Here is a 43,576-nt window from a genome sequence, read left to right on the forward strand (position 1 = left end):
GAAACCGAACGACAATGGTAATCTATCTCCCAATAGATCCCCACAGTCGTGCGTTTTCGCTATGAGCGCTCTGGCGCGCGTCATTTGTGATCAGAATGGTACTGACCGTTTCCAGTTCAGCTATGCTGAACTGGATAACCTGAGCGCCCTCACGCTGCCGCATGGCGGCACCTTAAGCTGGCTCTACTACGGCTCTGGTCATTTGAGTGCGATCCGGCATGAACAGACACTCCTCAGTGAATTTGAGCGCGACAGGCTGCATCGTGAAACCTTTCGCACGCAGGGCAAACTGTTCCAGCTGCGCGATTATGATCCGCTGGGGCGCTGTACCCGCCAGTATAGCCTGCCGCTGAAACAGGCCGATGCCGAGCCCCTGCCCTATCTCAGAGAGGTCAATCCGTGGCGGGCCTGGGTCTACGGCCCGCAGGACGAATTGCTGATGATGGAAGATCATTACCGGGGCATGGTTGACTATCTTTATGACTTTGAAAGTCGCCTGAAAAAAGTGATGCATCAGGTCAGCGATTATGATGATATGTTGGGGTATGTCCGGGCGGATAACTTTCTGTAGCATCAGCAGTTGATATTGGAACGGGAGGCGGAAGAACAGGGGATCCCTAAAGCGGTGACGCTGCAGGGCGCCCGCCTGAGCTACTGGCGGAAATGGCGCTATGAGCATGACCCGCACGNNAATATTACCCGCCGGGAGTGTCGGTGGTACGAAACCCAGGATTACCNCTATGATGGCGACAACCTCCTGATGGTGGCGAAAATNGNCAACACAACGGCACGTTATCACTATGATGCCTTTGGGAGGGGTATCCGCAAAGGGGTGAAGATCGGGATGATGGNCTGGCGCGTTATGAACAACNNGATTTNNTCNGGCNTGGCATGGGCCTGTTGCAGGAGCGTGATGGGAAAAGCGGCGAAACGCAGACCTACTGCTGTGAATCCCATGACAGCTACACCCCGCTGGCCAGCATCGTCACGAGGGGAGCCAGGCACAATGACTTTTGGTACCACACCGATATCAACGGTGTCCCGCTGGAAGTCACGGTCGAGGACGGGAAAATTTCGTGGGCGGGAAAATATCGCATTTTTGGTGAACTGGATGGTCCGCCGCTGGCTTACTTCACCGATCCGGCCCGGTCATCAACAAGCTGTGATTTCAGGCAAAACCTGCGCTATGCGGGCCAAAATTTTGACAACGAGACCGGGCTGCATTTTAATACATTCAGGTATTATGCCCCGGAAATGGCCGCTAGCCGCCTGAGCCCATTGGCTTGGCAGGTGGATTAAACCTCTATCAGTACGCACCAAACCCCCTGACATGGATCGACCCATTAGGTTGGGCGGGCAATCCTAAAACGGCAACGCATATCACCTATCAGGGCATTGATGCCGAAACCGGCAAACCGTATGTGGGCTATGCCAGTAAGCAGGGACAACAGGCAGCCCAAGAGGTATTGAAATATCGATATGGTAATGATTTTGGTCGCTTTGGTGATACACCTCCAGATGTTTTATATGATGGTTACGGGCAGTCAGGCAAAGATACTGCACGCGGACTAGAACAGAGGCGTTTTGAACAGCTGGATGGGCTGGAAGGTACTGCCAATAAGCAGAATCCAGTTGGTCAGAAGAATGCTCGACGAAAAGAGTACCTGAAAGCAGCAGATAATCATTTAAATAAAACATCTAAATACAACGGCAAAGGAGGCAGCCGTTGCTGACGGCTTGTGTTGACTAAATGGTGAAACGAATTGTCTGGAAGTCGGGTGATTTGATTAACATTAAGTTGCGGGATAACCTGTATACCATAGGGCAAATGCTAACCAGTCCGGCAATGCGATTTTACAATACCCATAACATGGATGGCATATGGAGAAATGTTGATTTAAATGATACTACTCCTTTATTTTGTGTGTTTGTTGGTAATACCATTAATAAGTATCTGGTACAAGGAAAAATAAAGGATAAGTCCGTTATCCCAAGTAATGAGCCTTATGAACCATATTGGATAAAGCCTTATAGTTCTATGGATGTAGGGAGTTATCTTGGAAAAAAAGGCGACTTTTTATTTATGGGCGGAAAATTAATTGATCTTGGTCCAGATGGTAATATAAGTGTTACCCAAGCCCCTATTCTTAAAGAAGATCTTTCGTTACCAGAAGATCGGGAACTCATTGAAAAATGCGAGCTGACCAATATGTGGGGACCTGAATCGCTAAGAGAACGTCTGTGCCGCTATTTTGATACCGGAATTAACCGTGATGACCTGAAATTCGAGGTGTTTCCGGGACTGTGGGATGACAGGGAGCAATTAAGGCCCTTAACCAGTCGTTTACCAGTACCGCTACGATAATATAAAAGCCGGAAGATCTCCGCGATCTTCCGGCTTGATTGATGATCTATCGGGGTGAATACCCACGGTAAGCCAGCGCCGACTAGAGCTTATCAATGGCATCCTTAATCTGCCAGGCTTCTTCTTCATTCACCACACAGGCGTGTATTTCCGTTCAGTTCAGGCGCTTGACCCGTTGCGCCAATGCTTCAGCGTGGGTCAACGGAAGTAACAAAAACATGAGATTATATTAAAACATTTAGCAGAGTTAACCGCATAGCACAAAAATAACAATAGCGTTTAGCTGGATTAAAAAAATAGACTTTTATTTTAATACCATTAGTATACCTATTATCCCCTTTAGTTTTAAACCTAAAAATCAAATAAAGGAAAAAGGAAAAAGGAAAAACGATAAAATCCGAGTATTAATTTAATGAAAATGGGAAAATTTAAATACAAGGTAGGAAACGGAAAAACTATTAGATTTACAAAAATATCTCAATGAAAACCATTCATTAAATGAATTTTTAATTAAAAAATAATAAAACTATCGGAATAAAAATCATTTTACTCGATATCACCATTTTAAAAGGGTTTATTTTATCTTTTTACCTGCATTTCCCTTTAACGGCCTATTCACATCCATATTTAATTCATTTATCGGCAATGCTATCCTCTGGTTATTTTTACCTAACCTCCCATAACCATTTAAAAGCACAAAAACAGAGATATTAAAGCTTTTATATAAAAGACGGATTTAACTATAAGTGCAGTTTTTTAAAAAGACGTTAATCAAATTTAATCGAAATCCATTAACCATTAACATAAAATTGAAAAGGAATCAGCGAAAAAAATAATGTTATCTGAAAAAACATAAATGGGTATCTTTATACTGTCAAGCTATTTACTGGTTGATTTATGAAGATAAAAGAAAGGAGGGTAACTTATGAAAACTGTTCAAAATTGCCAATAAAACAGCGTTAACAAAGATAAAAAGCAAGTATAATTAACGTTGATTAAACGTGAAACACAATATGCCATGATGATTAAACTTAATATAAAATAGGTGTTGAGAGTAGTAAAAACAACGATTAAAACCTTATTATACCAATTAAAATTAGAGGTTAAAAAATGGCTTTTAATAACAATTTAAAAGCTGCTCATCATAAAAATATTAGTGAAAAAGGATGAATGATAATATAGAATAGGTTAATCAGATAATATATTTGAAAATTAACTGATTTAAATAATGTTTTCAATCAGTGAATAAACTTTTTCATAAACCAATTAAACCAATTAAACCATCAATCATGAAAAATCGGAATAACAAATGTTCACTTATTACTGTCAGACTAGTATTTTTCCCGAAAGCCTTCGGCGATTTTTTCCAGCTCGTTCATTAAATGGATATCCCTGTCCGTTTCAGCTACATCATTGGGCTTGTTGTGATCCCAGTGTTTGATAATCGCGATTAACAGATAGGTGTTGGTGTCGAAAAAACCAAGGCAATAAACCAAAACATAACCACTGGTTCGTTTAAATTGCACCAGTTTGAGTGGAAATCCTTTGTCTTTGAAATGCAGGTGCTGCAATTCAAGGTAAGATCGATTATGCGTAAACCGGTAGGGAACGTCTCGACCAAAGGTAACGGGTAAGCCTTTTCCCTCTTTATAGGCCCGAAAGTCATCAACCAGCGCCTTGGTTTTCTGTTCGCCTAAAGCCTCTTTCAAAACACGGTGTGTGAATATTCTTATCACCGCAGAGTTTCCTTTTAATTACTTAGTGACTTTTCCGTTATTTTCTTTATTTCATTTTCACTAAGGTGAAAATGATCTGCTGGAGATGAAGGGCGCTGTTCATCACCAGCAGATCACTAAAGATTGGTCGTGTCTTTTCTTCGGAGAGATAGGTCTATATCTTACGACCATTCTTCGTCGTCCCCGGCCATCCCCTCTTTGATTTTTGCAGCCATCTTAGTGGCTATTTTATTCATATTTAGCCCTTCTCCGGTGAAATTGGCTGGGATGCTTTTCAACTCCGTATTTCCCCGTTGTGCATATTCACAAAATGCGCTCATCTCCTCAAAAAGTGCAGTAGGAACGGCGTAAAACTGGATCTGATTGTTAGATGAAACAGCAATAGCATCCCCCTGGGCTTCTGCTAGTGCTGCACTGGGATTGGATTTAAACTTACTGATAGCTGTTGTGTAGCCACACATGACTTTCTGCAACATGGTAAACCTCCGTTCAGAAAAATTATAAAATATACTAAATATAGGGCTAAATATAGCTCTATATTTAATCTGAAACCAGTATCTTGTAGACCGTTTATCGGCCTATCTTTAGCTGTTTGGCAATCTTTGAGGTTTCCATAGACAAAGAGTTTCAAGAAACCGACTTTAATAATGTTTTCAACCGGGGAATAAACTTTTTCATAAACCGATTAAATCATTAAAAATAGGGGTAACAAAATCCGCAAGCAAATGATTTAAATGAATATTAACCAGGTTATTTGCGACATTATTATGTTGCATTTATTATGCAAAACCAACACCTTCAATACGCGGGTTTAAATTTTTTTACATTGATTTAATCATTCCAATAACGTTGTTTTTCTACGGTTTTATTTAAACGTTTAAATGCCCGTTTAACCTTTCTGGCTGATTAATCTGCCAGACTTTTACCATCGTTGATGCAATAAAGTATTATTAAAGCATTAGAGAAAACTAATCAGCCGATAACACACTATCTAAAGTTTCCGATGACGCGAAATTTTAAATGGGTGGGTCAGCAGCCTGAGTTCCCTCAAAAAGAGGGAACTATCAGTTGGGAAATCAGAACTTCTGGGAGATACTGAATTTAATGTTACGCCCAACCCCGGAAACAGATTCACTGAGATATGGGGAATAATCATGATTAAACAGGTTATTTACTGTTACACGGGCTTCAAGACCTTGCTGGAAATCAGGTTGCCAACTGGTGAATAAACCGTGCAGAACGTAACCTTGGCTTTTGGGTATTGACCAGAGTACCGCCATTGGGTCTCCATCTTTAGGCGATCTGTCTTGCTTACGGACAAAATCGCCGGTCCAGCCCATTGCCATCTGCCATTGAGGGATTTTTACGCCTAACATGGCGCGGGCAGAGGTGGGGGGAATTTCCGCAATCCAGGTTTTATTACCCCAAGGATCGCGTGGTGAAGCATCTCTCTGACCACGGATAGTTGAGTAAGAAAGTTTTCCAAACAGGTAATCGCTGTCGTAGAAAGTCTCGATTTCCAGCCCCTGAATGGTGTATCCCGGTAAATTACGGTAGTTGGATAAAGGCTTTCCGCAATCCGGTGATTTACACACGACTCCACGACGGACAAATATTTCATCCTTGCCTCTGTTACGGAATAAAGTCGTACGGATTTGCAAACTATCTTGGTCTGCCAGCAGGTTATTGAAATTCAGAATCGCACCGAAGCGTAAACCCGTCACTCTTTCTACATCTAAATTACGGCTGGTGGCCGTGACACTCGCTTGTGCATATTGCATTTCATACTGTTCATCCACGAGTGGCGCACGCCATGTCCGGCTGACATCCGAAAATAGTGACAGGTTTTGCGTTGCTTTCCACATGATACCGAAATGAGGAGACCAACCGGTATAGGTGACGCTGCTGTAATCATGGCCTACATTTGGTGAGCTATCATTGTAGATTGCAGCGATATTTGGCTTGCCGGTATTGGTGATATGGTCATAGCGAATACCGGGTGTCACAGTAAGGTTGCCGATAATCATTTCATCCTGCAAATAGAAACTACGCGTTTTTTGCTCTCCTGAGGGCATATAGGTCGGCTGAAAATAGCCATAATTATAGTCAGGTCTTTTGTCCTTGCTTTTATCATGTATAAGGGTATTACGTTGATTTTTATGCCAACGAGCTCCAATGAGTAATGTGTGTTCTATTGGCCCGGTTATAAAAGCACTTTTATTATTTAAATCTGCTAAGTTATCCACATAGTCGATCCAGCTTTCATTTCCCAATGAACCAAGAAAACCGCTGTGGGCTTTTTCAGAGCGTTTATCATGCTGTTCTGTTTTCGAATAGGCATAGGTTGCTGTCAGGTTAAGTAATGGATTGTCTTCCGGTGCGATATTCCACTTGGCGGTGTAGTTTTGATCCGTTTGATCACGATAAACCAACTTACGGCGCCAGGCTTCATTCCAACCATATTTTTCAACGTCGGATTCTGACGGAACGACTATTTCATCGCGTTTTGCTGCCCATGGCTGCCAACCAGCAGAATCAGAACGCATAGCAGAAAGTGTCAATGTGTGAGTATCATTCAGGTAAAAATTAGTTTTCAGTAAATAGGATGCCTGATCACTTTTAGAGAAAGCAAAACGAGTGCCATCTGGCCGCTTAATGTTGCCGCCATCCCGTTTACTCATATATAACAAGCCGTCAGCAAAGCCTTCTTTTGTCCGGCCATAGATTGCGCTGCTATAAATATTTTGCCGGTCATTGGTGTGATAGCTGTATTTCAGTAACCCACCAAAATCTTCTCCTGGCTGTAATAGATCATTTGCATCTTTAGTGATAATTTTAACTGTTCCGCCAAATCCGCCATTACCATCAAGCAGGTTATGCGGGCCTTTGTCGATATCTATCTGTTTGATTAATTCCGGCTCAATAAAGATAGATCCCTGGAAATATTTTTCAAAGCCTTTTGGTGCATCATCCAGTGTGATTTTTATGTCTTCTGTATCACCCATTCCCCAGATGTTCAGGGTTTGACCTCCTGGGCGGGGCGAGCCTGACATAGAAACGCCAGGGAGTTGATTGAGTAACTCGGCGATATTGTCTGCCTGGGTACGCTCAATATCCGATTTTCTTAATACAGAACTTCCAGCGTTGACGCTATTGTTTAATTCTCCAATAACGGAAAGCGTGGGAAATGCAATCACTTTCTCTGGCTTTTCTAATTTCTCTGCTGCTTTTTGTGTTTTATTCTCCTGTGCTGCCAGATAACCGGGCAGGCCGGTACTAAGAACAATCATGCCTGATAAAGCGTAACAAACAGTGCGATTAATTTGCTGTGTTGTTACTGGTACGGATGCTTTTTGTTGTTTCCCGTGATTTTTCATTGCCATAACTACCTTTGGAATGTAATTAAATAAAAGAACCTGCTTAAACAGGTCACTTGACGAAGGGAATCGGACAGAAAAAAGTTAATAACGGGATTAACTTTTTTTTCTGATTGATCTTAATAATGAATAACTGTATGTTTATACAGCTTATGATGATTGGTCAAAGCAAAATGCGAAAGATTATTCATGTGGATCAGGAATATATCCATCCATTACTGGATAAACCGGATTTACTCCAATTGGCTCAGAAAACATGGGTATCCCGACGGGAAGGGCGCGGAGTTCGTTTAGTGGGCCTGCATGTGACTTTGCTGGACCCACAAATGGATCGGCAACTTTTGCTTGAATGGTAATTTCCCCTGCGACTACATCGGAGCAGGGGAGATTTGATTAAGACTTTTCAGGAATAGCTTTCAAGACTGCGGTCAGTAGTTGCCAATATTGCCCAACACTTTTGATGTGAACCTGTTCGTCAGGGGAGTGAGCACCCGTGATAGTTGGCCCGATAGAGACCATATCCATATCAGGATAAGGTTTCTTAAACAGGCCACATTCCAACCCTGCGTGAATCACCATAATATTGGGTGTTTTATCGAACAGCTGTTGATAAGTTTCACGTACCAGGTGCATAACCGGAGAATTTGCATCCGGCTGCCAGCCTGGATAATCGCCTTTAGCGGAAATTTCAGCGCTTGACAGTTTTGCCAGGGAAGCGAGCATACCTATAATATAGGATTTGCCGCTGTCGATAAGCGAACGGATCAGACAAATAATATTGACTTTATCCTGTTCCATCGCCACAACGCCCACGTTGAGAGAAGTTTCTACTACGCCTTTGATGATGTCACTCATACGGATAACACCGTTGGGTGTACTGTTCAGCAATGAGATAAAACGGTTCTGGCAATCATCCGTCAGTGCTTGAAGATCGGTTTCAACCTCTTCCAACAATACAGTCAGATTTTTCTCGACCATGTCATATTCATTTTTCAAGATCCCCAGGTATTTATCTTTCAGTTGAGTCAGCTGCGCTGTTTTATCGGTGGGGACGGCAACAATAACATGACCTTCACGTGGAATGGCATTACGCAGCGTACCGCCCTGGAATTCAAGCAGTTTTAGCGCCAGTTCCTCAGTATGGGCAGCCAGGAATCGTGCCAGTAATTTGTTGGCATTACCCAGCCCTAAATGAATATCACAACCTGAATGCCCGCCTTTCAGACCTTTGATGGTGAGTTTTAGTGTTTTGTAGTGAGACGGAACCGCTTCACGGGTAAGTGCTAATGTTGTGGTGAAATCGATACCTCCGGCACAACCCATGTAGATTTCGCCTTCTTCTTCTGAATCGGTATTGATTAAAATATCAGCTTGCAGCCAGCCCGGTTGCAGGCCAAAAGCACCATCCATTCCGGTTTCTTCCGTCATGGTCAGTAAAACTTCCAGAGGGCCATGTTTTACATTGTCATCAGCCAGCACCGCCAATGCTGATGCCAGGCCAATACCATTATCTGCACCCAATGTTGTACCCTGTGTAGTAACCCATTCACCATCGATATAAGGGCGGATAGGATCTTTTGTGAAGTCATGTTCTGTATCGTTGTTTTTCTGTGGCACCATATCAAGGTGAGCTTGCAGCACAACCGCTTTACGATTTTCCAGCCCTTTACTGGCTGGCTTTCTGAGCAGAATATTGCCAACTTGATCGCGTTCAACGTGCAAGCCTTTTTCCTGCGCCCATTGAACAATGTGGGTCGCCAGCGCTTCTTCATGATAAGAAGGGTGAGGAATAGAGCAGATTTTAGCAAAGATGTCCCACAGAGGCTGAGGGGATAATTGTGATAGTTCTGACACGACGAATCTCCTGTGACTGCATCTCAATAAGATGGAAATACTACTCTCTACCAGAGACATAGGTTTTATTATTACAAGCGATTAACACTTTGATGCTATTGAGTTCAGAATACCACTTTCTTTTGGTAAGGATAATGTGATTCATCGATTCCCTGTTTCCGCTGGTTTTTGCTGACCTAAATCAATATAATCTCGCGCAACTTTTTCTGTGAAAACTCTTTTCTGAAATATTCTTAAGTTGCCGGGATCCATTCTTATGAGCGAAAAATATGTCGTAACCTGGGATATGTTGCAAATACATGCCCGTAAATTGGCGCAACGTTTACTCCCTGTCGAACAGTGGAAAGGCATTATTGCTGTCAGTCGGGGTGGTCTTGTCCCTGGCGCTCTCCTGGCGCGTGAATTGGGTATCCGTCATGTAGATACTGTCTGTATTTCCAGCTATGACCATAATAATCAACGCGATCTGCAAGTGCTGAAAAAAGCAGAAGGTGATGGTGAAGGTTTCATCGTTGTCGATGATCTGGTTGATACCGGGGGCACCGCTCAGGTTATCCGTGATATGTATCCGAAAGCGCATTTTGTGACTATTTTTGCCAAACCGGCGGGTCGTCCTCTTGTTGATGATTATGTTGTTGATATTCCGCAAGATACTTGGATCGAGCAACCTTGGGATATGAGCGTAGTATTCATTCCGCCAATTTGTGAAAGCAAATAAAATCAGCATTTGTTATGGCAAATCAAAATCTTTCAGAATCACTTTTTAAGCCAAGACAAAAGCATCAGGAAACTTCTACGCTGGTAAAGCACCGCCATCCCCGGCTGATTGTCGGTAATTACAATACGTTGGATGGTAATAGTTATGGGCGCTGGTATCGTATGATTAACCGGCTGATGTGGATTTGGCGGGGAATTGATCCTTTTGAGATAGAAGAAGTCTTGTGCCGGATTGCCATGACAAACGCTCAACGCAGTGATGATAATTTACTGGATACGGTAGTTGGGTACCGTAAAGGTAATTGGATTTTTGAGTGGTCACATCAGGCGATGCTGTGGCAACAGAGAGCGTTACAGACAGAACAGACCGCTGAAGCCGGGAGTTTCTGGTTGAAAGCGGCCAATTTGTATAGCATCGCCGGTTATCCTCATCTCAAAGGTGATGATCTGTCTCAGCAGGCCGTTGTTTTGGCAAATAAAGCCTATGAAAATGCGGCCCGGTGCTCTGACTATCAGTTGAGGAAGATAGAGTTCAAACTGAAAGAGGGCGGTTGTGTAACTGGCTTTCTACATTTGCCTCAACGACCACAAGGACCCTCTCCAACTATTCTGGTGTGTGGTAGCTTAGATAATTTGCAAAGTGATTATTATCAGTTATTCCGTGATTATCTGGCGCCTTTGGGATTTGCCATGCTGACTGTGGATATGCCTTCAGTGGGTTACTGCTCACGTCTGCGATTGACACAGGATACTTGTACTCTTCATCAACAAATAATCCATCAACTGGATGACATCCCTTGGATTGACCATACACGGGTTGGCGTTTTGGGTTTCCGTTTTGGTGCTAATATTGCTGTCCGCCTGGCATATTTGGAATCTAAGCGTATCAAATGTATTGCGACTTTTGGCGCTATTGTCCATGAGTGGCTCAATAGCGCTGAACGCCAGCAAAATGCTCCTGTGATGTATCTGGATATGTTTGCCAGCCGGATGGGTATTTATAACGTGGATGAAAATGCGTTTCGCCTCGAACTTGGTTGTTATTCCCTTAAAAAACAAGGCCTGTTAGGCCGACGTTGTTCCGTTCCTATGCTAGCTGGTTACTGGCAGAATGATATTTTCAGCCCGAAGGAAGAATCAAAGCTGATAGCAATGTCATCAATGGACAGTAAATTATTGACTATTCCGGCAACACCTGTTTACAGCAGCTTCAATAAGGCATTACAGGAAACCAGTCAGTGGTTGAAAAATAAAATGGGTTAGTTGAGATTGAGGGCATAAGTTTATTTTGAACTCACCTTTTTTCAATTTATCGTTATGCCTGTTGGCATAACGCTTCTCTCCTGCTAAAACTGAACGCTGTTTTTTCAAATTAAATATAACGGCAAAAATATGATGAATGGTAGCCAAACATTGGTTGTGAAGCTGGGGACAAGTGTATTGACCGGCGGCTCTCGTCGTCTGAACCGGGCTCATATTGTCGAGCTGGTACGCCAATGTGCTCAACAACATGAAAAAGGCCACCGTATTATTATTGTAACTTCCGGTGCTATTGCGGCTGGCCGGGAACATCTGGGATATCCGGATTTACCTGCAACTATTGCTTCTAAGCAATTGCTGGCGGCAGTAGGTCAAAGCCGGTTGATTCAGCTGTGGGAACAGTTTTTTTCTATTTACGGTATTCATGTTGGTCAAATGTTACTGACCCGTGCGGATTTAGAAGATCGGGAGCGTTTTTTAAATGCCAGAGATACCTTAAATGCCCTGCTTGATAATCGCATTGTTCCGATAATCAATGAGAATGATGCGGTTGCAACCGCAGAAATTAAAGTGGGTGATAATGATAATTTATCTGCACTGGCGGCAATTCTGGGGGGAGCAGATAAACTGTTATTATTGACTGATATTGAAGGGCTATATACCGCTGATCCGCGTAGCAATACGAATGCAGAACTTATTCCGGAAGTTCATGACATCAGCGACGAATTACGTATGGTTGCAGGTGATAGCGTTTCTGGTTTAGGGACGGGGGGAATGGCGACTAAGCTTCAGGCCGCGGGTATTGCAGGCCGGGCCGGTATTGATGTCATTATTGCTGCCGGTAACAAACCTGATGTTATCGCGGATGTTGTTGAAGGTAATTCGGTGGGGACTCGCTTTCATGGGTTGGAAAGCCCGATGGAAAATCGCAAGCGTTGGATTTTTGGTGCCCCTCCTGCCGGTGAAATTATTGTTGATCACGGTGCTGAAACAGCAATCTGTGAAAAAGGCAGCTCTTTGTTGCCGAAAGGGATTAAAAATATTAAAGGTGATTTCTCCCGTGGAGAAGTTATCTGTATTCGTAGCCTGTCTGGTAAGGATTTGGCGCACGGCGTTTGCCGTTATAACAGTGATGCTCTGCGTTTGATTGCAGGCCACCATTCACAGCAGATAAACCAAATTCTCGGTTATGAATATGGCGCTGTTGCAGTTCATCGTGACGACATGATTGTGAGTTAAGGATTCATAATGTTAGAACAAATGGGAAAGGCCGCCAGAGAAGCCTCATGGCAACTGGCACAGCTCAGTACGAAACAGAAAAATCAGGCATTAATCCACATTGCAGATTTGTTGGAGCAGAAAAGTACAATTATTCTCGACGCTAATCAGCTTGATATGGCTCAGGCTCGTGAACAGGGAATGAGTGAAGCGTTGCTGGATCGTCTGTTACTGACACCAGAACGTTTGGCAGCGATAGCTAACGATGTTCGCCAAGTATGCCGTTTAACTGACCCGGTAGGGCAGCTCATTGATGGCGGTCTGCTTGATAATGGTTTGAAGTTAGAACGCCGCCGTGTACCGCTTGGGGTGGTTGGGGTGATTTATGAAGCCCGTCCTAATGTCACTATTGATGTTGCGTCTCTGTGTTTGAAAACAGGTAATGCCGTTATTTTGCGTGGTGGTAAAGAAACTCATAACACCAATCAGGCAACAGTGAAAGTCATTCAGCAGGCACTCGAGCAGAGTGGGTTGCCTGCCGCAGCAGTGCAGGCGATAGATAAACCCGATCGTGAATTGGTTACTCAGCTACTGAAAATGGACCGTTACGTGGATATGCTGATTCCACGCGGTGGCGCTGGGTTGCATAAGCTGTGTCGCGAGCAGTCAACCATTCCGGTTATTACCGGTGGTATCGGTGTCTGCCATACTTTTGTCGATGAAAGTGCTGATTTCGATAAGGCATTGACTATTATCACTAACGCTAAGGTTCAACGCCCAAGTGCTTGTAATGCTTTGGAAACGTTGCTGGTACATCAGAAGATCGCGGCAGATTTTCTGCCTGTACTGAGCCGGAATATGGCAGGGCAAGGTGTTACCCTTCACGCGAGTAAGTCAGCAATGGAATTTTTGCGGGAAGGCCCGGCAAAAGTCGTGGATGTGGCAGAAGCAGATTACAGCGATGAGTGGTTATCTCTGGATATGAATGTGGAAATTGTCAGTGATATTGACCGGGCAATTAGCCATATCCGTACATACGGCACATCCCATTCTGATGCGATTCTGACTCAATCTTTGCATAATGCTGACTATTTTGTTTGTCAGGCAGATTCTGCGGCGGTTTATGTGAATGCCAGCACGCGTTTTACTGATGGTGGACAGTTTGGTTTGGGGGCGGAGGTTGCCGTCAGTACTCAGAAACTGCATTCCCGTGGTCCAATGGGATTAGATGCGCTGACGACGTATAAGTGGGTTGGTTATGGAGATAATTTAATCCGTAAATAATCTGTTTATTGTTACCCCAAAAGTGTGTCTGATTAATTGATATATCGGTAGGATCATGCTTTGGGGTAGCTTTTTCCATATAGATTAACTTTTGATTTTACGTTGATGTAAAGTTCTGGTTACTATAGGTGTTAATATATTTTTAATGATGAAATTTACCAAGGATATCAGGCAATGAACCCAATATTGTTTATTGTAGGTGCGCGTGGGGCAGGAAAAACGACGGTTGGAAAGCGATTAGCCAATGAGTTATCGTATACATTTATTGACACCGATCATCATATCCAACAAATCAGTAATATGACCATTGCAGATATTGTTAACCAGCAAGGGTGGCAACAGTTTCGACAATTGGAAAGTAAGGTTTTACAACAAGTTAGTCAAAGTAACCGGGTTATTTCCACCGGCGGTGGGATTATTCTTTCCGCTGAAAATCGCCAATATATGCGACAAAATGGTACGGTGATTTATCTTCAGGCGTCCGCTGACATCTTGGCTGAACGATTAATGCAGCAGCCGGAAAGTACTCAACGCCCCAGTTTAACTGGAAAATCTATTGTTGAAGAAATGGAAGAAGTCCTTACCGCCAGGGAAAATCTCTATTGTGAGTGTGCAGATCATATTATTAATGCGCAACTTTCACCGGAAAAAATTATAGCTTGTGTGAAAGAAATGATTCTTCCTAGAAGAATATCTTGACGCTATTTTTTTAAAAATAAGAATATTACGATATCGAATGATAAATAGCATCTTCTGTTTATTTTTCAAATGGGTTGAGATACGAATATGTTGTTTAAATTTCTAAAGTTTGTTTTTCGTTTAATGTTCCGTTTGACGATAGAAGGAGATATTAAACAATTTACCCATCCTAAATGCCTTATCACACCTAATCATGTCTCTTTTCTTGATGGTGTTTTGCTAACACTGTTCTTGCCTGTCAAGCCGGTATTTGCTGTTTACTCTAACATTGCAAACCGGGGTTTTATGAAATGGGTAAGGCGCTATGTTGAAATAGTTCCTTTGGATCCCATAAATCCAATGGCCGTCAGGGGACTGCTCAAAGAAATAGAGAAAGGGAGGCCGATAGTTGTCTTCCCTGAAGGACGAATTACTGTTACTGGTTCTTTAATGAAAATCTACGATGGAGCGGCTTTTATTGCCGCTGTATCGGGAGCAATGGTGGTGCCTGTCCGCATTGAGGGGTTGGAGCAAACGATATTTAGCCGATTAAAAGGTATCTTCAAGCTTCATCTTTTTCCGAAGGTGACAATAAAAATCCTGCCTGCCACACAATTACCCATGCCGGATGTACCTAATTCGGAGCAGCGACGCCGTTTGGCGGGAGAACATTTGCATGAAATCATGATGAGTGCACGAATGGCGACTCGCCCGCAAGAAACAATATTTGAATCTTTACTGGTGGCGCAAAAGCGATTTGGCCGCTTTAAGCCCTGTATTGAAGATGCTTCTTTTAAAGAGGACAGTTATAACAGCCTGCTTAAAAAAATACTGGGTATCAGCCGTATTTTGCAGCGCTTGACTTGCCAGGGTGAACGGGTTGGTTTTCTTTTACCAAATACCACTATTGTGGCGGCTATGATATTTGGGGCATCTTTACGAGGAAGAGTACCCGCTCTACTAAACTATACTGTGGACAGTAATGGGCTGAAGAATGCAGTAACCGCCGCCAGTATCAAAACGATTGTGACTTCCCGGCAGTTTCTGAAAAAAGAGCAGTTAACTCATCTATCTGAACAGGTTGTTCAGGTTAACTGGGTTTATCTTGAGGATTTGGAAGGCACAGCGACTTTTCGAGATAAATTATGGGTCTTGTGGCACCTCGTTTTCCCGAAACAAGCGATGGTGGCACAGAAACCAGATGATGATGCTTTAGTGTTATTTACATCCGGTTTAGAAGGTGTACCAAAAGGTGTAGTTCATAGCCACGCTAGTTTGTTAGCAAATGTGGAACAGATAAAAACTATCACTGATTTCAATCCACTTGACCGTTTTATGTCTTCTGTACCACTGTTTCATGCATTTGGACTGACTGTTGGCCTATTTACCCCGTTGTTGACCGGGAGCCGGGTATTCCTTTACCCAAATCCACTGCACTATCGAGTGGTGCCAGAATTGGTATATGAACGTAACTGCACCGTATTATTGGGCACATCCACTTTCCTGGAGGATTATGCCTATTCTGCCCATCCCTATGATTTTGCACGTCTTCGCTGTGTGATGGCGGGTGTTGAAAAGCTCGCTGAGAACACTAAACGTGTTTGGCAAGATAAATTCGGGATCCGCATTCTGGAAGGGTATGGAATGACAGAATGTGCGCCTGTCGTTGCATTTAATGTGCCAATGATGGCTAAAGTCGGTACTGTTGGGCGAGTTTTACCGGCAATGGAATACCGTTTGATTCCCGTAGCAGATATTAAGGAGGGGGGACGTTTACAACTGCGTGGCTTGAATGTTATGAAAGGGTATCTGAGAGTTGAAGAGCCAAATCATTTAGAACGACCATCGGCAGAAGATGAACATGGGAATGTCCAGTTTGGTTGGTACGATACCGGAGATATTGTTTCAATTGATGAACAGGGATTCTGCACTGTTCTCGGTCGGGTGAAACATTTTGCTCAACTGTCAGGCGAAAGCGTGTCACTGAAAATAGCGGAAGCTGAATAGGAATAACTATCGTGAATGTATCTTCTGGTGTTGCTCAGCCGCTATTAACCCGTGGCATGAAAGCAGTATTGGTATCACAATTTTTTTCTGCTTTTGCGGACAATGCTCTGCTGTTTGCGATTCTGGCACAGTTGAAAGCCCAGTTTTATCCTGACTGGAGTCAGCCAATATTGCAGATAGTGTTTGTCCTTGCGTATATCCTGTTGGCGCCTTTTGTGGGACGAATCGCAGATCACTTTCCGAAAGGTCGTGTGATGCTGTTTGCCAATAGCTTCAAGCTATTGGGCGCGCTTATTGTCTGTCTGGGTTATGATCCATTTTTGGGCTATGCTTTGGTTGGGATTGGTGCAGCATCGTATTCACCAGCTAAATACGGAATCTTGGTTGAATTGACAGATGGTGATCGCTTGGTAAAAGCGAATGGTTTGATGGAAGCTTCAACGATAGCTGCTATTCTCACCGGTTCTGTGGCTGGTGGTTTTTTGTCTGATTGGAACTTGACCGTCGCATTGTTTGCTTGTGCACTGACATACGGTATTGCTGCCATTATTAATTTCTTTATTCCTCGATTGTCGGTGTCCCATCACGGTAGGGGCTGGAATCTGAAAAAGATACTGACGGACTTTACTTCAGCTTGTTGTATTCTTTGGCATAACAAAGAAGCACGATTTTCTTTGGTTGGAACCAGTCTATTTTGGGGGGCGGGGATAACGCTGAGATTTCTGTTGGTTTTATGGGTGCCTGTTGTTTTGGGAATTGTTGATAACAGCACGCCAACAGTACTCAATGTGATGGTTGCTATCGGGATTATTATCGGTGCAGGTGTTGCTGCGCGTTTTATCACATTGAAAACAGTCCGCCGTTGTATGCCAGCCGGTATTTTAATTGGTGTGATGGTGGTGATTTTTGCTGTTCAGCAGAGTATCTGGGCTTCTCACGTCATACTTATTATTCTTGGCATTTTTGGTGGCCTGTTTGTCGTTCCATTGAATGCCTTATTGCAGGAAAGCGGCAGGCAAACGGTTGGGGCCGGTAATGCAATCGCAGTGCAGAATTTGGGTGAGAATACCGCCATGTTACTGATGCTTGGCCTATATTCACTGGTCATTAAAATAGGTATTCCGGTTGTTACGGCAGGGATAGGTTTTGGCGTGTTGTTTGCGCTGACAATCACTGGTTTGTGGATTTGGAATCAGCTTCAGAAAAATTGATCTTTTACCGGCTAAAAGGTGTGTTTATGGATGAAAAAATTCTGATCCAGCTTAGTATTGAACTGGGAAAGAAACTGAGACAGCAAAAATTGTGGGTGACTTGTGCTGAATCTTGCACAGGTGGCTGGCTGGCAAAAGCAATCTCAGATATTGCCGGTAGTTCTGCTTATTTTGACCGCAGCTTTGTGACATACAGTAATAGAGCCAAACATCAGATGCTTGGTGTATCAGAAACCACTTTACAGCAATATGGCGCTGTCAGTGAACAGGTTGTGAGAGAGATGGCAGCAGGGGCATTGCAGGCAGCGCACGCGGATCTAGCGGTTTCTGTCAGTGGTATTGCCGGGCCTGATGGTGGCAGCGAAGAGAAGCCTGTTGGCACAGTGTGGTTTGGCTTTGCATATCGCACAATAAATGGGATAGAAATTGTATCCCGTCATTGTTGTTTTAACGGTGATCGAAATGAAATACGCCTTCAATCCGCAATGTATTCTCTGAAGACGTTGTTATCAGAGATTATAAAAAATTAGCTTGATGCTGTATGATTATACAGTATAATTGCTGGCAACATTTTGGTATTAAAAATTATTCATCGGCAGTGAGGTAACCCTTTCATTGCTTACGAGGGAGTAAAAATGGCTATTGATGAAAATAAACAAAAAGCACTGGCAGCGGCACTGGGTCAAATTGAAAAACAGTTTGGTAAAGGTTCCATCATGCGTCTGGGCGAAGACCGTTCAATGGACGTTGAAACTATCTCCACTGGTTCACTGTCACTGGATATTGCATTAGGTGCTGGTGGCTTGCCGATGGGACGCATTGTCGAAATCTATGGCCCGGAATCTTCTGGTAAGACAACGCTGACATTACAGGTTATTGCCGCAGCACAGCGTGAAGGTAAAACCTGTGCGTTTATTGATGCTGAACACGCCCTTGATCCTGTCTATGCGAAGAAACTGGGTGTTGATATTGACAACCTGTTGTGTTCTCAGCCAGACACAGGAGAACAGGCTCTTGAGATTTGTGATGCGTTGACACGTTCCGGTGCGGTTGATGTCATTATTGTCGACTCCGTTGCGGCTTTAACACCAAAAGCTGAAATCGAAGGAGAAATCGGTGATTCTCATATGGGGTTAGCTGCTCGTATGATGAGTCAGGCAATGCGCAAACTGGCGGGTAACTTGAAAAGTTCCAATACGCTTCTGATCTTTATCAACCAGATCCGGATGAAAATTGGTGTTATGTTCGGTAACCCCGAAACTACAACCGGGGGTAATGCGCTGAAATTCTATGCTTCTGTACGTCTGGATATTCGCCGCATTGGTTCTGTGAAAAATGGCGAAGAAGTCGTTGGTAGCGAAACTCGTGTTAAGGTTGTGAAAAACAAGGTGGCAGCGCCATTTAAGCAAGCAGAATTCCAGATTATGTACGGTGAAGGCATCAACACTTATGGTGAATTGATCGACTTGGGTGTGAAACATAAACTGGTGGAAAAAGCAGGTGCGTGGTACAGCTACAATAGCGATAAAATTGGTCAGGGCAAAGCGAATGCGACTATCTACCTGAAAGAACATCCTGAAATTGCTACTGAGCTGGATAAAAAATTACGTGAAATGCTGCTACACAATGCTGGAGAATTCAGCAGTGCTGCTGCTGATTATCAAGACAACGAAAATGAAGAGTTGAATAACGAAGAATTCTAATCTGATTATATTGATAGCCTGTATTCTGGTATTAAAGCTGTAAAAGTTTTGTCATCAAACTTATAACCGCGTTAATAATGACGCGGTTTTTTCTCTCAGAAAGAAAGTATTATCCATATTATGCGATCATGCTTTCAGAAAATACCCAGACGATTTACAATGTTGCCAGCGAATGGATGTATCTGGGATTTTACTTCTAATGGAAGAAATTTTATCTTATCCCCACTTTGTTTATTCGTGAGTTGAAAATAGGTGATGAAATATTCCACCTAACCAATTCATAAATCTGTTTTTTCCAGCTTGATTTCGGGACAATTATGAGCAAAAGCACCGCTGAGATCCGTCAAGCGTTTCTCGACTTTTTTCATACTAAAGGGCATCAGGTAGTACCAAGCAGTTCTTTGGTGCCAAATAATGACCCAACACTGCTGTTTACCAACGCAGGGATGAACCAGTTTAAGGATGTATTTCTTGGGCAGGACAAAAGATCTTATTCCCGAGCAACAACTGCTCAGCGCTGTGTTCGTGCCGGTGGTAAACATAATGATTTAGAAAACGTAGGTTACACCGCACGTCATCATACTTTCTTTGAAATGCTGGGTAATTTTAGTTTTGGTGATTACTTCAAACATGATGCTATTAGCTATGCTTGGGAACTTCTGACCGGCAAGGATTGGTTCAATTTGCCTAAAGAAAAATTATGGGTGACTGTCTATCAGACTGATAATGAAGCCTATGATATCTGGCAAAATGAAGTTGGAATACCAGCAGAAAGAATTATCCGTATTGGTGATAACAAAGGTGCACCTTATGCATCAGATAACTTCTGGCAAATGGGTGATACCGGTCCTTGTGGCCCTTGTACTGAAATTTTTTATGATCATGGTGATCATATCTGGGGTGGCCCGCCAGGAAGTCCAGAGGAAGATGGTGACAGGTATATTGAAATCTGGAACATCGTCTTTATGCAGTTCAATCGTCGTGTTGATGGCACGATGGAGCCGCTGCCAAAACCATCCGTAGATACCGGTATGGGGCTGGAGCGTATTGCTGCTGTATTGCAGCATGTTAATTCCAACTATGAGATTGATCTGTTCCGTGAGTTGATTGCTGCTGTGGCTGGTGTCACAGGTGCTACAGATGATCTGAGTAATAAATCTCTGCGGGTTATTGCCGACCACATCCGTTCATGTGCGTTCCTGATTTGTGATGGTGTTATTCCTTCCAATGAAAACCGTGGTTATGTTCTGCGCCGTATTATCCGCCGGGCTATCCGTCACGGTAACATGTTGGGTGCTAAAGATACCTTCTTCTATAAATTGGTTGCTCCATTGATAGAAGTGATGGGCGCTGCGGGAGAGGAACTTAAGCGTCAGCAAACCATTGTTGAGCAGGTTTTGAGAACAGAGGAAGAGCAATTTGCCCGTACTCTGGAACGCGGTCTTCAATTGCTGGACGATGAACTATCAAGACTGTCCGGTGATATTCTGGATGGTGAAACCGCCTTCCGTCTGTACGATACCTATGGCTTTCCTGTGGATTTAACCGCTGATGTTTGCCGTGAGCGTAATATTAAGGTGGATGAAGACGGTTTTGCAGTTGCAATGGAAAGTCAGCGTCGTCGGGCTCGTGAATCAAGTGGTTTCGGGACTGATTATAATGAGTTGATCAAAGTTGATGAACGCAGTGATTTCTCTGGTTACGATCATAACGAACAGCAAGCAGTAGTAACAGCCATCTTCCGTAATGGCGAATTAGTCAATCAAATTCAAGCTGGTGAAGAAGCGATTATTATACTGGATCAGACCACTTTTTACGCAGAGTCCGGTGGGCAAGTTGGTGACAGGGGTATTCTGAGCAATAACGATTGTGTTTTTGATGTTGCTGATACACAAAAATACAGTCGGGCTATCGGTCACATCGGTAAGCTTGCAAAGGGTACCTTAAGTGTAAACCATAAGGTCAATGCTGTTATTGATATAGAACGTCGTGATGCAATCCGTTTGAATCATTCAGCAACCCATCTGTTACATGCTGCATTACGTCAGATTTTAGGCGAACATGTATCTCAGAAAGGCTCCTTGGTTAACGATAAATATCTCCGCTTTGATTTTTCTCATTTTGAAGCAATGAAACCGGAGCAGATCCGTCAGGTTGAGGATTTGGTTAATGCTGAAGTTCGTAAGAATTCACCGATAGTGACTGAATTGATGGATCTGGAAGCGGCAAAAACCAAAGGCGCTATGGCACTGTTTGGTGAAAAATACGAAGAGCAAGTTCGTGTACTGTCAATGGGGAATTTTTCCACTGAATTATGTGGCGGGACTCACGCAAGCCGTACTGGTGATATTGGTTTATTCCGTATTACTGCTGAATCTGGAACTGCTGCGGGTATCCGTAGGATTGAAGCAATTACAGGTAAAAAAGCGTTGGAATCTGTGCACCAACAAGCTAATTTGCTTCAGGATATTGCTCAATTGGTGAAAGGTGATATCAATAACCTGAGTGAAAAAGTACGGGTAACACTGGATAAAACCAAAGCACTGGAAAAAGAGCTCCAACAGCTTAAAGATCAACAGGCTATACAGGAAAGCTCTTCTTTGGCAAGTAAAGCAAAAGACTTTAACGGTGTGAGGTTGCTGGTTAGCCAGTTGAGTAATACAGAGCCTAAAATGCTGAGAACTATGGTTGATGATCTAAAAAATCAACTGGGTTCAGCAATTATTGTGCTTTCTACTATAAGTGATGATAAAGTCAGCCTAATTGTTGGTGTCACAAAGGATCTGACTGCTAGAATAAAAGCAGGTGAGTTAATTTCTTCTGTAGCTCAACAAATCGGTGGTAAAGGTGGTGGTCGCCCTGATATGGCCCAAGCAGGTGGTCCTGATGTTAAAGCGTTGCCTTCTGCTTTAGATAGCGTGGAAGAGTGGGTAGCATCGCGGCTTACCTGAATTACCTGAGTTTGGAGGGCACCATGATAGTTGCTTTTATGGTGCCTTGAAATCTTGTTGTGAAATTGTTAAAAGGTTGAGCGCACATTTATTTATTTTGGCTAAACTATATATGTAGGAAATGCGCTCAAAATTGCTTATACTTTAAGCATATAACATTGTTTTACGTTTTCACGGTGTTTGGATGGATAATAGCGGGGAAACCTAAAGACCCGACTCTTTTAAATTTTCAAGGAGCAAAGAATGCTTATTCTGACTCGTCGAGTTGGTGAAACGCTCATGATAGGCGATGAGGTAACAGTTACAGTACTGGGGGTTAAAGGTAACCAAGTTCGTATTGGTGTAAATGCCCCTAAAGAAGTTTCTGTTCACCGTGAAGAAATTTATCAGCGGATTCAGGCCGAAAAATCTCAGCCAACAACTTATTGACCCTAAGTTGGCGTCCTATGTCAGAACCGGGCGCCATTTTTGAGGTATTTCCTCTCTGTTAGTAGCTTGCTCCCTTTATTCTTAAATTTTTACCTATCATCCCCTCTTTTTTGTTTTTCTATCGTAAGAAAAGGCAGCGCCCATGATGCTATTGTGGGAAATAATGGCTTGGGCTTGCATACACTTCAATTGAAGGTAGGATAATTTACTGCTGACAAAATACACTTTTTGTCGTCAAACCATCCATCTTGTGTGTGAAGTATCCAAACAAACACAGGTTTAGAAAAATTGTTTGACTTATAAGTCTGGGAAAGTAATATGTGCGCCACGCAGTGACGAGGAGCTTAAACAAAAGTTCTGAGCCACAAGTTCGAAAAATAGCTCGAAAGAAAGCGTACGGTGAGATGGCCGAGAGGCTGAAGGCGCTCCCCTGCTAAGGGAGTATGCGGTCAAAAGCTGCATCGAGGGTTCGAATCCCTCTCTCACCGCCATTTTAAGACCACGCATCCATAGCTCAGCTGGATAGAGTACTCGGCTACGAACCGAGCGGTCGGAGGTTCGAATCCTCCTGGATGCACCATATTTAGCCTTAAGATGAAATCATCTAAGGCACCATTCAGGTAATCAAAGCAGCTACTGCATTTTACCAGAGTAACAAACTGACCATGCATCCATAGCTCAGCTGGATAGAGTACTCGGCTACGAACCGAGCGGTCGGAGGTTCGAATCCTCCTGGATGCACCATATTTAGCCTTGAGATGAAATCATTTAAGGCACCATTCAGGTAATCAAAGCAACTACTGCCTTTTACCAGAGTAACAAACTGGCCATGCATCCATAGCTCAGCTGGATAGAGTACTCGGCTACGAACCGAGCGGTCGGAGGTTCGAATCCTCCTGGATGCACCATATTAAGCCCCGCCTAAAAAGCGGGGCCTTTTCTTTATCTGTATTGCTGTAATCAATCTGTCCCCTGTATAGCACTGAAAGACTTTTGCTTATATATCTAATCAGCGACAATTTGGCTTGTTTAAGATAAAGTAAACCTTTATAAAAATTCTTCTAAAACACTACGGGAGGTCGAATTGATCCCGGACGTATCAAAGGCTCTATCATGGCTAGAGGCTCATCCGACAATTTTAAAGGGAATTCGTCGCGGTGTTGAGCGTGAAACATTGCGTGTTACTTCAGATGGTGATTTGGCAGCAACGGAGCATCCTAAAGCACTTGGCGCAGCGCTTACGCACAAATGGATTACGACTGATTTTGCAGAGTCATTGTTAGAATTCATAACACCAGTCGATGATGACATAAAATATACTATTTCATTTCTTAGCGATATTCATCGTCATACGGCGCGTGTTCTGGATAAAGAAAAAATGTGGCCTTTGAGTATGCCATGCTTTATTGATGCGGAAGAGAACATTACTCTGGCTCAGTATGGCACATCGAATATTGGTCGCTATAAGACGTTATATCGTGAAGGGCTGAAAAACCGTTATGGTGCTTTAATGCAGACCATCTCTGGGGTTCATTATAATTTTTCATTACCGATTGAGTTTTGGCAAGCATGGGCTGGCGTTGAAGATGCAGAGAGTGGTAAAGAGCGGATCTCTGATGGCTATTTCCGATTGATCCGCAACTACTATCGTTTTGGATGGGTGATTCCATACTTGTTTGGCGCTTCTCCAGCAATTTGTTCTTCATTCTTGCGTGGCAGAGAGACTTCTTTGCCTTTTGAACGTATAGAAAATGGAGCTTGCTATCTTCCTTATGCTACTTCATTAAGAATGAGTGATCTGGGATACACCAATAAATCACAGCGTGATCTGAATATTACGTTTAATAACCTTCGTACCTATGTTGAAGGGTTGAAAAAAGCGATTCACAAGCCGTCTGACGAGTTTGCTAAGCTGGGTATTAAGCAAGGTGACAAATATATTCAGCTCAATACAAACGTCTTACAGATTGAAAATGAATTGTATGCGCCAATCCGGCCTAAACGTGTTGCAAAAGGGAATGAATCGCCTTCTGATGCTTTACTACGTGGAGGGGTGGAATATATCGAAGTTCGTTCATTAGATATTAATCCATTTGCCGCGATTGGGGTCAATGAAACACAAATTCGCTTTCTTGACCTATTCTTAATATGGTGTGTGCTTGCTGAAGCGCCGGAAATGAGTAGTGATGAGTTGGAGTGTTGCCGCAAAAACTGGAATAGGGTGATCCTTGAAGGGCGTAAACCAGAGCAAGTGATTGGTCTTGGTTGTGGCAGCGTGGAGGAACCATTAGCTAAAGTTGGCAAAGAATTATTCAATGACTTGAAACGGGTTGCTGAAATACTGGATAGTTGTTCTGGTACGCAATATCGGAAAGTTTGCGAAGAATTGATTGCTATGTTTGATGATTCATCACTGACTTTATCGGCTCGTGTGCTGGAAGAAATGAAGACTCAGGGCATTGGTGGTTTTGGGCTGGAATTGGCAGATAGATATCATCAGCAATTAATCAATGAAAAATATGAGGTTATTAGCGACGAACAGTTCGCTATAGAACTCTGGGCCTCAGTGGAGCGACAAGACGCGTTGGAATATGAAGATACCATCAGTTTTGATGAATATCTGAAACAACAGGCAGGATGCTAGAGAAGAAAATGGCCACTAATCATAGTGGCCAAATAAAAACTTCTGGAAAAATAGGAATGGTAATATACCCTATAGATTTCAAGATGCATCGAGACGGCAAGGGAGCGAATCCCCGGGAGCATAGCGAACTATGTGACCGGGGTGAGCGAGTGCAGCCAACAAAGAGGCCACTTGAAAGATAACGGGTATAATTGCGCGTCTTTCATTCTTTACGACCGGTGGTAGATGAAAAGGTTTCATTTGCTTGTAAAAAAATCTGAATTTTTTGTGGAGATGAAGAAATGCCTTTACTAGATAGTTTTACTGTTGACCATACCCGTATGGCTGCACCAGCTGTAAGAGTTGCTAAGACCATGAAAACGCCTCATGGTGACACCATCACAGTTTTTGATTTACGCTTCTGTGTGCCAAATAAAGAGGTTATGCCTGAGAAAGGTATTCATACACTTGAGCATTTGTTTGCTGGTTTTATGCGTAACCACCTCAATGGTGATGGTGTTGAAATTGTTGATATATCGCCAATGGGATGCCGAACTGGTTTTTATATGAGCCTGATTGGTGCGCCAGCAGAAATACGTGTAGCTGAAGCGTGGAAAGCAGCAATGGCCGATGTATTGAAAGTGAAAGATCAGAGTCAGATCCCAGAGCTAAATATTTATCAGTGCGGTACTTATCACATGCATTCACTGACAGAGGCTCAGGATATTGCCCGCCATATTCTTGATTCAGATGTTCGTGTTAATAAGAATGATGAACTGGCATTGCCAGAAGAAAAGCTAACGGAATTGCATGTATAGTTTATGACAGCGATGATATTTCGGATTTTTTCGATGAGATGTTAGCAGGAATATACCGTTGGGGGCGTAGCATATACCTCCAACGGTATGAATTTTAAGTGATCATTTAAGCTGTTTGTGCTTTTTGTTCAGAAAGTTGGTTGATGGGCGTGACTCGAACTTGTTTAATGACATTATCGTTCACAGAAAGCACTTCAAAATTATATTTGCCAATTTGTACTTGCACGTTCAGTGCGGGTATTTCTCCTAACTCTTCAAGCACCATACCATTGACAGTTCGTGGTCCATCAACAGGCAATGCCCAGTCAAAAGCTTTATTTAATTCGCGGATGTTGGCTGTCCCGTCAACTAAAATAGTACCGTCACTTTGGGGGGAAACTTCTTCAGCCAGAGATGGAGACATTGATGTTGTAAAATCACCGACAATCTCTTCGAGGATATCTTCAACAGCTACCAGCCCTTGAATATCACCGTATTCATCAACGATAAGCCCAGCTTTTTCCTTATTGCGTTGGAAGTTTACCAATTGAACATTAAGTGGAGCGCTAATTGGAATATAGTAAATTTTATCCGCTGCTTTAATCAGGTTTCTCTTGGTGAACTCTTTTTTTTCTGTCATCAGTCGGTAAGCTTCACGTACACGGAGCATACCAATAGCATCATCAAGTGAATTACGATAAAGCACGATCCGGCCATGAGGTGAATGAGTTAACTGACGTATGATGGATTTCCAATCATCATTAATATCAATACCAACAATTTCATTACGGGGAACCATAATGTCGCCGATGGTGACTTTTTCCAAGTCTAAAATTGAAATCAGCATATCCTGATTTTGCCGTGATAGCTTGGCATCTGATTCATTCACAATAGTGCGTAGTTCATCTTTACTAATTGCATCACGGTGACCAGTAGGGTGTTTGATGCCAAGGCAACGCATTAACAATAAGGTAATTCTATTTAGCAGCCAAACTAACGGCATCATGATTTTTTGTAATGGACGCAGCAGGAAACTGCTCGGAAAAGCGATTCTTTCAGGATAGAGAGCGGCTATAGTCTTCGGCATAACTTCAGAAAATATCAGCACGATAAAGGTCAGAACACCTGTTGCGATAGCGACCCCGACATCACCATAAAGGCGCATACCAATGATGGTAGCGAGTGCAGAGGCTAGAATATTAACCAAATTGTTGCCGATAAGAATCAGGCTTATAAGCCGGTCAGGATGACGAAGCAATAGTTCAACTCTGCGTGCAGAATGGCTTCCTTGCTTTGCCAGATGACGTAAGCGGTAGCGGTTCAGTGTCATCATACCTGTCTCAGAAGCGGAGAAGTACGCTGAAACGAGAAGCATAATGATTAAAATGATAATTAATGTGCTTGTTGAGACATGCTCCAAAACAAAATTCCTTCCAAATATTGATGCTGATTGGACATCATGTTTTTAATAAATCATGATTTCTTGCAATAATCGATTGCCAAAATAGGCAAGCGTCAGGGTAAATGCACCAATCAGATTAAACCAGATAACTCGTTTACCACGCCATCCATCATGGTAGTGGCCCCATAATAAAACAATGTAGACAAACCACGCGATGATGGACAGAACTGCTTTATGGATATTCTCCTTACTGAAAATATTATCCATATAGAGGATGCCGGTGCAGAGTGTCAGAGTCAGTAATATTACGCCAACCTGAGTGATATGAAACATTTTGCGCTCAATGAACATCAGTGGGGGCATATCCGGAGTAAAAGTCAGTTTTTTATTTTTAAGCTGATGATCCAGCCACCCAAGTTGTAAAGCATACAGTGCAGCGATAAGCAAAGTCGCATAGCCAAGCAGAGCTAAGCCAATATGAATAGATAATTCAAGGCTGGCTTCCAGATGAGTAATGAATTCACCGGGCATAAAGCTGGCTAATGCCAGATTTATCATGGCAAAACTATAGACAATGGGTAGTAGGAACCAGGCACGGCCGTGGGAAGCGACAATTGTCATTATGATACAGATAAGTAAGCTGACAATAGAACCCAGGTTCAAGAGTGTGAGGTTCTGCCCACTGCTGACGTGAAAGATCTTGTATTTAAGCGCAATAGCATGACAAATTAAAGCGATAATCGCTGAAAGCAATGCCAGTCTGCGGTATCCATTCGGTTTTCGCAGTAAGCCGGGAATAATCAGTACCAGGCTGAGTAAATAAGCGAATAAAGCAATTATAGAGAATACTGACATAGCGTTAGTCGTTTTAGCGATAATTTTAGGTGAATTAAAGCTTAAGTATAGCGCCAGCAAGGGTAGCCTCCAACCGTTGTTAATCATCCGTGCGAATCTCTGTGCAGAGATCCCTTTATCATCGTGTTATAATTTTCAGAATACGCTTACAGGTAGCCCATTTTTAAAAATTGAGCAGAGACAATGTTTGATAATTTAACCGACAGACTATCGCGCACATTGCGCAATATCAGTGGCCGTGGGCGACTGACTGAAGACAATATTAAAGAGACACTGCGCGAAGTTCGCATGGCTTTACTTGAGGCTGATGTCGCATTGCCTGTAGTGCGTGACTTTATTTCGTGCGTTAAAGAGAGCGCGGTAGGTCACGAAGTTAACAAAAGCCTTACCCCCGGACAGGAATTTGTCAAAATTGTTCAGAATGAACTGGTTAAGGCAATGGGAGAAGTTAACAGTGAACTGAATCTCTCTACTCAGCCTCCGGCTGTTGTATTGATGGCTGGTTTGCAAGGTGCAGGTAAAACGACCAGCGTTGCTAAATTGGGTAATTTTCTGAAAGGAAAACAAAAGAAAAAAGTTTTAGTGGTATCTGCTGACGTCTATCGTCCGGCCGCGATCAAACAGCTTGAAACGTTGGCGCAGGCAGTCGGTATTGATTTCTACCCTTCTGATGCTCAGGAAAAACCGGTCGATATCGTGACTAAAGCTGTACAGCACGCCAAGTTGAAATTCTATGATGTGCTGTTGGTGGATACTGCTGGTCGTCTGCATGTTGACGAAGCCATGATGGATGAAATCAAACAGGTTCATGAAGTCATTAATCCAGTGGAAACCCTGTTTGTTGTTGATGCTATGACGGGCCAGGATGCTGCGAATACAGCAAAAGCTTTCAATGAAGCATTGCCACTGACGGGTGTGGTGCTGACTAAAGTCGATGGTGATGCTCGTGGCGGTGCTGCTCTGTCTATTCGCCATATCACCGGTAAGCCAATTAAATTCCTGGGTGTTGGTGAAAAAACTGATGCACTGGAACCTTTCCACCCGGATCGTATTGCCTCTCGAATTCTTGGGATGGGAGATGTTCTTTCGCTGATTGAAGAGATTGAAAGTAAAGTCGATCGTACCCAGGCGGAAAAGCTGGCTTCTAAACTAAAAAAAGGTGACGGTTTCGATTTAAATGATTTTCTGGACCAGCTTAAGCAGATGCGCAATATGGGCGGTATGACCAGCATGTTAAGCAAAATGCCGGGAATGTCTCAGGTGCCTGATGCAGTAAAATCCCAGATGGATGATAAAGTGCTGGTGAAAATGGAAGCTATTATAAATTCCATGACGCGTAAAGAGCGGGAAAAACCAGAAATTATCAAAGGCTCCCGTAAGCGCCGTATTGCCAGTGGTTCCGGTACCCAGGTTCAGGATGTTAACCGCCTGCTTAAACAATTCGACGAAATGCAGCGCATGATGAAGAAAATGAAGAAAGGCGGTCTGGCGAAAATGATGCGTGGCATGAAAGGCATGATGCCACCCGGATTTATGGGCCGTTAATTGATAAAGTCTCGAAGAATATCGACTTTGGATTGCTTTTTGCGTCAAAGTGAGTAAACTTTTCGGGCTTTTTATCTGACAGCCGGACTTCATTCCTCGATGGAGTCTGGTTGTTTTGTTAACTAATGAGGATGTTATGGTAACAATTCGTTTAGCTCGTGGCGGCGCAAAAAAGCGTCCGTTTTATCAAGTCGTAGTGACCGATAGCCGCAACCCGCGTGATGGTCGCTTTATTGAGCGCGTTGGCTTCTTCAACCCTATTGCAACAGGGAAAGCAGAAGCTCTGCGTTTAGATCTGGACCGCATTGAACATTGGGTGGGTCTGGGTGCAACTGTGTCTGATCGTGTTTCTTCACTGATCAAAGACGCTAAAAAAGCAGCTTAATCTGTCGCGGTGGTAACTATGAGCAAGCAAACCAGCCTTGAACTTCCTGTGAGTCCAATCGTATTGGGGAAACTGGGTTCAACTTATGGTATTCGTGGTTGGCTCAGAGTTTTTTCTTCCACCGAACATGCCGAAGACATTTTTGAGTATCAACCGTGGTTTATCCAACGGGCAGGTCAGTGGCAACACATCGAACTGGAAGCCTGGAAACACCACAATCAGGATATGATCGTCAAAATTAAAGGTATTGATGATCGGGATGCTGCGAATTTACTGATTAATTGCGAAATTACCGTAGATTCAGCGCAACTACCGGAACTGGATGCGGGTGATTACTACTGGAAAGACCTGATGGGTTGCCAGGTAGTAAGCACTACAGGTTATAGCCTGGGTACTGTCAATGACATGATGGAAACCGGTTCTAATGATGTAATGGTAGTTAAAGCAAGCCTGAAAGATGCATTCGGTGTCAAGGAACGGCTGATTCCGTTTCTTGATGGGCAGGTTATCAAGAAAGTCGATCTCGCTACTAAAACTATTGAGGTAGATTGGGATCCTGGTTTTTAAACTCCGGTTATAAACGGTTTAAATGAGTGGGACGCTGTAATGTGGATTGGGGTTATTAGCCTGTTTCCTGAAATGTTCCGCGCAATAACCGATTATGGGGTAACTGGCCGGGCAGTAAAGAATGGCCTGTTAAGTATTGAATGCTGGAATCCACGGGATTTTACCTACGACCGGCATCGTACTGTTGACGATCGACCTTACGGCGGTGGTCCAGGCATGTTGATGATGGTTCAGCCTTTACGGGAAGCTATTCATGCAGCAAAAACTGCGGCAGGCGAAGATGCAAAGGTGATTTATCTTTCACCTCAGGGGCGCAAACTCAATCAACAAGGAGTTTGTGAGCTGGCAACAAATGAGAAACTGATTTTGATTTGTGGCCGCTATGAAGGGATAGATGAGCGAGTTATTCAAACTGAGATTGACGAAGAATGGTCTATCGGTGATTACGTGCTCAGTGGTGGTGAAATTCCTGCAATGACCATGATTGACTCTGTTTCCCGGTTCATTCCGGGAGTTCTGGGGCATCAGGCATCGGCTGAAGAAGACTCTTTTGCTGATGGATTGCTGGATTGTCCGCACTATACCCGCCCGGAGGTACTAGATGGCATGGAAGTTCCACCCGTTCTGTTATCGGGGAATCATGCTGAAATTAATCGCTGGCGTATGAAACAATCGCTTGGCCGGACCTGGCTTAGAAGACCTGAACTTCTGGAAAACCTAGCTCTGACTGACGAGCAAAGGATATTGCTGGCAGAGTTCCAGCGGGAACATCTGGTTGAAGCAACGAATTAATCCAGACATATCCCAAAGGGAATGTCTTTGATATATCAGTTTACCTAGGGTAAGAGAATTATTATGAGCAACATTATTAAACAACTTGAACAAGAGCAGATGAAGCAAGACGTACCTTCATTCCGTCCGGGTGACACCGTGGAAGTTAAGGTATGGGTCGTAGAAGGTTCTAAGAAACGTCTGCAGGCATTCGAGGGCGTGGTTATCGCTATTCGTAACCGCGGTCTGCACTCTGCATTCACTGTTCGCAAGATTTCTAACGGCGAAGGTGTTGAGCGTGTATTCCAAACTCACTCCCCAGTCGTAGACAGCATTAGCGTTAAACGTCGTGGTGCTGTTCGTAGAGCTAAATTGTACTATCTGCGTGAGCGTTCTGGTAAAGCTGCTCGTATTAAAGAGCGTTTGAACAGCAAATAATACGCTTTCGTTACATCCGAAAGTTATCGTTGAAGAGGCCAGTAATTGCTGGCCTCTTTTTTTGTATTTTTAATTCATCAATGAATCACTCGGCAATATCTTATTATCTGACAGTAATAATCTTAAAGAAAATTATCTTGAGTATTTTAAAATGATTTCATGCATGACTAACTAAAATAAGGATTTATTTTGAAAACTATTCAACTACATAATAAAACAATGGCTTACCGAGATGAAGGAGAAGGTTTCCCGTTATTACTGGGGCATAGTTATTTGTTTAACTCTGATATGTGGGCACCACAAATCGAAGTTTTAAGTAAAAAATACAGAGTGATCGCTCCCGATTTGTGGGGACACGGAAATTCGGCGGAATTACCAGAGCAACATAAAACGTTGGCCGATTTGGCGAGAGATTACCTGGCGTTGATGGATCAACTTGGAATTAAAGAATTTGCTGTAATTGGTTTATCGGCTGGCGGTATGTGGGGGACTGAATTAGCCGCGATGGTACCGAACAGAGTTAAAGCATTAGTTCTGATGGATACCTTTGTGGGGCTAGAGCCTGAAGTTACTCATAAAAAATACTTTGCTATGTTGGATATGATAGAGCAGGCTGGCGCTATTCCGCAATCTCTCTTGCAACAGATAGTGCCAATCTTTTTCAGTCAGCAACCCGCGCAAAATTTGGTTGATGAGTTAACTCAGCGTTTGGTAACAATTCCTGCGGAAGTATTATGTAATAGCATTGTTCCGTTAGGGCGAATGATTTTTGGGCGTGAAGATAGGACTCATTTGTTGGAAAAATTAGATATTCCAGCTCTTGTTATCACTGGTGAACAAGATATGCCTCGTCCGCCCTTAGAAGGTTACTTGATGGCTGAAATACTTCGCTGTGATTATGTTGTTATTCAGGATGCCGGGCATATTTCCACATTGGAGCAACCACATAAAGTCAATCAGGAATTGGTCGCTTTTTTGCAGCAAGCTCTGTAGCGATTCTTTTAATGAAAAGGCCGGATTTTCCGGCCCTTAATATTGAGTTTAGTAAAGATCTACATAAATATTTTCGTCAGGATATAACCCATATATAAGAACTGGTGACACAGATTCCCTTCATAACGCCTTCTGGTAATAAGCATATAACTATTATATTGCTGGCTGTAGTATTATCATAAATTTTCTTAATTAATTAATGAAAATGGTGAGTTTGACATAACTTAATATTTTATTGGTATAATTCATTAATTTCATATAAGTAAATTGAGATAATTTAACTGAAATATAAAATACGATTGTTAATGTTATTTATTTTCAATAATAAAAACGAGATGAATATTTTGTTTTTACTTGATGATTTTAAATATAAATATACAAAATCAATGATAATAAAATATTAATTCTTGTGTTTTGATATTGATTTTTATTTGGATATGATAATTTTTTATAATGTGTTTTTATTTGGGATAATTTTAATATTATTAATAACTAGCTGCATACATTTATAGCTTAGGTTAAAATTTCATTTTTGTAAATAAATATTTACACTATTTATATTTTATTTACACATTTGGATTGTATTCTTTACGATGCGTGATATGTTATTAGTCAAATACATAAAAATAAATTAACACAGAATGACAATTTGAGGAGATAACTGAAATGTTCATACAAAAAGATGCACTTAATAACGTTCACATCAGTGGTGAACAAATTCTTATAACTCCGGAAGAATTAAAACAACAATATCCACTCAGTGGTAATGATCTGCATGCTATTGCAAATGCACGTAAAATAATTGCTGACATTATTCAGCGTCGCGATCCCCGTTTGCTGGTCGTGTGTGGCCCTTGCTCTATTCATGACGTGGATGCAGCTTTGGATTATGCTCATCGTTTGGCCGTACTTTCTTCTGAATTAAGTGATAGTCTGTACATCGTAATGCGTGTTTATTTTGAAAAACCCCGTACAACAGTGGGTTGGAAAGGTCTTATTAACGATCCGTTCATGGATGGTTCATTTGATGTGGAAGCCGGTTTGCATATTGCCCGTCGTTTACTAATAAGCTTGGTTAAAATGGGATTACCTCTTGCAACAGAGGCTTTAGATCCGAATAGCCCGCAGTACTTAGGCGATTTGTTTAGTTGGTCTGCAATCGGCGCAAGAACGACAGAATCTCAGACGCATCGGGAAATGGCTTCAGGTTTGTCTATGCCGGTTGGTTTCAAAAATGGGACTGATGGTAGCTTAAGTACAGCAATTAATGCGATGCGTGCAGCTGCTATGCCACATCGTTTTATGGGAATAAATCAGTCAGGGCAGGTATGTTTGTTACAAACACAAGGGAATCCGAATGGACACATTATTTTACGTGGGGGTAAGACACCTAATTACAGCGCCGAACATGTAATGGAATGTGAACAACAGATGATGAAGTCCGGATTATTGCCATCCTTGATGATTGATTGCAGTCATGGTAACTCTAATAAAGACTTTCGTCGTCAAAGCGTGGTTGTAGATTCTGTAGTAGAGCAGATTATTTCGGGTAACCAATCTATCACTGGGATTATGTTGGAGAGCCATATTAATGAAGGTAACCAATCTTCTGAACAACTTCGTAGTGGAATGAAATATGGTGTATCAGTGACTGATGCTTGTATTAGTTGGCAGACTACAGAAGCGGTTCTGAGAAAATTGCATCAGCAAATCAGTCCGCAATTGTCGCAAAGAATTACGATACTGAAAAAAGCAGGATAATAAGTATGGTGGCTGAGTTATCTCAATTACGGGACAAGATTGATGAAGTAGATAAAGCTTTGCTGGATTTACTGGCAAAGCGACTGGAATTAGTTGCAGAGGTCGGTGAGGTAAAAAGCCAGAATGGGTTGCCAATTTATGCGCCTGACAGAGAAACTGTGATGCTTGCTTCACGTCGGCAGGAAGCTGAAGATTTTGGTGTTCCACCGGATTTAATTGAGGATATTCTGCGTCGCATTATGCGGGAGTCTTATACCAGCGAAAATGACAAAGGGTTTAAAACTCTTTGCCCTCAATTGGGGTCGATAGTTATTGTTGGTGGCTTGGGCAAAATGGGGAGACTGTTTGGTCGCTTGTTAACTTTGTCTGGTTATGAAGTTAAAAATCTGGAATCACAAGATTGGCCTGACGCAGAGCAGATTCTGACTGGTGTGGGTATGGTCATTATCAGTGTTCCTATTCATCTGACAGAAGAGGTTATTCGCCGTTTACCCCCATTACCTGACCATTGTATTTTGGTGGATTTGGCATCTATTAAACAGAAACCATTACAAGCTATGCTTGATGTGCACAAAGGCCCAGTACTGGGGCTACATCCTATGTTTGGACCGGATGTCGGCAGCTTGGCAAAACAGGTTGTTGTTTACTGTGACGGACGCCAAGAGGAAGCTTATCAGTGGTTTTTGGAACAGTTGTTGATTTGGGGGGCTTGCCTGCATCAGATGGATGCTGAACAGCATGATAAAAATATGAGTTTTATCCAGGCGTTACGTCACTTCACGACGTTTGCTTATGGGCAACATCTCGCACAGGAAGGTACTGATTTACAACAATTGTTATCAATATCCTCACCAATTTACCGCCTGGAACTGATTATGGTGGGGCGATTGTTTGCGCAAGATCCTCAGCTTTACGCTGATATTATTATGTCATCACCAGAGAATATTGATCTTATACGTCGTTATCATCAAAGTTTTGGGCAAGCGCTTGAGATACTGGAAAGCCAGGATAAACAGGCTTTTGTCAGCAGTTTTAAAGATGTCAGTGAATGGTTTGGTGATTATGCACTTCACTTTATGAAAGAGAGCAGAGTATTGCTTCAACAAGCGAATGATAGTCGTCAATAATTAAAAAGAACCGGATATTTCAATATCCGGTTCTTTTTAATCAGGATGGACTGACAGGAACTACACTTTCTGTTGGGTAACACCCCAATACTTTTAATGAGTGAGTCATTTCCGCTAAGGCTTTCAGGACATGTTGCATATTGATTGAACGAATATTAGCCTGAACATCAATGTAAAACATCTCTTCCCACGGATTTCCGCTAATCGGGCGAGATTCCAGTTTACTCATAATGATATTATGTTCTTTTAATACCATAAGTGCATCTACTAATGCTCCCGCTTGTTGCCCAGTAGCCATAATAAATGTCGTTTTGGATGGTACCTGTTCTGAAACCTCGATAGGCTGACGGGCAACGATAATAAAGCGGGTAATATTATGTGATTGATTTGCCAGATTTTGTTCTAGGACTTGTAACTGATAAAGCGCACCACCGGCTTCACTGCCTAAAGCTGCAATTTCTAGTGAATTCTGTTCAGCGACTTTTTGCATAGCTGCGGCGGTGCTTTCGCAATATTTAATTTTCCAATGCGGGAATTGATTAATATATTGACTGCATTGTTGGAATGGTTGAGGGTGACTGTAAACCGTTTTTATCTGTGATAGTTCTGTATTGCTTGCAACTAGCAGGCAATGGTTAATGGGAATCGTTATTTCTCCTACAATTGACAAACTGGTATGTTGCAATAAGTCATAAACATCATTGATAGAACCAGAACTGGTGTTTTCAATTGGTAATATTCCGTAATCAGCTTGTCCAGTTTCAACTAGGGAGAAGATATCCGGGAACTTATGACAACTGCATTCAACCAATTGATCAAAATGACGTGCTGCATATTGGCGGGCTGCGATATGGGAATAGGAACCACGAGGACCAAGGAATGCAATACGAGCTGAATCGTAGGGCGTTTGATTGAGGTGTTGCTGTAATAATGCTTGCTGAGTGAGTACAGAATCTTCGATGATCGTTTGAAACAGACGGGTGATATAGAAGCCATCAAGCCCGTGGTTTTTTCCTTTTTTAATTAGAACATCTAATAGTTCCCGTTCACGATCTTTGTCTCTGATGGGACGATTATTCTGTAATTTAGTTTGTGCAATATCAGAGGCTAATTGGCGTCGTTCTGCCAGTAAAATCAGTAACTTTAAATCAAGTTCGCCGACTTTTTTCCGTATTCTCAGCAAATTGTTTTGATCCATAATGAGTTCCTAATTGGTTATTCATATTCTGACAATAAGATGTTTGCAGTGGACAGAAAAAAGCCTCCCAATTGGGAGGCTTGCTGTTCGTCTTCTGGTTCTTTCTTCAAGGACGAAAGCCTCCCTTAGGGGAAGGTAAAAAAGAAGGAGAAGAAAAACAGGTTTGCATTCATCATATTTACAGCCCGTATAAACAATGTACCCTAATTAACCTTATGTTGTTGTTTCTGTCAATAAAAAAACGCGCTCAAATCGAACGCGTTAGAGAAAACCATTGTTATTTTATTGTTGTGTTTCTAGGTCAAGATTTAATTCTTTAACACTGTTATAAGTACGGCGAGCTTCTCCTTTGTGCTGTACTTTATTCAACTGACGTTCCAGTTTTGCTAATAATTCATTGATGGCAGCATACATATCTTCATGTTTTGCACCTGCAACCAGAGTACCATTTGGTATACTTATAGTTGCATCAGCCATAAAAAACTGAGGGCCTTTTGATAGAATAATATGAGGATTTATCAGGTTTACTTGCCATTTATTCAGTTTACTCAGACGGTTTTCTACGTGGTTGCGAATTGCCGGGGTAATCTCCATTTGTTTGCTGGTAATATTCACTATCATATAGTTACCTCTCATTATTGATTATCCACCTTCAATAATTTCAGCATACATTTCTTTTTCATGAAAAAAGTGATCTAAATCACTTTTAATCAGATATGTGGCAAGTAGTTGAAGTAATTGTGATTAGCGATAAGAATGTGAAGAATATCTATTGCGGGATTAAAGCTTATGAGACATTATTGATAAGTTGAGTCTTTATTAACCCTCTTGATAAACAGTCCTTTTTTGTGTTTTATAAGTAAAAAATAAAACAGCAGCTGGAACTGCTGTTTTATTTTGTCTGTTTCTTTATACTGGATTAGCAGCAATGAGTTTTGCTACTTTATCTGCCTGAGCTGTTAAGCCCAAACGTGCATAAGCCTTTTCCATATAAAGCAGTGCCTTCAGGGTTGACGGTGTATCAGGATAATCTCGTAGCATTTGTTCCGCTCGATTTACCACCGCGACATAAGCGCCACGTTTGTTATAATATTCCACAACAGAAAGTTCATATTTCGCCAGACGCTCTTTAATAAACACTAAACGCTTACTGGCATCGGCAGCATAGAGGCTGTTAGGATGATAACGTACTAATTGGCTAAAATCCCTGAATGATGCCCTGGCATGTTCAGGATCACGATCTGAGCGGTCAATGCCGAAGAAACTTTGCAGTGCGCTGTTATCCAATGTTTGTGAGGTTAATCCGCGCATATACAGAACATAATCAATGTTGGGGTGAGTTGGGTTTAGGCGCATGAAACGGTCAATGGAGGCTAATGCCATTGCCAAGTCAGAGGATTTATAATAAGCATAAATCAGATCGAGTTGTACTTGTTGTGAATAAGGGCCAAATGGATAGCGGTTATCGAGGGTTTCCAATTGCGAGATCGCAGCTTTATAGTTACCGTTTTGCAGTTTTTCTTGACCCTCGGAGTAAATCTCCGAAGGTGGGCTGTCTGGGACAGCATTTTTACTACCAGAGCACCCGGCAAGTACCAGGCTCAATGTGGCTGCTGCCACCAGATGTTTTATGCGTATCATCACGTGTTGATTATCCTCTGAGTGTTTTTCTGGGAGACTATCCATGAAGCTCCCGGCAAAAGATCGAGTTACAATAGCACACTATATTAAATTAAACGGCTCTGCCGTCAAAACTCAACGTAAGTGTAGAAATAATATATGGCACAACAAATACGACTTAATACAACAGTCGCCGATTCTCAGCTCGGTCAACGTTTAGATCAGGCTTTGGCCGAATTGTTCCCTGATTATTCAAGATCACGCATAAAAGATTGGATCTTGGATGATAGAGTTCAGGTTAATGGCAAATTAATCAATAAGCCAAAAGAAAAAGTGCTGGGCGGTGAAGAAATCTCAATTGATGCCATCATTGAGGAAGATGCACGTTGGGAGCCTCAGAATATTTCGTTAGATATTGTCTATGAAGATGATGACATTCTGGTAATAAATAAGCCACGTGGTTTGGTTGTTCATCCCGGTGCGGGAAATCCAGACGGTACGGTATTAAATGCTCTGTTATATCGTTACCCTGAAATAGCCGATGTTCCACGGGCGGGCATTGTTCACCGCCTTGATAAAGATACGACAGGGCTTATGGTCATTGCTAAAACTGTTCCTGCTCAAACTCGTTTGGTGGAATCACTCCAACTACGCGAAATTACCCGTGAGTATGAAGCTGTAGCAACAGGTCGTATGACTGCTGGTGGAATAATTGAAGAGCCTATTTCGCGTCATCCGACAAAACGTACACATATGGCAGTACATCCGATGGGAAAACCTGCAATTACCCGCTATCGGGTGATGGAGCATTTCAGGGCACATACTCGTTTGCGTTTGCGGCTGGAAACGGGTAGAACGCATCAGATACGTGTCCACATGGCCCATATTAGTCACTCATTGGTGGGAGATCCTCTGTATGGTGGTCGTCCTCGTCCTTTGAAAGGCGCTTCCGATGAATTCCGCGATGTGATGCGCAACTTTGATCGTCAGGCATTGCACGCCACAATGCTACGTCTTTATCATCCGATTACCGGAATTGAAATGGAATGGCATGCTAACTTACCTAAAGATATGGTTATTCTGATTAATGCATTAAAAGCTGATGCAGAAGCGTTTAAAGACGAAATGGATTGGTAAATGACGTCGCTTATTTTTCCAGACTGGCCACAACCGACGACAGTAAAAGCCTGTAGTTCCACCCGTTTGGGAGGAATCAGTTTGTCGCCTTATGATAGTCTGAACCTTGGTAAGCATGTTGGCGATGAGCCTGATGTTGTTGAACAAAACAGGCATATTCTGGCTAAAGTGGCAGAATTGCCTCAACAGCCGGCCTGGTTAGAACAGGTCCATGGCACTCGTGTTGTAAGGCTTGATGGCCAGCCAGTGGAAGATAATAAAGCTGATGCTGTTTACACCAACATTCCCGGGCAGGTTTGCGCTGTGATGACAGCAGATTGCCTGCCTGTACTGTTTTGCAGTTCTGTTGGTAATGAGGTTGCAGCCGCTCATGCTGGTTGGCGTGGTTTATGCGCTGGAGTGTTAGAAAATACGGTTGCTCAATTTAAAACTAAGCCTGATCAGATTCAAGCCTGGTTGGGGCCGGCAATTGGCGCGAAAGAATTTGAAGTCGGTAGTGGAGTTATGGAAGCGTTCATTGTACAGAATTCTGATCTAAGTAAAGCTTTTATGCCTTTTGGTGAAAAATATTTAGCAGATATATATTTGCTGGCAAAATTAAAATTGCAATCTGTTGGTGTAAAAGCGATTTTTGGCGGGATTGAGTGTACTGTCAGTAATAAAGAGAAATTTTTCTCTTATCGTCGTGATGGGATCACTGGACGTATGGCAACTTTAATCTGGCTGATATAACCTATCCCATAGGGCGATCCACTGGCGCATAAGAGAATGCCTCACAATTTGCTTTTCAGAATCACCTTGAATATTTGAGGAATGGCCTCATTTAATCTCCAGTAGCAAAATTCTGAAATCAGTATTGGAGGTGTTATGCGTCTGGATCGTCTTACTAATAAATTCCAGCTTGCTCTCGCTGACGCCCAGTCCTTTGCGCTGGGGCATGATAATCAATTCATCGAACCAATTCACTTGATGAGCTCACTGTTAAAACAAGAAGGTGGCTCTGTTCGTCCGTTATTAACGTTAGTTGGAATCGATGCAGGCCGTTTCAGCAATCAGCTTGAGCAGGCTTTAGAACGTTTGCCACGGGTACAGGGTGTTGGTGGTGATGTGCAACCATCTAATGACTTAATTCGTCATTTAAATCTGTGCGACAAACTAGCACAAAAAGCGGGGGATAATTTTATCTCCTCAGAATTATTTGTTCTGGCAGCGCTGGAAGAGCGTGGCACATTGAGCGACATATTGAAAACTGTCGGAGCAACAAAAGAAAAAATCATTAAGGCAATAGAACAAATGCGTGGTGGTGAAAAAATTAATGACCAAGGCGCGGAAGATCAACGCCAAGCTCTTAAAAAATATACCATTGATCTGACTGAACGTGCTGAACAAGGCAAACTTGATCCGGTGATTGGCCGTGATGAAGAAATTCGTCGCACTATTCAGGTATTGCAACGCCGTACCAAAAATAACCCTGTCTTGATTGGTGAACCTGGGGTTGGTAAAACTGCTATTGTCGAAGGGCTTGCTCAACGAATTATTAATGGAGAAGTCCCTGATGGACTGAAAAATAAGCGGGTTCTTTCTCTAGATATGGGGGCACTGTTAGCAGGAGCTAAATATCGTGGTGAATTTGAAGAGCGATTGAAAGGTGTGCTGAATGATCTTTCTAAACAGGAAGGCAGTATTATTCTGTTTATTGACGAATTACACACTATGGTTGGTGCAGGTAAAGCTGAGGGGGCAATGGATGCCGGTAACATGCTGAAACCCGCTCTGGCTCGCGGTGAACTTCACTGTGTAGGTGCAACTACATTAGATGAATATCGCCAATATATTGAAAAAGATGCGGCACTGGAACGTCGTTTCCAAAAAGTCTACGTTGCAGAACCTTCAGTAGAAGATACCATCGCTATTTTGCGTGGCCTGAAAGAGCGTTATGAACTACATCACCATGTACAGATTACAGACCCTGCGATTGTCGCGGCAGCAACATTATCTCATCGTTATATCTCAGATCGTATGTTGCCGGACAAAGCTATCGACCTGATTGATGAAGCTGGTGCCAGTCTACGTATGCAAATGGACTCAAAACCTGAAACGCTGGACCGTCTGGAACGTCGGGTTATTCAATTAAAGCTGGAACAGCAGGCACTGAGAAAAGAATCTGATGATGCGAGTAAAAAACGGCTTGAAATGCTTAATGAAGAGCTGATTGAAAAAGAACGGGAATATTCTGAACTGGAAGAAGAATGGAAAGCTGAGAAAGCTGAACTTACTGGTACTCAGAATATAAAAGCAGAACTGGAAAATGCCCGTATCAGTCTGGAACAAGCACGCCGTAGTGGTGATTTAGCGAAGATGTCTGAAATTCAGTATGGGAAAATACCTGGATTGGAGAAGCAGCTTGCCGCAGCCACACAAGCTGAAGGTAAGCCAATGAAACTGCTACGTAACAAAGTTACTGATGCGGAAATTGCTGAAATTCTTGCTCGTTGGACGGGTATTCCGGTTTCCAGAATGCTTGAGAGTGAAAAAGATAAGCTGCTGCGCATGGACCAAGAATTGCACAAACGTGTTATTGGTCAGGATGAAGCGGTAGATGCGGTATCCAATGCGATTCGCCGTAATCGGGCTGGATTATCTGACCCAAACCGGCCGATTGGTTCATTCTTGTTCCTTGGCCCAACCGGAGTGGGTAAAACTGAGTTATGCAAAGCTTTGGCTAATTTCCTGTTTGACAGCGATGATGCCATGGTGCGTATCGACATGTCTGAGTTTATGGAAAAGCATGCAATATCACGGTTGGTGGGGGCACCTCCAGGATATGTCGGTTACGAAGAAGGCGGCTATCTGACAGAGGCTGTTCGTCGTCGACCTTACTCTGTCATTTTGCTTGATGAGGTGGAAAAAGCGCACCCGGATGTTTTTAACATTTTGTTGCAGGTATTGGATGATGGTCGATTGACTGATGGGCAAGGTCGTACTGTCGATTTCCGTAACACGGTTGTGATCATGACTTCTAACCTGGGTTCGGACATGATTCAAGAGCGTTTTGGTAGCCTAAATTATGGCGAAATGAAAGATATGGTGATGGAAACTGTTAACCATCATTTCAGACCGGAGTTTATTAACCGTATTGATGAAGTTGTTGTGTTCCATCCATTAGGACGTCGGCATTTGTCAGCAATTGCAGATATTCAATTGCAACGTTTGTACAAGCGTCTGGAAGAGCGTGGCTATCAGGTTACTATTACTCAGCAAGCGTTGGAAATGCTAGGAGAAGCTGGGTTCGATCCTGTGTATGGCGCACGACCATTGAAACGAGCTATCCAGCAGGAAATCGAAAACCCATTAGCTCAAAAGATACTTTCCGGTCAGCTATTACCAGGAAAACCAGTTACTCTGGATGTGGAAAATAGCCATATAGTGGCAAAACAATAACTTTATACTTAACTGAAGATAATAAAGAGGTAGGAAACTGCCTCTTTTTTTGCCATTTTGTGCAAGGAGTCGCAATTCAGCACTGTTTTCGCTTGATTTGTGAGCGGTCGGATTGTTTTTGTAATT

At 42.7% G+C, this 43,576-nt stretch carries 36 protein-coding genes, 4 tRNA genes, 2 pseudogenes and 1 other annotated feature; of the genes and pseudogenes, 33 read left to right on the top strand and 9 right to left on the bottom strand.

Going from position 1 to position 43,576, the window contains the following annotated elements; genetic code table 11:
- Positions 1 to 61: 61 nt before the first annotated feature.
- The 4 genes from PTE_RS20685 to PTE_RS20695 all read left to right on the top strand — a co-directional run bounded on the left by PTE_RS20685 (position 62) and on the right by PTE_RS20695 (position 2,365).
- Positions 62 to 571 (top strand): RHS repeat protein, encoded by a 510-nt coding sequence (locus tag PTE_RS20685; protein ID WP_036850089.1) that lies wholly within the window; start codon positions 62 to 64, stop codon positions 569 to 571.
- Between the two features lie 320 nt (positions 572 to 891).
- Positions 892 to 1,299, top strand: a complete 408-nt coding sequence (locus tag PTE_RS26720; protein ID WP_245219076.1) for an RHS domain-containing protein — start codon at positions 892 to 894, stop codon at positions 1,297 to 1,299.
- Positions 1,284 to 1,733, top strand: coding sequence for an RHS repeat-associated core domain-containing protein (locus tag PTE_RS20690; RefSeq protein WP_245219078.1), 450 nt, complete (start codon positions 1,284 to 1,286; stop codon positions 1,731 to 1,733). Before PTE_RS26720 ends, PTE_RS20690 begins: the two co-directional genes overlap by 16 nt.
- A gap of 17 nt (positions 1,734 to 1,750) precedes the next feature.
- Positions 1,751 to 2,365 carry a hypothetical protein gene (locus PTE_RS20695; RefSeq protein WP_051477493.1) on the top strand — a complete coding sequence of 205 codons (615 nt, stop codon included), beginning with the start codon at positions 1,751 to 1,753 and terminating at the stop codon, positions 2,363 to 2,365.
- A gap of 1,331 nt (positions 2,366 to 3,696) precedes the next feature.
- Here the strand turns inward: PTE_RS20695 and PTE_RS20700 are convergent.
- From PTE_RS20700 to PTE_RS20710, 3 genes are all read right to left on the bottom strand, one after another.
- Positions 3,697 to 4,101: a type II toxin-antitoxin system YafO family toxin gene (locus tag PTE_RS20700; protein WP_036850091.1), complete on the bottom strand. Its 405-nt coding sequence runs from the start codon at positions 4,099 to 4,101 to the stop codon at positions 3,697 to 3,699.
- Positions 4,102 to 4,262: 161 nt separating this feature from the next.
- Positions 4,263 to 4,577 (bottom strand): antitoxin, encoded by a 315-nt coding sequence (locus tag PTE_RS20705; RefSeq protein WP_036850093.1) that lies wholly within the window; start codon positions 4,575 to 4,577, stop codon positions 4,263 to 4,265.
- 600 nt (positions 4,578 to 5,177) lie between these two features.
- Complete coding sequence (locus PTE_RS20710; RefSeq protein WP_110742965.1) at positions 5,178 to 7,478, bottom strand: TonB-dependent hemoglobin/transferrin/lactoferrin family receptor; 2,301 nt, start codon at positions 7,476 to 7,478, stop codon at positions 5,178 to 5,180.
- 197 nt (positions 7,479 to 7,675) lie between these two features.
- Here PTE_RS20710 and PTE_RS20715 point away from each other — a divergent pair.
- Positions 7,676 to 7,834 (top strand): annotated as a pseudogene (locus PTE_RS20715) (DNA polymerase IV); the annotation flags it as partial.
- A 37-nt stretch (positions 7,835 to 7,871) separates the two neighbouring features.
- On the opposite strand, the gene pepD reads toward PTE_RS20715, so the two are convergent.
- Positions 7,872 to 9,332: a beta-Ala-His dipeptidase gene (gene pepD / locus PTE_RS20720; protein WP_036850098.1), complete on the bottom strand. Its 1,461-nt coding sequence runs from the start codon at positions 9,330 to 9,332 to the stop codon at positions 7,872 to 7,874.
- 256 nt (positions 9,333 to 9,588) lie between these two features.
- Here pepD and gpt point away from each other — a divergent pair, with 256 nt between their 5' ends.
- From gpt to luxS, 17 genes and pseudogenes are all read left to right on the top strand, one after another.
- The gene (gene gpt / locus PTE_RS20725) at positions 9,589 to 10,050 is read left to right on the top strand and encodes a xanthine phosphoribosyltransferase (RefSeq protein ID WP_036850100.1); all 462 of its coding nucleotides are present in this window, start codon (positions 9,589 to 9,591) and stop codon (positions 10,048 to 10,050) included.
- A gap of 14 nt (positions 10,051 to 10,064) precedes the next feature.
- The gene (gene frsA / locus PTE_RS20730) at positions 10,065 to 11,312 is read left to right on the top strand and encodes an esterase FrsA (RefSeq protein WP_036850102.1); all 1,248 of its coding nucleotides are present in this window, start codon (positions 10,065 to 10,067) and stop codon (positions 11,310 to 11,312) included.
- A 132-nt stretch (positions 11,313 to 11,444) separates the two neighbouring features.
- The gene (proB, locus tag PTE_RS20735; RefSeq protein WP_036850306.1) at positions 11,445 to 12,548 is read left to right on the top strand and encodes a glutamate 5-kinase; all 1,104 of its coding nucleotides are present in this window, start codon (positions 11,445 to 11,447) and stop codon (positions 12,546 to 12,548) included.
- 9 nt (positions 12,549 to 12,557) lie between these two features.
- Positions 12,558 to 13,811, top strand: coding sequence for a glutamate-5-semialdehyde dehydrogenase (gene proA, locus PTE_RS20740; RefSeq protein ID WP_036850104.1), 1,254 nt, complete (start codon positions 12,558 to 12,560; stop codon positions 13,809 to 13,811).
- Positions 13,812 to 13,985: 174 nt separating this feature from the next.
- The gene (gene aroL, locus PTE_RS20745) at positions 13,986 to 14,510 is read left to right on the top strand and encodes a shikimate kinase AroL (protein WP_036850106.1); all 525 of its coding nucleotides are present in this window, start codon (positions 13,986 to 13,988) and stop codon (positions 14,508 to 14,510) included.
- Between the two features lie 87 nt (positions 14,511 to 14,597).
- Positions 14,598 to 16,487, top strand: a pseudogene (gene aas / locus PTE_RS20750) (bifunctional acyl-ACP--phospholipid O-acyltransferase/long-chain-fatty-acid--ACP ligase); the annotation flags it as partial.
- 65 nt (positions 16,488 to 16,552) lie between these two features.
- On the top strand, positions 16,553 to 17,707 hold the full coding sequence (gene lplT / locus PTE_RS20755; protein ID WP_110742969.1) for a lysophospholipid transporter LplT: 1,155 nt from the start codon (positions 16,553 to 16,555) through the stop codon (positions 17,705 to 17,707).
- A 26-nt stretch (positions 17,708 to 17,733) separates the two neighbouring features.
- Complete coding sequence (gene pncC / locus PTE_RS20760; protein WP_036850113.1) at positions 17,734 to 18,237, top strand: nicotinamide-nucleotide amidase; 504 nt, start codon at positions 17,734 to 17,736, stop codon at positions 18,235 to 18,237.
- A 105-nt stretch (positions 18,238 to 18,342) separates the two neighbouring features.
- Positions 18,343 to 19,410, top strand: a complete 1,068-nt coding sequence (gene recA, locus PTE_RS20765) for a recombinase RecA (protein ID WP_036850115.1) — start codon at positions 18,343 to 18,345, stop codon at positions 19,408 to 19,410.
- Positions 19,411 to 19,727: 317 nt separating this feature from the next.
- On the top strand, positions 19,728 to 22,361 hold the full coding sequence (gene alaS, locus PTE_RS20770) for an alanine--tRNA ligase (RefSeq protein ID WP_036850117.1): 2,634 nt from the start codon (positions 19,728 to 19,730) through the stop codon (positions 22,359 to 22,361).
- A gap of 243 nt (positions 22,362 to 22,604) precedes the next feature.
- Positions 22,605 to 22,790 (top strand): carbon storage regulator CsrA, encoded by a 186-nt coding sequence (csrA, locus tag PTE_RS20775; RefSeq protein ID WP_002209449.1) that lies wholly within the window; start codon positions 22,605 to 22,607, stop codon positions 22,788 to 22,790.
- A gap of 398 nt (positions 22,791 to 23,188) precedes the next feature.
- A tRNA-Ser gene (locus PTE_RS20780) sits at positions 23,189 to 23,281 on the top strand.
- Positions 23,282 to 23,293: 12 nt separating this feature from the next.
- Positions 23,294 to 23,370 (top strand) — tRNA-Arg (locus PTE_RS20785).
- An 87-nt stretch (positions 23,371 to 23,457) separates the two neighbouring features.
- Positions 23,458 to 23,534: transfer RNA gene (locus tag PTE_RS20790), tRNA-Arg, on the top strand.
- Between the two features lie 87 nt (positions 23,535 to 23,621).
- Positions 23,622 to 23,698: transfer RNA gene (locus PTE_RS20795), tRNA-Arg, on the top strand.
- Between the two features lie 176 nt (positions 23,699 to 23,874).
- Positions 23,875 to 25,434 carry a glutamate--cysteine ligase gene (gshA, locus tag PTE_RS20800; RefSeq protein ID WP_036850120.1) on the top strand — a complete coding sequence of 520 codons (1,560 nt, stop codon included), beginning with the start codon at positions 23,875 to 23,877 and terminating at the stop codon, positions 25,432 to 25,434.
- 281 nt (positions 25,435 to 25,715) lie between these two features.
- Positions 25,716 to 26,231 (top strand): S-ribosylhomocysteine lyase, encoded by a 516-nt coding sequence (gene luxS, locus PTE_RS20810; RefSeq protein WP_036850126.1) that lies wholly within the window; start codon positions 25,716 to 25,718, stop codon positions 26,229 to 26,231.
- Between the two features lie 106 nt (positions 26,232 to 26,337).
- Here the strand turns inward: luxS and PTE_RS20815 are convergent, their stop codons facing one another.
- Positions 26,338 to 27,630: an HlyC/CorC family transporter gene (locus PTE_RS20815; RefSeq protein ID WP_036850129.1), complete on the bottom strand. Its 1,293-nt coding sequence runs from the start codon at positions 27,628 to 27,630 to the stop codon at positions 26,338 to 26,340.
- Between the two features lie 45 nt (positions 27,631 to 27,675).
- Positions 27,676 to 28,467, bottom strand: coding sequence for a cytochrome C assembly family protein (locus PTE_RS20820; protein WP_036850308.1), 792 nt, complete (start codon positions 28,465 to 28,467; stop codon positions 27,676 to 27,678).
- A gap of 183 nt (positions 28,468 to 28,650) precedes the next feature.
- Between PTE_RS20820 and ffh the strand changes: the two genes are divergently transcribed.
- The 8 genes from ffh (at position 28,651) to tyrA (ending at position 36,054) form a co-directional block, all read left to right on the top strand.
- On the top strand, positions 28,651 to 30,012 hold the full coding sequence (gene ffh / locus PTE_RS20825; RefSeq protein ID WP_036850132.1) for a signal recognition particle protein: 1,362 nt from the start codon (positions 28,651 to 28,653) through the stop codon (positions 30,010 to 30,012).
- A gap of 136 nt (positions 30,013 to 30,148) precedes the next feature.
- Positions 30,149 to 30,397, top strand: coding sequence for a 30S ribosomal protein S16 (gene rpsP, locus PTE_RS20830; RefSeq protein WP_036850135.1), 249 nt, complete (start codon positions 30,149 to 30,151; stop codon positions 30,395 to 30,397).
- A gap of 18 nt (positions 30,398 to 30,415) precedes the next feature.
- Positions 30,416 to 30,964, top strand: a complete 549-nt coding sequence (rimM, locus tag PTE_RS20835; protein ID WP_036850138.1) for a ribosome maturation factor RimM — start codon at positions 30,416 to 30,418, stop codon at positions 30,962 to 30,964.
- A gap of 39 nt (positions 30,965 to 31,003) precedes the next feature.
- Positions 31,004 to 31,756 (top strand): tRNA (guanosine(37)-N1)-methyltransferase TrmD, encoded by a 753-nt coding sequence (trmD, locus tag PTE_RS20840; protein WP_036850141.1) that lies wholly within the window; start codon positions 31,004 to 31,006, stop codon positions 31,754 to 31,756.
- A gap of 63 nt (positions 31,757 to 31,819) precedes the next feature.
- The gene (gene rplS, locus PTE_RS20845) at positions 31,820 to 32,173 is read left to right on the top strand and encodes a 50S ribosomal protein L19 (protein WP_021325982.1); all 354 of its coding nucleotides are present in this window, start codon (positions 31,820 to 31,822) and stop codon (positions 32,171 to 32,173) included.
- A gap of 189 nt (positions 32,174 to 32,362) precedes the next feature.
- Complete coding sequence (locus tag PTE_RS20850) at positions 32,363 to 33,166, top strand: alpha/beta fold hydrolase (protein WP_036850143.1); 804 nt, start codon at positions 32,363 to 32,365, stop codon at positions 33,164 to 33,166.
- A gap of 666 nt (positions 33,167 to 33,832) precedes the next feature.
- Complete coding sequence (locus tag PTE_RS20855) at positions 33,833 to 34,927, top strand: 3-deoxy-7-phosphoheptulonate synthase (RefSeq protein ID WP_036850146.1); 1,095 nt, start codon at positions 33,833 to 33,835, stop codon at positions 34,925 to 34,927.
- Positions 34,928 to 34,932: 5 nt separating this feature from the next.
- Positions 34,933 to 36,054, top strand: a complete 1,122-nt coding sequence (gene tyrA, locus PTE_RS20860) for a bifunctional chorismate mutase/prephenate dehydrogenase (protein WP_036850149.1) — start codon at positions 34,933 to 34,935, stop codon at positions 36,052 to 36,054.
- 40 nt (positions 36,055 to 36,094) lie between these two features.
- Here the strand turns inward: tyrA and pheA are convergent, their stop codons facing one another.
- The 3 genes from pheA to bamD all read right to left on the bottom strand — a co-directional run bounded on the left by pheA (position 36,095) and on the right by bamD (position 38,893).
- Positions 36,095 to 37,252 carry a bifunctional chorismate mutase/prephenate dehydratase gene (gene pheA / locus PTE_RS20865; protein WP_036850151.1) on the bottom strand — a complete coding sequence of 386 codons (1,158 nt, stop codon included), beginning with the start codon at positions 37,250 to 37,252 and terminating at the stop codon, positions 36,095 to 36,097.
- 54 nt (positions 37,253 to 37,306) lie between these two features.
- Positions 37,307 to 37,426 (bottom strand) — a sequence feature (Phe leader region).
- A 108-nt stretch (positions 37,427 to 37,534) separates the two neighbouring features.
- The gene (raiA, locus tag PTE_RS20870; protein ID WP_036850311.1) at positions 37,535 to 37,873 is read right to left on the bottom strand and encodes a ribosome-associated translation inhibitor RaiA; all 339 of its coding nucleotides are present in this window, start codon (positions 37,871 to 37,873) and stop codon (positions 37,535 to 37,537) included.
- 288 nt (positions 37,874 to 38,161) lie between these two features.
- A complete protein-coding gene (gene bamD, locus PTE_RS20875) occupies positions 38,162 to 38,893 on the bottom strand; it encodes an outer membrane protein assembly factor BamD (RefSeq protein ID WP_036850313.1) in 732 nt (243 codons plus the stop codon).
- Positions 38,894 to 39,031: 138 nt separating this feature from the next.
- Here bamD and rluD point away from each other — a divergent pair, with 138 nt between their 5' ends.
- The 3 genes from rluD (at position 39,032) to clpB (ending at position 43,450) form a co-directional block, all read left to right on the top strand.
- A complete protein-coding gene (gene rluD, locus PTE_RS20880) occupies positions 39,032 to 40,009 on the top strand; it encodes a 23S rRNA pseudouridine(1911/1915/1917) synthase RluD (protein ID WP_036850154.1) in 978 nt (325 codons plus the stop codon).
- A complete protein-coding gene (yfiH, locus tag PTE_RS20885; protein ID WP_036850157.1) occupies positions 40,010 to 40,741 on the top strand; it encodes a purine nucleoside phosphorylase YfiH in 732 nt (243 codons plus the stop codon).
- A 135-nt stretch (positions 40,742 to 40,876) separates the two neighbouring features.
- Positions 40,877 to 43,450 carry an ATP-dependent chaperone ClpB gene (clpB, locus tag PTE_RS20890; RefSeq protein ID WP_036850159.1) on the top strand — a complete coding sequence of 858 codons (2,574 nt, stop codon included), beginning with the start codon at positions 40,877 to 40,879 and terminating at the stop codon, positions 43,448 to 43,450.
- Positions 43,451 to 43,576 lie beyond the last annotated feature (126 nt).

The organism is Photorhabdus khanii NC19 (assembly GCF_000517265.1).
Taxonomy (GTDB): Bacteria; Pseudomonadota; Gammaproteobacteria; order Enterobacterales; family Enterobacteriaceae; genus Photorhabdus; species Photorhabdus khanii.

Bases quoted from the DNA above. Each gene is read 5' to 3' on its own strand.
- PTE_RS20685 (WP_036850089.1), top strand. From the start codon at position 62: ATGAGCGCTCTGGCGCGCGTCATTTGTGATCAGAATGGTACTGACCGT.
- PTE_RS26720 (WP_245219076.1), top strand. From the start codon at position 892: ATGGGCCTGTTGCAGGAGCGTGATGGGAAAAGCGGCGAAACGCAGACC.
- PTE_RS20695 (WP_051477493.1), top strand. From the start codon at position 1,751: ATGGTGAAACGAATTGTCTGGAAGTCGGGTGATTTGATTAACATTAAG.
- PTE_RS20705 (WP_036850093.1), bottom strand. From the start codon at position 4,577: ATGTTGCAGAAAGTCATGTGTGGCTACACAACAGCTATCAGTAAGTTT.
- PTE_RS20710 (WP_110742965.1), bottom strand. From the start codon at position 7,478: ATGAAAAATCACGGGAAACAACAAAAAGCATCCGTACCAGTAACAACA.
- gpt (WP_036850100.1), top strand. From the start codon at position 9,589: ATGAGCGAAAAATATGTCGTAACCTGGGATATGTTGCAAATACATGCC.
- frsA (WP_036850102.1), top strand. From the start codon at position 10,065: ATGGCAAATCAAAATCTTTCAGAATCACTTTTTAAGCCAAGACAAAAG.
- proB (WP_036850306.1), top strand. From the start codon at position 11,445: ATGAATGGTAGCCAAACATTGGTTGTGAAGCTGGGGACAAGTGTATTG.
- proA (WP_036850104.1), top strand. From the start codon at position 12,558: ATGTTAGAACAAATGGGAAAGGCCGCCAGAGAAGCCTCATGGCAACTG.
- aroL (WP_036850106.1), top strand. From the start codon at position 13,986: ATGAACCCAATATTGTTTATTGTAGGTGCGCGTGGGGCAGGAAAAACG.
- lplT (WP_110742969.1), top strand. From the start codon at position 16,553: ATGAAAGCAGTATTGGTATCACAATTTTTTTCTGCTTTTGCGGACAAT.
- pncC (WP_036850113.1), top strand. From the start codon at position 17,734: ATGGATGAAAAAATTCTGATCCAGCTTAGTATTGAACTGGGAAAGAAA.
- recA (WP_036850115.1), top strand. From the start codon at position 18,343: ATGGCTATTGATGAAAATAAACAAAAAGCACTGGCAGCGGCACTGGGT.
- alaS (WP_036850117.1), top strand. From the start codon at position 19,728: ATGAGCAAAAGCACCGCTGAGATCCGTCAAGCGTTTCTCGACTTTTTT.
- csrA (WP_002209449.1), top strand. From the start codon at position 22,605: ATGCTTATTCTGACTCGTCGAGTTGGTGAAACGCTCATGATAGGCGAT.
- luxS (WP_036850126.1), top strand. From the start codon at position 25,716: ATGCCTTTACTAGATAGTTTTACTGTTGACCATACCCGTATGGCTGCA.
- PTE_RS20820 (WP_036850308.1), bottom strand. From the start codon at position 28,467: ATGTCAGTATTCTCTATAATTGCTTTATTCGCTTATTTACTCAGCCTG.
- ffh (WP_036850132.1), top strand. From the start codon at position 28,651: ATGTTTGATAATTTAACCGACAGACTATCGCGCACATTGCGCAATATC.
- rpsP (WP_036850135.1), top strand. From the start codon at position 30,149: ATGGTAACAATTCGTTTAGCTCGTGGCGGCGCAAAAAAGCGTCCGTTT.
- rimM (WP_036850138.1), top strand. From the start codon at position 30,416: ATGAGCAAGCAAACCAGCCTTGAACTTCCTGTGAGTCCAATCGTATTG.
- trmD (WP_036850141.1), top strand. From the start codon at position 31,004: ATGTGGATTGGGGTTATTAGCCTGTTTCCTGAAATGTTCCGCGCAATA.
- rplS (WP_021325982.1), top strand. From the start codon at position 31,820: ATGAGCAACATTATTAAACAACTTGAACAAGAGCAGATGAAGCAAGAC.
- PTE_RS20855 (WP_036850146.1), top strand. From the start codon at position 33,833: ATGTTCATACAAAAAGATGCACTTAATAACGTTCACATCAGTGGTGAA.
- tyrA (WP_036850149.1), top strand. From the start codon at position 34,933: ATGGTGGCTGAGTTATCTCAATTACGGGACAAGATTGATGAAGTAGAT.
- pheA (WP_036850151.1), bottom strand. From the start codon at position 37,252: ATGGATCAAAACAATTTGCTGAGAATACGGAAAAAAGTCGGCGAACTT.
- raiA (WP_036850311.1), bottom strand. From the start codon at position 37,873: ATGATAGTGAATATTACCAGCAAACAAATGGAGATTACCCCGGCAATT.
- bamD (WP_036850313.1), bottom strand. From the start codon at position 38,893: ATGATACGCATAAAACATCTGGTGGCAGCAGCCACATTGAGCCTGGTA.
- rluD (WP_036850154.1), top strand. From the start codon at position 39,032: ATGGCACAACAAATACGACTTAATACAACAGTCGCCGATTCTCAGCTC.
- yfiH (WP_036850157.1), top strand. From the start codon at position 40,010: ATGACGTCGCTTATTTTTCCAGACTGGCCACAACCGACGACAGTAAAA.
- clpB (WP_036850159.1), top strand. From the start codon at position 40,877: ATGCGTCTGGATCGTCTTACTAATAAATTCCAGCTTGCTCTCGCTGAC.